Here is a 55406-nt window from a genome sequence, read left to right as displayed (position 1 = left end):
CGAGCGGCCCGCACTGGACCTGCGCTCGCCCGACCTGCTGTGCCTGCTGGACGCCCTGGCGGACGCCTGTGCGCGGGAGCGGCTGGGGCTGCCGCCCGCGCGGTGGTGAACCGGACGCCTCAGGAGGCGTTGGCCTTCTCGTACGCCTCGCGCACGTTGCTCGGAACACGGCCGCGGTCGTTGACCGGGTAGCCGTTCTCCTTCGCCCAGTTACGGATCTTGGCGGTGTCGGCCCCACCGGCCGAGGAGGCGGAGCGCCCGGCGCCCCGGGTGCCGCCGCGCCGCGGGGCGGTCAGCCGACCGCTCTGCTTGCGGCCCTTCTCGACGTACGGGGCAAGCAGGCCGCGGAGCTTGTCCGCGTTGTCGCTCTTCAGGTCGATCTCGTAGGCCACGCCGTCCAGGGCGAACGTCACCGTCTCGTCCGCGGAGCCACCGTCGAGATCGTCTTCCAGAATGACCTGAACCCTCTGTGCCACGGGCTTCCCTTTCCGCGATAACGGTCCATTGCCTAGTGAAAGGAAAGCGCCTTTTCCCGGAAAACACAAACCCCTGTGCCGCCCGTCGTGCCCGCAGAGCTGGATCAGAGGTGCAGCAGCATGCGCGAGTTGCCCAGTGTGTTCGGCTTCACCCGCTCCAGGTCGAGGAACTCGGCGACACCTTCGTCGTACGAGCGCAGAAGTTCTTCATAGACTTCTGTGGCCACGACCGCCGGGTCTGCCGTACGATCGTCGTTTTCGCCGATCTCGACGAAGCCGTGTTTCGAGAAGAACGGCACCTCGAACGTCAGGCAGAAAATCCGACGGACGCCGAGCCAGCGTGCCGTCTCCAGCAGCTTGTCCAGCAGCTGGTGCCCGATGCCGAGGCCTTTGCAGATCGGATCGACCGCGAGGGTGCGCACCTCGGCCAGGTCCTCCCACATCACGTGCAGTGCGCCGCAGGCCACCACGCGGCCGTCCTCGTCGCGTTCGGCGACCCAGAACTCCTGGACGGATTCGAACAGTGTGACGGTCGGCTTGTCGAGCAGAATGCCGTCGCGGGCGTACGTGTCGATGAGCCGGCGAACGGCGCGTACGTCGGTGGTCCGCGCACGGCGGATGGTGACCTCCATGCCGGGGAACGTTATCGTGCCCCGGGCGGGCGGGTCTCCTCGGTATCGACACCGGACACTCGGAGAGCGTCGCGCAGCCACTCGCGCTGTTCCGGCGACATCATCCCGAAGAAGTGCACCAGGGCCGCGGCCGGATTGTCACTCGTCGCCCAGGCATCGTTCATCAGCGCGGCGGTGTAAGCCTCGCGCGAGGACACCGGCTCATATCGGTATGCGCGCCCCGCGCGCTCCCGGCGCACCCAGCCCTTTCGATAGAGCTTGTCGAGCACCGTCATCACCGTTGTGTACGCGATTTCACGTTCCGAACGCAGATCCTGCAGAACCTCTCGAACGGTGACCGGGCGGTTCCACTGCCACACCCGGGTCATGATGTCGTTCTCGAGTTCTCCGAGTTGCCGCACCATAGTGCGGCCCAGGATAGGACCGAATCGGACAAAGGGCGGCAAATGGCAAACAGACCGGCGCGCCGCTCCCCGAAAGAGGGAACGGCGCGCCGGCCGGTGATCGGACTATTCGGTGGAGGAGGTGGAGGAAGCCGTCACCATCGCCTCGGCGGCGGCGTCCTCCTTGGCCTTCTGGGCACCGCCCTGGCTGCGGATGATGGCCCGCACCAGGAAGGCGAAACCGATCGCCATGACCAGGGGCGGGACGAGCGCGCTGACGTACTCCATGGGTCTACTCCTCGGTGTCCTCGGTGTCCTCGTCGGCTTCGGCGGTCTTCTCCGCCTTCCCGGCCTTCTCGGGCTTCACCAGCGGGAACAGCACCGTCTCGCGGATGTTCTTGCCGGTCAGCAGCATGATCAGGCGGTCCACGCCCAGGCCGAGGCCGCCGGTGGGCGGCATCGCGTACTCCAGGGCGCGCAGGAAGTCCTCGTCCAGCTGCATCGCCTCGACGTCGCCACCGGCCGCCAGCAGGGACTGCGCGGTCAGGCGGGCGCGCTGCTCGACCGGGTCGATCAGTTCGGAGTAGGCGGTGCCGATCTCGGTACCGAAGATCACCAGGTCCCACTTCTCCGCGACACCCTCGATCGAGCGGTGCTGGCGGGTCAGCGGGGACACCTCGGTCGGGTAGTCCTTGATGAAGGTCGGCTTGATCGCGTGGTGCTCCAGCAGGCGCTCGACCATCTCCAGGACGATCTGGCCGTGGCCCCACTCCTTCTCGTACGGGATGCCGGCCGCGTCGGCGAGCTTGCGCAGCTCGTCCACCGAGGTGGCGGGGGTGACCTCGGTGCCCAGGTGGGCGGAGATGCCCGGGTAGACCGAGACCTCCTGCCAGGGCTCGGCCAGGTCGATCTCGTGCTCGGTGCCGTCCGGGCCCAGGCCCTTGACCACGGTGGTGCCCAGCGCGTCCCGCGCGGCGTTCACGATGATCGCCCGGATCAGCTCGGCCTGGGTGTCGTAGTCGCCGTACGCCTCGTACGACTCCAGGGCGGTGAACTCCGGGTTGTGGGTGGCGTCCGCGCCCTCGTTGCGGAAGTTCCGGTTGATCTCGAAGACCTTCTCGGCGCCGCCGACCACCAGGCGCTTCAGGTACAGCTCGGTCGCGATCCGCAGGTACAGCTCGATGTCGTACGCGTTGATGTGCGTCCTGAACGGACGGGCGTTGGCGCCGCCGTGGATCGGCTGCAGCATCGGGGTCTCGACCTCGAGGTAGCCGCGGTCCTCGTAGGTGCGGCGGATCGAGCGGATCACCCGGGTGCGCAGGTGCAGCATCTCGCGCGCCTCGGGGTTGACGATCAGGTCCACGTAGCGCTGGCGGACCCGGGCCTCCGGGTCGGTCAGGCCCTTGTGCTTGTCCGGCAGCGGGCGCAGGCACTTGGCGGTGAGCTCCCAGCGGTCCACCATCACGCTCAGCTCGCCGCGGCGGGAGGTGATCACCTCGCCCTCGACGCCGACCTGGTCGCCGAGGTCGATGTCGGCCTTCCAGGCGGCCAGCCGCTCCTCGCCCAGCTTGTCCAGGGACAGCATCACCTGGAGGTCGCCGGAGCCGTCGCGCAGGGTGGCGAAGCAGAGCTTGCCGCCGGTGCGGGCCAGGATGACCCGGCCGGTGATGCCCGCCCGTTCGCCGGTCGCGGTGTCCGGCGCCAGGTCCGGGTGCTTGTCGCGCAGCTCGGCGATGGTCGAGGTGCGGGGGAAGCCGACCGGGTACGGGTCGATGCCGGCGGCCCGCAGCCGGTCCAGCTTCTCGCGCCGGACGCGCATCTGCTCGGGAAGGTCGTCGGTCGCGGGGAGAGTGCTCTGATCGCTCACCCCACCAGGGTAGCCAGGCTCACGGGCACTTCCGCCACGGGATATCGCGCCGCACGCCCCCGCCCCCCGGCCACGGCGGACCCCCGGGCCGCCGACGGGGCGGCCCGGGGAGCCCTGACGTCGACTCAGCTGTGCGCGCCGGTCCTGCGCCGGCGGGCGACCACGGCGATCACGCCGCCGCCCACCACGATGGCGCCCAGGCCCAGCCCGAGCATGGTGCCGGTGCCCTCGCTGCCGGTGGACGCCAGGTCGCCGCTGGTGGCGGCGTGCGAGGAGGCGCTGCCACTGGCGGTCGGGGTCGCCCGGCCGGCCGAGGCCGAGGCCGAACCGGTCGGGCCGGAGCCGGCGGGCGGGGTGGACTGCCCGCCGCCCGACCCGGTGCTCGGGGAGCTCGGCTCGGCGGTGGTGGCGGCGGTGCCGAGCGCCAGCGTGATCGAGTTGTTGGCGTTATTGGTGTCGTACGGCAGCGGCTCGACCCTGTTCTCCGACCCGCCCTGCGCGGTGGTCAGCGCGATGGCGACCACCGGACCGGTGGCCGGGGCGGAGACCGCGAGCGGCACGTCGAAGACCTTGTCCTCGCCGACGGCCAGCCACTCCGGAAGGTTGCAGGCGACGACGTCCGGGTGCTGGTCGCGCACGAAGCAGCCGTCGGGCAGTTTGCCGGCGACGGTGACCCCGGAAGGCGGCGTCAGGAGGAACTCGGCGACGGGGCTGCCACTGCGCAGGTAGCCGACCGAGGCCGGGCCGTCGCTGTGCGCCCTGACCTTCAGGATGCCCTTCTTACCGCCGTCGGTGGGGACCCACACCGCCCAGGACGAGAGGTCCGCGTGGCTGTCGACCCGGTACTGGAGGATCACCGCGCTGCGCGAGTACGGGCCGACGTTCGGCGGGCCGGGCTTGGTGCCTTCCTGCTCCGGCACGTCCGTGACGAGGCGGGTGCCGCTGTTGGAGGCGGGCGTGAAGGTGTAGCCCCGGTGCAGGTACTGGAGTTCGCTGTCGTACTCGCCCGGCAGGGCCTGGTACTCGACGTCCGGGTAGAGCGCGTCGGCGCCGACAGCGATCTCCATCGGGGCGACCGTGACGGTCTGGCCGGGCTTGACCGAGGTGTTGATGGTGCAGATGGCCGCCTCGGTGAGGCCGAACGTTCCGCTGGTGTCGACGGGCTTGCCGTACGAGCAGTTGGCGTAGTGCTGCTTGAACTTGAGGCCCGGGGAGAGCTGGGCGGCGATCACCAGCCGGCCGCTGGCCAGGGTGCCGTTGTTGGTGAGCTCCAGCGGCTGCCTGATGGTGGAGCCGGGCTTGCCGCCGTCGAACTTGTGGCCCTGGTCCGCGCCGGTCTTGAACTCCAGCTTCGGGCCGCCCGCGTACACCGCGACGTCGGTGCTGGTGATCGGGCCGTCGACCCAGCCCTGACTGATCTTCAGGTGGCCGGCCGTCCCCTGCGGCGCGCCCTTGAGGGCCGTCAGCACGGGGTGGAACTGGTGGCTGAAGTCGGGGTGCTGCTGGGAGGGGTACTGGCGGTAGGTGCAGGTGAAGACCTGTCCCGCCGAAGTGCACTTCGCGCCCGACTCGGTGTCGGGCGCGAAGGCGGCGATGCCGGCCAGGCCGGTCGCGTCGTAGGTGTAGACGATGTCCCGGGCGCTGGAACCGGTGAACGTGCCGAGCGAGTTGAAGATCAGCTGGTACGCGGTGGCGTCGCCGCTGTCGGGGACGGCCGGGACGGAGACGGCGGACGGGACGTCGAACTGGAGCTCGTCCGCGGCGAGCGCGGGCGTCGAGGTGAGAGCCAGGATTGCGGCGGCGGCCACCGGTGCGGCGAGGGCGGCCGGACGCGTGATGCGCGAATTCCCCACGATGATCCTTCGATCTTTCGGATGCGATCGGCCCAGACGATAGGGGGGATTCCGGCCATCGGTGCGGTGTTATTTCGGACAGTTCGGGACGCGGCCGCCGCTATCGCTCGAACCTGTTGTCAAATCTTGACCCTTGTTCCTCCGTGGGCGCCTCACCATGTCGACACATCTCCAGCGGGCAACGCGAAGAGCCCCCTCCGGGGAGGGGGCTCAAGGCAGTTGACTGACCGTCAGCCGTCCGTGCCGGTGGCGAGTTCCGGCTGGTCGGTGTCGGTGGGCGGTTCGGGGGCGGGGCGGGTGCGGCGGCCGAAGAGTTCGGCGGGGGTGGGCATCCGGCGCGGCCGGGGGCGATCGGCGGGGGGCTGCGGGTGCTGGTCGCTCATCGGGAACCGTCCTCCAACTGGGATGGCGGGCTGGGGTTCGGACGCGGGGCTCGGTACGGCGGCGAGGTGCCGCTGCCCGGAGCCGAGGGAGAGTCGTTCGCGGACCTCCGCCTCGGCGAGTGCGTGGCAGCGTCCGGCGAGCCGGGAGCGGCGGGCGTGTTCGGGCGGGCCGCACGGCTGGCGGGACAAGGCGCGCAGGGCGGAGAGGTCCTCGGCGGTGGGCAGGTAGCCGTCGGTGACGGCCTCCTCCAGCCGTTCCAGGTAGCCGCCCGCGCTGCCGGGCAGGGCGGCGCGGTAGCGGCCCAGGTCGGCCAGCAGGAACGCGCGCAGCCGCCCGCCCTCCTGGACCGCCTCGTCGATGGCCTCGGTGAGCCGAAGCGCGTCCTGGACGTCCTCGGCCCACAGTTCGCCGCTGGCGGTGGGCATCGGGAGCCGGTCGGGCGCGGCCGGATAGAGGGCTTGGGCGAGGGCACGGCGCAGCACCCGGACTTCGTCGGCGCTGAAGGCCATGCCGCCGCGCGATCCGTGTGGCGTTGGCATGGCTCGACAGTACGTGCCGTACGTCCGACTTATGGCGATTGAGGACGTGTTTGTCCCGATTGGCCTATGAGATGGTGCATCTGACGTCCGGTCGGCGGTCCAATGGCGGCCGACCGGGCGTCAGCGGCCCTCAGGCGGTGGCCGGGCGGTTGCGCTCGAAGATCAGACGCAGGCCGATCAAGGTCAGCCACGGCTCGTGCACGTCGATCGAATCGGCCTCGCCGAGGACCAGCGGGGCCAGGCCGCCGGTGGCGATCACCTGGACGTCGTTCGGGTCCTTGGCCAGTTCCTTGGCCATCCGGTTGACCAGGCCGTCCACCTGCCCGGCGAAACCGTACAGGATGCCCGACTGCATGCCCTCGACGGTGTTCTTGCCGATCACGTTGCGCGGGCGGGCCAGCTCGATCTTGCGGAGCATCGCGGTGCGGCCGCCCAGGGCGTCGACCGAGATCTCGATGCCCGGGGCGATCGCGCCGCCCACGTAGTCGCCGCGCGCGTTGATCGCGTCGAAGGTGGTGGCGGTGCCGAAGTCGACCACGATGCACGGCCCGCCGTACAGGTGGTTGGCGGCCAGCGCGTTGACGATCCGGTCCGCGCCGACCTCCTTCGGGTTGTCCATCAGCACGTGCACGCCGGTCTTCACGCCCGGCTCCACGATCACCGCCGGCACGTCCCCGTAGTACCGGCGGGTCACCTCGCGCAGCTCGTGCAGCACCGCCGGCACCGAGGAACAGATCGCCAGGCCGGCCACCCGGTCGTCCGCCGAGACGATCGGGTGGGCGCCCATCAACCCCTGGAGCAGCACCGCCATTTCGTCGGCGGTACGGCGCGGGTCGGTGGAGATCCGCCAGTGCTCGACGATCTCCTCGCCGTCGAACAGGCCGAGCGTGGTCTGGGTGTTGCCGACGTCGATGGTGAGGAGCATGGGGCGCTTTCTGCTTGGAAGGGTCAGGAACTGCGGAGGTCCAGGCCGATGTCCAGGATCGGCGAGGAGTGCGTCAGGGCGCCGACGGCCAGGTAGTCGACACCAGTCTCCGCGACCTCGCGCGCGGTGGCCAGGGTCAGGCCGCCGGAAGCCTCCAGCTTCGCCCGGCCCGCGACCAGGGCGACTGCCTCGCGCAGCTGCTCGGTGCTGAAGTTGTCCAGCAGGATCAGGTCCGCGCCGGCCTCCAGCACCGGGGTGATCTGGTCGATGGTGTCCACCTCGACCTCGATCGGCAGCTCCGGGAACGCGGCCCGGACGGCGTTGAACGCCTCGGCGACGCCGCCGGCGGCGACCACGTGGTTGTCCTTGACCAGCGCCGCGTCCGAGAGCGCCATCCGGTGGTTGGCGCCGCCGCCCGCGCGGACCGCGAACTTCTCCAGCGCGCGCAGGCCCGGAGTGGTCTTGCGGGTGTCCCGGACCACCGCCTTGGTGCCCTCCAGGGTGTCCGCCCAGGCGCGGGTCGCGGTGGCGATGCCGGACAGGTGGCAGAGCAGGTTGAGCGCGGAACGCTCGGCGGTGAGCAGGTCGCGGGTACGGCTGCGCACCGAGAGCAGCACCTGGCCGGCCTCGACCGCCGCGCCGTCCTCGACGTGCCGCTCGACCTCGAACTCGTCCTCGCACACCAGCGAGACGACCGCCTCGGCGACCCGCAGGCCCGCGACGACGCCCGCCTGACGGGCCGTGAAGTCCGCGGTGGCGACGGCCTCGGCGGGGACGGTCGCCACCGAGGTGACGTCCTCGCCGCCGGCCAGGTCCTCGGACAGGGCCATCATCGCCACGTCCTCCACCTCGACCGGGTCCAGGCCGGCCGCCTCCAGCAGCTCGGCCAGCGCCGGGTCGAGCCCGGTCTCGTACACCTCGCCGTCACCGCAGGCACAGCCGTCGCCACAGCCGTCGGACTCGGTGGGCAGGAGGGGGAGTTCGTCGTGGGACATGGGTGAGGCTCCAAGAGGTGGGTGCGAAACCGGGGGCGCGAAAGAACGGGGCGGGCGGAACGTCAGCTGCTGACGGGGTGGGTGATGTGGCGGTGCCAGTGGGTGTCGTCGCGGTCGGGGAAGTCCTCGCGCCAGTGGCAGCCGCGGGTCTCCTCGCGGAGGGTGGCGGCGGCGGTGAGGGCGGTGGCGACCTGGTGGAGGTTGGTGGCTTCCCAGGTTTCGACGGAGGGGGAGGCGGGGTGGGCCGGGTCGGGCAGGGCCGCCAGGCCCTTCGCGGTGGCGGCCAGCGAGTCCGCGGAGCGGATCACGCCCGCGCCGGTGGACATCAGGTGCTGGATCGCGCCGCGGCTCTCCGCGGGCAGCAGCGGCACCGGCGTGGCGGCCTGGGCGGCGTCGGCGTCCACGGTGCGGGCGGGGAGCTGCCCGGCCTCGGCCAGTTCGGCCAGGTCGGCGGCGATCCGTTCGGCGAACACCAGGCCTTCGAGCAGCGAGTTGGAGGCGAGGCGGTTGGCCCCGTGCACGCCGGTGCAGGCGACCTCGCCGCACGCGTACAGGCCGGGGACGGTGGTGCGGCCGTGCAGGCCGGTGCGGATGCCGCCGGAGGCGTAGTGCGCGGCCGGGGCGACCGGTATCGGCTCGGTGACCGGGTCGATGCCGTGGCTGCGGCAGGCGGCCAGGATGGTGGGGAAGCGGTTCTCCCACATCTCGGCGCCGAAGTGCCGTCCGTCCAAGTACATGTGCCGGGTGTCGTGGGCGTTCATCCGGCGGGTGATGGCCTTGGCGACGATGTCGCGCGGGGCGAGTTCGGCGAGTTCGTGCTGGCCGATCATGAAGCGCACACCGTCGGCGTCCACCAGGTGCGCGCCCTCGCCGCGGACGGCTTCGGAGACCAGCGGCTGCTGGCCCTGCGCGTCCGGGCCGAGGAACAGCACGGTGGGGTGGAACTGGACGAACTCCAGGTCGGTGACCTCGGCGCCGGCCCGCAGGGCGAGTGCCACGCCGTCGCCGGTGGAGACCGCCGGGTTGGTGGTGGCCGAGAACACCTGGCCCATGCCGCCGGACGCCAGCACCACGGCGCGGGCCAGGATCGCGCCGACGCCGTCCCGCTGGCCCTCGCCCATCACGTGCAGGGTGACGCCGGAGGCGTGGCCGCCGGCGTCGGTGAGCAGGTCCAGGACGAGGGCGTGTTCGATGAGTTCGAGGCCCGGGTCGGCCTCGACGGCGGCGACCAGGGCGCGCTCGATCTCGGCGCCGGTGGCGTCGCCGCCGGCGTGCGCGATCCGGCGGCGGTGGTGGCCGCCCTCGCGGGTGAGGACGATCTCGCCGTCCTCGTCGAGGTCGAACTCGGCGCCCACCTCGATCAGTCGGCGCACCGCGTCCGGACCCTCGGTGACCAGCGTCCGGACGGCGTCCTCGTCGCACAGCCCGACCCCGGCGACCAGGGTGTCCTGGAGGTGCTGCTCCGGGGTGTCGCCCTCGCCCAGGGCGGCGGCGATGCCGCCCTGGGCCCAGCGGGTGGAGCCGTCGTCGAGCATCGCCTTGGTGACCACCATGGCCCGCAGGCCGGCCTTGCGGACGTTGAGCGCGACGGTGAGTCCGGCCACGCCGGAGCCGACCACGACCACGTCGGTGCTCGTGGTCCAGCCGGGGGCGGGGGCGGTCAGGCGGTGCGACATGGCTTCAGCTGCTCCTTCAGTGCGCGGCGGTGACGGCCGCGCCGTCCGCCCCACGGTACGCGGCGTCACCGCGCAGCAGTCCGCTGCCCTCGGGGGCGTCCGCGGGGTCGCCGCCCAGGCCGGTGATCCGGTTGTGCTCGTCCACGAACACCACCTTCGGCAGGTACGCCTTGGCCTCGGCGGTGTCCATCTGCCCGTAGGCGATCAGGATCACCAGGTCGCCGGGGTGGACCAGCCGGGCCGCGGCGCCGTTGATGCCGATGACGCCGGAGCCGCGCGGGCCCGCGATGGTGTAGGTCTCCAGCCGGGCGCCGTTGTTGATGTCGACGATGTGGACCAGCTCGCCGGGGAGCAGGTCCGCGGCGTCGAGCAGGTCCTCGTCGACCGTCACCGATCCCACGTAGTGCAGGTCGGCCTGGGTGACGGTGGCACGGTGGATCTTGGACTTGAGCATGGTGCGGAGCATGTGGTCACGCCTCTCTGAGTGCATGCCGGGGCTGCAGCCGTACTTGTCGGACGACGCAGTGCTTATCGGACGATGATGCTCACGTTGTCGATCAGCCGGGTCGAGCCGACCTTGGCCGCGAGCGCGAGCACCGCCTCGCCCCGGTAGTCGTCCGGCGCCTCGGTGAAGGACATCGGATCGATCAGGGCGAGGTAGTCGAGGGAGATGCCGTCCGCGCCGTCCAGCACGGCGGCGGCCGCCTCGCGGACGGCCTTGGCACCCTGGGCACCGGCGTCACGGCCGGCGAACAGGGCGCGGGAGAGGGCGAGCGCCTGGGCGCGCTCCTCGTCGGAGAGGAAACGGTTGCGGGAGGACAGCGCCAGGCCGTCCTCCTCGCGGACGGTCGGGACGCCGACGATCTCCACGTCGAAGTCCAGGTCCGCGACCATCCGGCGGATGATCGCCAGCTGCTGGGCGTCCTTCTCGCCGAAGACCGCGAAGTCGGGGTCGGTGATGTGCAGCAGCTTGGCGACCACGGTCAGCATGCCGTCGAAGTGGCCGGGGCGGGACGCGCCTTCGAAGCCCTCGCCCATCGGGCCCGCCGAGAGGCGCACCAGCGGCTCGCCGTTCGGGTACATCTCGTCCACGGACGGGGCGAACACCACGTCCGCGCCCATCTCCTCGGCGAGCGCGACGTCCGCGTCCAGGGTGCGCGGGTAGCGGTCGAGGTCCTCGCCGGCGCCGAACTGCAGCGGGTTCACGAACACCGTGACGGCCACCCGGCCGTCCTTGCCGACCTGGCGGCGGGCCTCCCGGACCAGCGCCGCGTGGCCCTGGTGCAGCGCGCCCATGGTCATCACCACGGCGTTGTCCACCGGCTGCTCGTCCGGCCAGAACGCGGCCTCGAACTCCTCCACGGTGCGGGTCAGCACCGCCTTGCGGACCTTCGCCGCCTTCGGGGCCTTCGCCGGGCGCCTGTCGCGTGCCATCAGTGCTTCTCCTCGTTCAGTACGTCCAGCAGCGCTGCCGCCGGTTCCGGCTTCAGCGATCCGTTGGCGACCGCCCGTTGCGCGGTCGCCTTCGCCATCGCCCGGTACGCCTGGCCGATGTCCGGGGTCACCGTAGCGAGTCGCTCCAGGTGCTTGCGCACCGTGCCCACGTCGCCCCGGGCGACCGGGCCGGTCAGCGCCAGGTCGCCGGAGCGCAGGGCGTTGTCCAGGGCCGCGCCGAGCAGCGGGCCGAGCATCTGGCCGGGCTCGGCGACACCCGCCGTGCGCAGCAGCTCCATTGCCTGCGCGACCAGCGTGACCAGGTGGTTCGCGCCGTGCGCGAGAGCCGTGTGGTACAGCGGCCGGACGTCCTCCGGGATCCAGGACGGCTCGCCGCCCATCTCCACCACCAGCGCCTCGGCGACCGGACGCAGCTCCTCGGGCGCGGTGACACCGAACGGGCAGCCGGCCAGCCGGGCCACGTCCACCGAGGTGCCGGTGAACGTCATCGCCGGGTGCAGCGCGAGCGGCAGCGCGCCCTTGCGGGTCGCGGGCTCCAGCACCGCCACGCCATGGGCACCCGAGGTGTGGACGAGTATCTGGCCCGGACGCACGGCGCCCGTCGCGGCCAGACCGCTCACCAGATCGGGCAGGGCGTCGTCCGGGACGGTCAGCAGCACCAGGTCGGCCGCCGCCATCACCTGCGGCGGCGTCACCAGACGGACGCCGGGCAGCAGGGCCTCGGCGCGACGCCGCGAGGCGGCGGACACACCGGACGCGGCGACCACCCGGTGGCCGGCCAGTTGCAGGGCCGCACCCAGGGCGGGGCCGACCCGGCCGGCCCCGACCACACCGACAGTGAGCCGGGCCGGGCGGTTACCGGGGTCGGAGGGGTCTCCGAAGTCGTGCAGCACTCTTCCGTTCCAGTCCTCGGCGGGTACCAGACGTACCGCTCAATGGTACGGGGCCGCCGCGCCCACCCTCCCGCCCGTGGCCCGGCAGGGAAGGGGAGGGGGCGGGGCTGCGGGTGTGCTGTTGGCGGTGGGTGGGTGGGCGCAGGGGAAGTCAGGGGGTTTCGCCGGCGCGGACGAGGCCGTTCTCGTAGGCGAGGACGACGGCCTGGACGCGGTCGCGGAGGCTGAGTTTGGCGAGGATGCGGCCGACGTGGGTCTTGACGGTGGCTTCGGAGAGGACCAGGCGGGCGGCGATCTCGCCGTTGGAGAGGCCCTGGGCGACCAGCAGGAAGACCTCGCGTTCGCGTTCGGTGAGCGGGCCGAGGACGGCGGAGCCGGGCGTCGCGGTGGGGGTGGGCAGCACCTCGGCGAAGCGGTCGATCATGCGGCGGGTGGTGGTGGGCGCGACCACCGCGTCGCCGCCGTTCACGGCGCGGATCGCGGCGACCAGTTCGGTCGGCGGCACGTCCTTGAGCAGGAACCCGGAGGCGCCCGCCTTGAGCGCGGCGAAGGCGTATTCGTCCAGGTCGAAGGTGGTGAGGATGAGGACTCGCGGCGCGCCCTCGATCGGGGTGCCGCGGTCGTCGAGGCAGATCCGGCGGGTGGCCTGGACGCCGTCGAGGCGGGGCATCCGGACGTCCATCAGGATCACGTCGACCTCGGCGGTGCGCAGCACGTCGAGTGCCTGCTGGCCGTCGCCGGCCTCGGCGGCGATCTCGATGTCGCCCTGCGACTGCAGCACCATCCGGAAGCCGGTTCGCAGCAGTTCCTGGTCGTCGACCAGCATCACGCGGATCGGCATCGCTCGGGTCTCCTTCATTTGGACACTTTGAGGGGGAGGACGGCCCTGATCCGGAAACCGCCGCCGGGCCGGGGCCCGACGTCCAGGCTTCCGCTGACCATGCCGACCCGTTCACGCATGCCGATCAGGCCGTGGCCGAGGCCGTCGGTGCCGCCGGCGGCGAGCTTTTCGTGGGTGCTGCCGCGGCCGTCGTCCTCGACCAGGACCTCCAGGTCGCCGTCCCGGAAGTCGACGGCGACCTTGGCGCTGGCGTCCGGGCCGCCGTGCTTGCGGACGTTGGTGAGGGCTTCCTGGACGATCCGATAGACCGTCAGCTCCAGGCCGCGGGGGAGTTCGCGGACCTCGCCGGTGGCGGTGTACTCGACCGGCAGGCCGGCGGTGCGGACCTGTTCGAGCAGGTCGGGGAGTTCCTCGACGCCGGGCTGCGGCACGTACTCGCCGGTGGTGTCGGCGGTGCGCAGCACGCCGAGCAGGCGGCGCATCTCGGCGAGCGCCTGGCGGCCGGTGGAGGCGATGGTGCTGAGCGCCTCCTTGGTCTGCTGCGGGGAGGAGTCCATGACGTACGCGGCGCCGTCGGCCTGGACGATCATCACGGAGACGTTGTGCGCGACCACGTCGTGCAGCTCGCGGGCGATCCGGGCGCGCTCGGCGGCGACCGCGACCTGCGCCTGGGCGTCCCGTTCGCGTTCCAGCCGGGCGGCCCGGTCCTCCAGTTCGACCAGGTAGGCGCGGCGGACCCGGGTCAGCCGGCCCCACGCCCAGCACAGCACGAACGGGGTGGTCATCAGCGCGGCCACCAGGACCTTCTTGGCGAAGGTGTCGTTCGGGCCGCCGTCGCCGGTCGGCATCAGCCGCCAGACCGTGAGCGGCCCGGCGATCAGGCTGGCGACCAGCGCAAGCCGGGCCGTCCAGCGCCGGCCGAAGGCCGCGCCGGTGTAGGCGAACACCAGGTAGGCCATGCTGGCCGCGCCGGGCTCGATCACGAGGGCGATCTGGCTGAGACCGATGGCGACGGCCGCCGCGGTGGTGACGTCGGGCCAGCGCCGCCGGACCACCATCAGCCCGGGCAGGACCATGGCGACCGCGACGGCCAGGAATTTCTCGGCCCCGGTGATCCGCATCCCGTCGGGCCCGACCTGGTCCAGCGCCACGAGTACGCCCGGGAACAGCACCATCAGTGCCCAGGCGGAATCGACCACCATGGGGTGTCGGCGGAGCCAGGCGTTGAGTCGATGCACAGGTCCAGCCTAGGGAGTCGGACGGCATGTTCAGGTCCGCCGGGAGAGCGATCCGGTGCTACTCCCCAGGGTGGAGATCCCTGCCTCCCGGTAACGTCGCCCGCTATGACATGGATGCGGTGGCGGCCCGCGATCGAACACGCGCTGTACCGGCCCGACGGCGGCTTCTACCGCAGGCCGGAGGGTCCGGCCGGGCACTTCCGCACCTCCGTGCACGCCTCCGCCCGGTTCGCCGGCGCGGTGGCCCGCCTGTTGGCAGGGGTCGACGCCGCGCTCGGCTCGCCGGCCCGGCTCTGCTTCGTGGACGTCGGCGCGGGCCGCGGCGAACTCACCGTCGCCGTCCGCGACGCGCTGCCCGCCGAGCTGCGCGCCCGGGTCGCGTTCCACGCCGTCGAACTCGCCGACCGCCCCGCCGGCCTGCCCGCCGGCATCGGCTGGGGCCCCGAACCGCCGTCCGGCGTCACCGGCCTGCTGTTCGCCAACGAGTGGCTCGACAACGTCCCCCTGGACCTCGCCGAACGCGACGAGGACGGCCGGCTCCGGTACATCGAGGTCGCCCCGGACGGCGAGGAACGGCTCGGCGAGCTGCTCGACGGGGACGACGCCGCGTGGGCCTCCCGGTGGTGGCCCGGGGAGCGGGTGGAGCTGGGCGGGCCCCGGGACGCCGCCTGGGCCGCGGCGGTCGGTGCCCTGGAGCGGGGCCTCGCGGTGGCCGTGGACTACGCGCACACCCGTGACACCCGCCCGCCGTTCGGCACCCTCACCGGCTTCCGGGACGGCCGCGAGACCACGCCCCTCCCCGACGGCAGCTGCGACCTGACCGCGCACGTCGCCCTCGACGCCGCCGCCGTCCCCGGTCACCCGACCGTCCTCACCACCCAGCGCGCCACCCTGCACGCACTCGGCGTCAGCGGCGCCCGCCCGCCGCTCGCGCTCGCCAGCACCGACCCGGCCGGCTACCTGCGGGCCCTGGGCGGGGCCGGGGAGGCCGCCGAACTCACCGACCCGGCCGGGCTCGGCGCGTTCCACTGGCTGGTCCAGGCCGTCCGCATGCCGGTACCGGACGAGCTCGCGGGACTGCCGGGATGGCAGACTCTCCCCTCATGAAGGAGTCGACGGCCATGACGGAGACCACGGTCGGCATCGGCCCGGGCGCGCAGACGCTCCCCGGGGAGCCCGGCAGCACCGACATGGTGCTCAACATAGGCCCCCAGCACCCGTCCACCCACGGCGTGCTGCGCCTGAAGCTCGTCCTCGACGGCGAGCGGATCAGCTCCGTCGAACCTGTGATCGGCTACATGCACCGCGGCGCGGAGAAGCTCTTCGAGGCCCGTGACTACCGGCAGATCATCATGCTGGCCAACCGGCACGACTGGCTGTCCGCCTTCGCCAACGAGCTCGGTGTGGTGCTCGCCGTCGAGCGGATGCTCGGCATGGAGGTCCCCGAGCGGGCCGTCTGGCTGCGGACCCTGCTGGCCGAGCTGAACCGGGTGCTCAACCACCTGATGTTCCTGGGCTCGTACCCCCTGGAGCTGGGCGGCATCACGCCGATCTTCCACTCCTTCAACGGCCGGGAAGAGCTCCAGCACGTGCTGGAGGAAGCCTCCGGCGGCCGCATGCACTACATGTTCAACCGGGTCGGCGGCCTGAAGGAGGACCTGCCGGCCGGCTGGCTCGGCCGGGTCCGGGCGGCCGTCGGCGTCGTTCGCTCGCAGTTGCCGGTCTTCGAGGACCTGGTGCTCGGCAACGAGATCTTCCGCGGCCGGACGGCCGGGATCGGCGTGCTCTCGCCCGAACACGTGCATGCCTACGGCGTCACCGGGCCGATCGCGCGGGCCAGCGGCGTCGACTTCGACCTGCGGCGGGACGAGCCGTACCTCGCGTACGGGGAACTGCAGGACGTCCTGCGGGTGCCGGTGCGGGAGGAAGGGGACTGCCTGGCCCGGTTCGAGTGCCTGCTCGACCAGACGGAGAACGCGCTCGCGCTGGCGGACGCGTGCCTGGACCGGCTGGCGGAAATGCCCTCCGGGCCGATCAACCTGCGGCTGCCCAAGGTGCTCAAGGCACCCGAGGGGGAGACGTACGCCTGGACCGAGAACCCGCTCGGGGTGAACGGGTACTACCTGGTGTCGCGCGGGGAGAAGACGCCTTGGCGGCTGAAGCTCCGGTCGGCCTCGTTCAACAACATCCAGGCGCTCACGGAACTGCTGCCGGGGACGCTGGTGGCGGACATGGTGGCGATTCTGGGGTCGATGTACTTCGTGGTCGGGGACATCGACAAGTAGAACTTTTCGGCAGGCGAAGGGGAACGGAAGGGGCTCCCGCCGTTCCCCCTCGATCAGTCGGCCGGGTGCGGCGCCAGTCGCGGGTTGTGGGCTTCGCAGAGGGTGACGAGAGTCGCGTACGCCTCGGGGCCCATGAGTTCGATGAGTTCGGGGCGGTAGGAGACGTAGACGGGCTTGGCGGCGTTGTGGGCCTCGGGGGAGCTGGTGCACCACCAGTGGAGGTCGTGGCCGCCGGGGCCCCAGCCGCGGCGGTCGTACTCGCCGATGGAGACCTGGAGGTAGCGGGTGTCGTCGGGGCGGTCGATCCAGTCGTAGGTGCGGCGGATCGGGAGCTGCCAGCAGACGTCGGGCTTGGTCTCCAGGGGTTCGAGACCCTCGCGGAGGGCGAGGACGTGCAGGGCGCAGCCGGCGCCGCCGGGGAAGCCGGGGCTGTTGAGGAAGAGGCAGGCGCCGTTGACGCGGCGGGTCTGGCGGTCGCCGTCCTCGTCGAGCATGGTGATGCCGCCGTCGCGGCGGATCCTGCCCTTGGCGTCGGTGCCTTCGGCGTGGTGTTCCCAGATGTCGGGGGTGAGGCGGGCGGCGTGTCCGGTGACGCGCTGTTCGTCGTCCTCGTCGGAGTAGTGGGCGCCGAGGGTGCAGCAGCCGTCGGAGGCGCCGCGGCCGGGCTGGATGCCGTGGCAGCCCTTGCCGAAGATGCAGCCCCACTTGGAGGTGAGCCAGGTGAGGTCGCAGCGGAACACCTGGTCCTCGTCGGTGGGGTCGGTGAACTCGACCCAGGCGCGCGGGAAGTCGAGGGCGACTTCGCGGACGGTGGGCATCGCCAGGTCGACGACCGGGGCCTTGGCCGCCCCGCCGGCCTTGCCTGCCTTGCCGGACTTCTTGGACTTCTTGTTCTTCGCGCTCTCAGCTGGTGCCACCCGGCAAGGGTATGGCCTGGGCCGGGGCGGGCGCGGTGCGGCATCGCCGCTTTTGGACGGGTTTGCCGGGATGGGGAGGTTTTCCGGGGCTCTCGGCGGGCGGCGTAGGTGAAACGGCTGTGAAAAGGGCCGCAGGCCGGGCGGCGGTGGCCGTGCGCGGCTCTAGGATGGCCCAGCCGGGGGTAGGTCGGGCGCACGAGCGCCCTTGCACGGGGGAGTGCACATGGGCGACAAGGTCGTCATCCGGTCGTGGGAACTCCACGGCGAGGCAAAGGAGTTCGAGACCGTCTCGAACGAGTTCGGCAGTGCGGCGAAGCAGTTGGAGAGCGGGCTGGCGGCACTGGGTGCGCCGTGGGGCAGTGACGCTCCGGGCAAGCCGTTCGGGGCCGCGTACGGCGAGGCCCGGGAGGGTGTGCTGGCCGGGCTGCAGGGCCTGTCGGAGCGGCTGGGCCGGATCGGCCAGGGCCTGCACAGCATGGCGGACCGCATGGAGCGCACCGACAGCGAGGTCAGCGCGGACTTCAACGCGCCGTCGTCGAACCACCCGACCGCAACCGGCCGGGCCTGAACCGCAGTCAGAGCACGCGGCGGGCGGCTGTGCACGCCGAACCGCACCACCCGAAGGGGGAGCACGTGTCCAGGAACCTGCCGGAGGAACTCGCCCCCGCGCTGGCACGGACCGGCCACGCGTGGCCGCAGGCGGACGAGGACAGGCTGCGCCAAGCCGCCGGCCTGTGGCGGGAGTTCGGTTCGGAGGCGGAGGCCCTGGTGCGGCGCGGCAACACGTCCGCGCAGCGGGTGTCCGGGGAGAACTCGGGCCCCGCGGTGGACGCGTTCACCACGCACTGGCAGCAGTTCAGCGGCGGCGGCCGCGGCCAGCTGGACGACGCCTCCGCGGCGGCGGGCCTGGTGGCCGCCGCGCTGGACAAGGCGGCCGGCGTGGTCGACCACAGCAAGGCCGAGATCATCGCGGTGCTCCAGGAGCTGACCGAGAAGATCCGGGCGGCGGACGCGGCCGAGGCGAAGGCCAAGGCGCAGATCGCCCAGGCCGGCAAGGACCTCACCTCCGGGGTCGGCGGCCTGGTCTCCGGGCTGGTGTCCGGCGCGGCCGGCCTGGTGAAGGAGGGCGTCGCCGAGGCCGAGGAGCTGGCCGCCGTCGAGCACGCCAAGCTGAAGATCGGCCAGCTGCTGGAGCAGCTGGAGCGGGACATGGCCGAGGCGGCGAAGTCGCTCGCCAAGGAGCCCGCCCTGATCGCCCTGGAGCGGATCGCCCAGGCCGACGGCCGCGGCCTGCACGGCGAGAAGCGCGAGAGCTCGATGGCCGCGCGGTCCGGGCAGGTCACCGGTGCGCTGGCGAAGTCCGGTGTGGCCCGCTCGGTGGAGGTCGCCGGCGTGGCCGGCGTGCACGCCGAGCTGAAGGCCGACGGCACCGTCAAGACCGACCGGCACGGCAACCCGGTGCTGGTCGGCGACGACGGCCAGCGGGTGAAGGGCGTCGAAGGCCTGAAGGTCACCCAGGGCGCCGACGGCACCCAGCAGCTGGTCGGCCCGGACGGCACCCCGGTCAGCGGCGTGGCGATGGGCCAGGACGGCAAGCCGCTGCTCGGCAAGGACGGCAAGCCACTGCTGGTCAGCCTGACCGGCGCGCTGGTCGGCACCGGCATCGTGCTGGCCCTCGGCCTGGACGGCCACCCCAAGCTCGACGACGACGGCCACCCGGTGATGATGGCCGCCAACGGCACCCCGGTCTCCGGCCTGGTCGCCGACCAGAAGGGCCACCTGCTGGTGGGCAGCAACGGCCAGGCCGTCACCGTCAATGCCGACATGCAGGCGGTCGGCCCGAACGGGCAGATCGTGCAGTTCGGCGCCGACGGCCGCCCGCTCGACCTGCTCGGCAAGGACGGGCAGCCGCTGCCGATCGCCGACGGGCAGAACAACGGCCCGTTCGGGGACGGTACGCGCAGCCACCACGGCCCGGGCCACGACAGCCAGGGCGACGGCAACGGCCAGGGCAACGGAAACGGCAACGGTAACGGCCAGGGCAACGGTCACGGCAACGGCCGCGGCGGCGACTCCCCGCTGAACGGGATCCCGAGCAAGGTCGACAGCGCGATCTTCGAGCAGCAGAGCGGCCAGGACCAGGGCGGCGGCCAGTCGCAGTCCGCCCCGGCGGGCGGCGGCGGGCGCCACGGTGGCGGCAACAACTCCGGCTACCAGAACAACTCGGCTCCCGTGTACGGCAGTTCGCACAGCGCCCCGGCCGGCGGTGGCGGTGGCGGTTCGTACGGCGGTGGCGGTGGCGGCGGTTCGTACGGGGGCGGTGGTGGCGGCTGGTCGCCGAGCGACTCGCCCGCGCCCTCCTCCTCGCACGGGCCGGTGTCGGTGCACGTCGACTCGGTGCTGGCGCCGCCCGCGCCGCACCTCCCGCCCTCGGTGGACAACGGTGACATCTGGTCGTCCGGCGGTGGTGGCGGTGCCGGTGGTGGCGGTGGTGGCGGTGTCCACCGCGGCGACTCCGGTTCGGTGTTCGGCGGCTCCGGCGGTTCGGGCGGCGGCTCCTCCATCCAGCTCGGCCCGGTCGGTGGCGGTGGCGCCCCGGCCGGTGGTGGCGGCATCCCGGTCGGCGGTCCGGTCGGTGCCGGCCCGGTGGCCGGCGCGGGCCCGGTCGGCGGCGCCCCCGCCGGTACGCCCGGCGCGGCCGGTACCCCCGGCGCCCCGGGTGCGGCGGCCGGTGCCCCTGGCGCCCCCGGCGCTGCGGCCGGCGCGGCAACCGGTACCCCCGGTGCGCCCGGTGCTGCGGCCGGTACGCCCGGTGCCGTCGGCGCGGGCGGGCAGGGCGGCGGTGCGGCGGCGGTGGTCGGCGTCGGCCAGCACACGGCGGACGGTCGCCCGGTGGCGGCCCGTCCGGTGACCGGCCCGGTCCCGCCCACGGGCGGCGGCGGCATCGGCCAGCAGGCCCCCGGCGGCCCCGTCCGGCACGACCCGCTGCCGGACGTCCGGCGGCACAACCCGGCCGACGAGTCCGGCGCGCCGCTGCACCAGGCGTCCGCGGCCTGGCTGGTGATCTCCGGCAGCGGGCAGGGCGGCGTGGTGCGGCCCGGCTCCGCCGAGCAGGTGGTGCGCACCCTCGCCGACAGCCGCCCGTACGGGCTGCCCGGCGGGCTCGGCCCGGTCGATCCCGCGCACCAGGCCGAGGTGGTGCGGCGCACCCCCGCGCCGTTCCCCGACCCGATGGTCGGCGAGTGGATCGAGGTCCTCAACGGCGGCGGCCCGACCGAGAGCGGACGCGCCAACAACTGTGTGGACGTGGCCCTTTCGGCCGTCGACACGCTCGGCGGCGCACCCACCTGCGCCGCGCCCCGACTGCCCGACGGCCCGGCCGGCGAGCGCGGCGGCCGCGACCGCGCCGAGCTCGAACTCGGCACCCGCTTCCTCGACCTCGGCGACGGCGACGAGGCGCACGGCAAGCTCGGCCAGGCGCTGCTCGCCCACGGCACCGGCACCCGCGCGGTGCTGCTGACCGTGGACGGCTTCGGCCGCTCGCACACCTGGAACGCCGTCAACCACAAGGGCGTGCTCAGCTACCTCGACCACCAGACCGGCTACGCCGCGCCGACCCCGCTCTACCCGGCCGACCACGGCCTGTGGGCGATCGCGGTGGACGCCGCCGACCGGCCGATCGACCTGTCCGCGCCGCTGCCCGTCACCGTCGCCGTTCCGTCCGGGAACCTCGACGCCGGGGCCGCCGAGCCGGCGCCGGTGCCCGCCATGGCCGGCGCCCCCGCCGAGGAACCGGCCGCGGACGTCCCGCCCGCGGCAGCGCCGCCGCGCTCCCGTCTCACCATCCACCGCACCACCGGGAGCACCAACCGATGATCAGCCGTGAACAGGCCCTCGCCACCGCCCACCGCTGGGTCAACGGCGACCTCCCGCAGGAGGCATCGCGGCCTGTCAGGTGCCACGAGTTCGACCTCGGCTGGGTGCTCTGGCCGGAGCCCGCGCCGATCCTCACCGACCCGCTCACCGGGGTGCGCCGCGCCCCGGAGGAGATCGGCGCGGCCTGCGCCGTGGTCGACCGGGTCAGCGGCGAACTCACCGTCTTCCCGTCCGTCCCGGTGCCCGAGGTGGAGCGGCTCTACCGCGACCGCCTCGGCGCCGGCAGCCACAACCCGGCGCTGCCGCCCGTCACCGGCCCCGGCACCCGGGCCGCGCTCAGCTACCGGGACGCCAAGGGCGTCACCCAGTCGCTCACCGTGCACTCCGCGCACGGCCACCCGCACCCCGCGCTGCGCGCCTGGCAGCAGCTGTCCGCGCAGGGCGTCGCCCTCGACGACCTGATCGCGCTCCGCACCGACCTGCGGCTGTCGATGCTCCCCGGCGGCTACTGGGAGCACGTCATCGCGGCCCGACTGCCCGGCGTCCGGATCGAGTTCGAGCAGCCGTACGGCCCGCGCCACGACCACCGGGCGGCCGCCGTCCGGGCGCTGGCCGCCCGCACCCGCCGGCCCTGGAACCGGGTGCCGTTCCCGCTCGCCGTGCCGCCCGCCCAGCCCGAGGACGAGAACGGCCTCGGGAAGCGGTTGGCCGCGCTGTTCGGCGAGGACGGCGCCCACCGCTTCGAACAGGCCGAGGTGCTCGCCGCCGACCTGCCCGAGCCCGCCGCCCGCGCCCTGCAGCGCACCGGCCTGCCGCGCGTGGTGGCCGGGTTCTTCACCCTCCACCTCCCCGAGGGTGACGGCATCGCCGAGCAGGCCGGACCAGTCCTGCCGGACCTCACCGAGTACCTCGCCGCGCTCGGCCGCGGCCGCCGCGCCACCGCCGCGGCCCGCACCGCGCTGCTCGGGCAGCGGCTGCTCGGCACCGACGGCTGGGCGCTGTTCACCGTCGACTCCGCGCAGGGCCGGATCCGCGCCATCGACCCCGACACCTGCGAGTCCCGCTACACCAACACCGACCTGACCGCCTTCACCCGCTGCCTCGCACTCCTCGCCGAGCGCTACCCGCGCCTGCGCGACCTGCCGCCCGAGCAGGCCGGCCCGGCCGTCGCCGAGTTCCAGTGGGCGCTGGCCGCGCTCGACCGGACCGCCCTGCGCGACCCCGAGAACTGGTGGGCGGTCATCGTCGAACAGCTCTGGGACGGGCTGCTGTGACCCGATCGGCACCCCGGCAGGTCACCGAACTGGGCTAGGTTTGACGGTCATGCGACTCGGTGTGCTCGACGTAGGCTCCAACACCGTCCACTTCCTCGTGGTGGACGCCCACCCCGGTGCGGCCCCCCTGCCCGCCTACTCCCACAAGGCGGACCTGCGCCTCGCCGAGCTGCTGGACGAGGACGGGGCGATCAGCCCGGTCGGCATCGAACGGCTGGTCTCCATGGTCGCCTCCTCGCTGCGGGTCGCCGAGGACAAGGGCGTCGTCGACCTGCTGCCGTTCGCCACCTCCGCCGTCCGGGAGGCCACCAACGGCGAGGAGGTGCTGCGCCGGGTCGAGGAGGAGACCGGCGTCGCCCTCACCGTGCTGTCCGGCCAGGACGAGGCCCGGCTGACCTTCCTCGCCGTCCGCCGCTGGTTCGGCTGGTCCTCCGGCCGGCTGCTCAACCTCGACATCGGCGGCGGCTCCCTGGAGATCGCCTGCGGCCTCGACGAACAGCCCGACGTCGCCGCTTCCCTGCCGCTGGGCGCCGGACGTCTCACCTCCCGCCTCCCCGGTGACGTCGCCGACCCCGTCGACATCCGCGAACTGCGGCGGCACATCCGCGCCGAGATCGCCGGCGCGGTCGGCGAGATCGCCCGCCTCGGCGCGCCCGACCACTCCGTCGCCACCTCCAAGACCTTCAAGCAGCTCGCCCGGATGACCGGCGCCGCCCCCGAGAGCGCCGGCGTCCGCGTCCCCCGCAAGCTCACCCGGGCCGGCCTGTCCGCCTGGCTGCCCCGCCTCGCCGCCATGACCCCCGCCGAACGCGCCCGGATCCCTGGCGTCTCGCTCGGCCGCGCCCGCCAGCTGCTGGCCGGCGCGCTGGTCGCCGACGCCGCGATGGACCTGTTCGGCCTGGACGAGCTGGACATCTGCCCGTGGGCGCTGCGCGAGGGCATCATCCTGCGCCGGCTCGACACCATGGACGGGCAGGACAGCCGGGTCGCCATCGAGGCGTGACCGGACGCCGGACACCAACTCGCCTTTCCCCTACGGGATTCGTGTGCGAGCGGCTAGGATCCCGGTGCTTGCAGGGGAACGCTCGCCGGGGGGATCGCGATGTCCGTGCCGTTCTTTTCCGACCGTCGAAGAGTGACGCGCCGGCTCGCCGCGATCGGCAGGCTGCCGGTGGTCGCCGCGCTGGTGTCGCTGGCCGTGCTGCTGCCGGGCGAGGGCCCGCAGCCGAGCGCGGCCGGGGCCGCTCCGGTCTCCGCACCACTGTCCGCCGTCTCGGCGCCGACGCCCGGCAACGCCGGCAACGCCGGCAACGCCGGTAACGCCGGTAACGCCGGTAACGCCGGTAACGCCGGTAACGGCGGCGGGCCGGTCCGGGCCGGCGATCCCGGTCCCACGCCCGGCACGACTCCGCCCTCCCTCCAGAGCCCGTTGGCGTCCGGCATCCCCACGCCGAGCCGGCCGCCGCGGCCGGTCTCGTATCCCATCGGGTCGCCCGGCTCGACCGGCCCGTGCCCGACTGGGCTGGCGCCCCAGCTGCTGGTGTACTGCGGTGCCGCCCCGAACACACCGACACAGTTCAAGTTCTACGTGACGGCGGACCGGGACATGGTGATCGTCCAGGTGGCCAGCACGCTGTACGGCCTGGTGCCGCAGCTGTTCGGTCCGGACGGCGCGCGGGTGCCGTGCGACGTGAAGGACGAGAGCTACACCTTCGGCGCGGTGCGGTGCGCCACCGACAAGGCCGGCACGTACACGCTGCGGCTGGACAACCGCCTCCAGGGAGTCCTGCCCATCGCGCTGTCGTACCTGCCGGTGTTCTCCACCGACAAGTGCGTGGCCATGCGCGGCACCGACACTTCGCTGGGCGATCCCACCGTCTACCCGGGCAGCGTGCCGTCGGGCATGGCGGGTGACTGCTGGACGACCGACTTCGCCACCGGCGACGTGGTGCGGCAGCTCAGCTCGAACCTGAGCCAGAGCGTGTTCGACGCCACCGGCCGGGAGGTCTGCGCTCCCGGCAGCCCGCAGGTGTCCGGGCCCGACTGCCGACTGACCGGCACGGCCCCCTACCGAGTGGTCGTCCAGCACGGGTACGAGTCCGACTACCCCGGCGAGCCCGGCACCCACGGCTACAAGATGGCCATGTCGCGGCTGTCCCGGCCGGAGGGCTGCCGGGTGGTCGAGCCGCAGACGTACGCGGTGGCCCCCGACCTGACGGACACCACCCGCTGCCGGATCCTGCGGGTGCCCGCCGACGGCCACTACAGCTTCCGCGGAACCCGCGACAACGGCCCCACGGGCGGCACCCTGTACCGCTTCGACCTCAGCACGCTCTGCCCGTCCGGGGACTGCGACCTCACCGCCGGCGACTACCTGTTCACGATTCCGCCGAGCGTCTACCGGGTGCCGTACGCGATGGTGCTCCGCTCGGCCACCGAGACCCGCGGCTGCACCGCCGGCCGGGACGACCAGATGGCCTCCGGCGCGCCCGTCGAGACCTTCGACTCGGCCGGGCAGGACCGCTGCCGCACCCTGCCGACCGCGTCCGGCCGGGCCGTCTACGTGCTGAACGGGACGACCAACGGCGAGACGGCCCGCTACCGGGTGCTGGACGCCACCGGCGCCGAGCAGTGCCACGGCTTCACCGTGAACGACACCTACCAGGTGTGCCGACTGGCCGGCGCCGCCCCGTTCCGGCTGGTGGCGGAGGCCCAGGGCCCGTTCAACTACCGGCTGCTGGTCCAGCGGGTCGACGAGACCGCCGGCTGCACGCCGTGGGGTGCCGCCGAGTACGGCACCGGCAGCGGCCTGCGCACCGGCCTGTCCGGGAAGCCTGCCGACGGGGCGCTGGAGAGCTGCTTCGCCGTTCCGGCCGACCACCCGGCCACCGAGCTGGTCGGCTTCCGGCTGGCGGGGTCCCAGGTCGGTGCCGCCGTCCACCTGGTCGGCCCGTCCGGTGAGGAGTTCTGCGAGGTCGTCTCGGGCGGCGAGGGCACCTGTCGGCCGCCCGCCGGCAAGGCCTACACCGCCGTGCTGACCTACGGCCGCGGCCTGGGCGACTACACGCTGGTCCGCCGGGACGCCACCCCGTCCGCCGCCTGCGACCTGCCCGCCTCCTCGGGCCGGGTCGGCGGCCCGTCCACCGGCTTCGCCTTCGACAGCTCCATCGACGCGCACTGCACCACCTTCGACGCGGCCGCCGCCGACCTGCTGCAGGTGAACACCCACACCAACACCCACCAGGTGTCCGCCGTGATCAACGTGCTGGACGCCGACGGCAGGACGCTGTGCAGCGGCTGGGGCCGTGACTGCCGGGTCACCGGCTCGACCCGCTACCTCGCGGTGGTGGCCTCCCCCGACCCGCTCGGCCGGGCCGCCGAGCCCGGCGCGCTGGACGTCTGGCGGCTGGCCACCGCGGACGGGTGGGCGCCCGAGTGCGCCGCCCACCCGGTCTCGGCCGACGGCTTCGACCAGCGCAGCGGGGTGCTGACCGACGACGCCCCGCTGTACTGCGCGGTACTGGAGATGCGGCCCGGCCAGAAGATGGACGTCGCCTCCCTCACCGACGACGACCTCGCCCGGGCGCGGCTGACCGTCGCCGGCCGGGAGAACTGGGCCGACGGCGACACCGCCTACACGTGCACGCAGGACGACGGGATCACCGGCATCTCCACCGTGTGCACATACCGCGGCACCACCACCGGGCACGCCGTGCTGCTGTTCAGCCCGGGCTGGGCGCACCTCCCGCTGGCCTACACCCTGCAGGGGGCCCGGCCGGGCACCGGCATCGAACGCTCCGGCGTCCCGGAGTCGATCACCCCGTCCGTGCTGCCCACCGGCGGCTGGGCCGAGACGACCGTCCGCGGCACCGGGCTCAGCCTCAACACGCAGCTGCAGCTGTTCAACGGACCGGGCTGGTGCGGTTCCCTGGACTGGCGCCCGGTGCGGGTGAACGCGGAGGGCACCGAACTGGTCGTCCGGATCAACCTGGTCAGCGGCTGCACCGGCACCTACGACCTGCTGGTCCAGGGCGCCCCTCACCAGAACGGCGTCCCCTCGCCCGGCTACCTGCCCAAGGCGCTCAAGGTGATCGCCGGGTAGCCGCCGGGCTCCGAGTGCCGTATCGCACACCGATCGGGATCCCGGCGGGGCCGCGCGTTGCGCTTAACCTGGTTCGCGTGGCGGATTCAGCGGACCAGCGAAAGCCGAGGCGCGGCCCCCTGCCGTTGAAGGCGGCGCGGGCCGCCCGCGCGGCGCGCCGGAAGCTGGAGCGGCCACCGCTGCTGCGCACCACCGACCGGCTGGTGCTGCCGCCGCACCCGGCGCTGCACGTGCCGGACACCAAGGTGGCGCTGTCCACGGCCTCGGTGTACCCGTCGACCACCGAGACGGCGTTCGAGCTGGCCTCCCGGCTGGGCTACGACGGCGTCGAGGTGATGGTCTGGAACGACCCGGTGAGCCAGGACGTGGAGGCGCTGCGGCGGCTCTCCGACACCTACGAGGTGCCGATCCTCGCGGTGCACGCCCCCTGCCTGCTGATCACCCAGCGGGTCTGGAGCACCGACCCGTGGACCAAGCTGGTGCGGGCCCGGAAGGCGGCCGAGCGGCTGGGCGCGGACGCCGTGGTGGTGCACCCGCCGTTCCGCTGGCAGCGGCAGTACGCCAAGGCGTTCGTGGCGGGCATCGACCGGATGGCGGGGGAGACACCGGTCCGGTTCGCGGTGGAGAACATGTACCCGTGGCGCTACCGGGACCGCGAGATGCTGGCGTACGCGCCCGGCTGGGACGTCACCGAGGAGGCGTACCGGCACTTCACCGTCGACCTGTCGCACGCCGCGACCTCGCGGGTGGACGCGCTGGAACTGGTGGACCGGATGGGATCGCGGCTGGCGCACGTGCACCTGGCGGACGGCTCCGGGTCCGGCAAGGACGAGCACCTGATCCCCGGGCGCGGCAAGCAGCCGTGCGCGGAACTGCTGGAACGGCTGGCCCGGACCGGCTTCGACGGGCACGTGGTGCTGGAGGTCAACACCCGCAAGTCCGGCTCCCCGGCCGACCGGGAGGCCGACCTCGCGGAGGCGCTGGCCTTCACCCGCCTGCACCTGGCGGCGGTCCGGCCCGCGAGCTGAGGAGCCGTCAGTTCCCTGATCGGCGGACAGCCCGGCAGGCCCGCGCCTGGAGTCGCTACCATGATCAACCGGCAAATGATCAACCACCGAGCGGCGGCACCGGCGTGATCGGCCCCGCCACCCACGTCCGGCTGGCCGAGAGGACGAATCGATGAGTGACCTGCAGGCCCACGCGAGTTCCTTCGGCGCGGTCGCCGCCGAGTACAACGCCGCCCGGCCGTCCTACCCGGACGCGCTGTTCGACGAACTGGAGCGGCTGTCCGGCCGCCCGCTGAACGGCGCGGACGTGCTGGACGTCGGCGCCGGCACCGGCATCGCCACCCGGCTGATGGCCGGCCGCGGCGCCCGGGTGGTGGCGGTCGAACCCAGCGACGGCATGGCCGCGGTGCTCCGCGAGGTCAGCCCCGAACTGCCGGTGGTCAAGGCCGGCGGCGACGAACTGCCGTTCCACGACGCCTCGGTGGACCTCGTCACCTACGCGCAGGCGTTCCACTGGACCGACCCCGAGCGGTCGATCCCGGAGGCCCTGCGGGTGCTGCGCCCGGGCGGGGCGCTGGCGGTGTGGTGGAACATCAAGGACTACGAGACCCCGTGGCTGGCCGCCCACCAGGAACGGATGGCCGCCGCCCTGCCCGGCTACCACTACTACGGCGGAGTGATCGCCGGGCACGAGAATCTGACCGAGGCGGGCCTGGAAGTGCGCACGGCCACGGTGCACTGGGAGCGGCAGGTGACGGTCGATCAGGTGATCACCGACCTGACCTCCCGCTCGTACGTGGCGGTGCTGGACCCGGAGCTGCGCGCCCCGATCCTGGCGGCCGAACGGGAGGCGCTGCTCGCCGAATTCCCGGACGGGCAACTGATCGAGCCGTACCGGCTGGAGCTGTACGTCGCCCCGAAGCCGTAGCCCGCAGCCGCGCCCGCGCTGACCGTATCGCGGACATCCGGTCCGGATCGGGTCGGCGCGGGCGTAGGCTCGACGGACCCAGAAAACTCCCGAAGGAGCGGCTCCGATGCCCCAGCTGAGGTCCAACACGGTCACCCAAGGTCGCAACATGGCGGGCGCGCGCGCCCTTCTGCGCGCCGCGGGCGTAGCCCGCGAGGACTTCGGCAAGCCGATCATCGCGGTCGCCAACTCCTTCACCGAGTTCGTCCCCGGCCACACCCACCTGCAGCCGGTCGGCCGGATCGTCTCCGAGGCGATCAAGCAGGCCGGCGGCATCCCGCGCGAGTTCAACACGATCGCGGTGGACGACGGCATCGCCATGGGCCACAACGGCATGCTCTACTCGCTGCCGTCCCGCGACCTGATCGCCGACTCGGTCGAGTACATGGTCAACGCGCACTGCGCGGACGCGCTGATCTGCATCTCCAACTGCGACAAGATCACCCCCGGCATGCTGATGGCCGCCCTGCGCCTCAACATCCCCACCGTGTTCGTCTCCGGCGGCCCGATGGAGGCCGGCCAGGCCACCCTGGTGGACGGCACCGTCCGCAAGCTGGACCTGGTGGACGCGATCTCCCAGGCGGTGAACGAGAACGTCTCCGACGCGGACATCTCGATCATCGAGGAGAACGCCTGCCCGACCTGCGGCTCCTGCTCCGGCATGTTCACCGCCAACTCGATGAACTGCCTGACCGAGGCGATCGGCCTGTCGCTGCCCGGCAACGGCTCGGTGCTGGCCACCCACACTGCCCGCCGCGCGCTCTACGAGCAGGCCGGCCGCACCGTCGTCGAGATCACCAACCGCTACTACGGCGGCGACGACGCCTCCGTCCTGCCGCGCAACATCGCCACCCGCGCCGCCTTCGAGAACGCGATGGCGCTGGACATCGCCATGGGCGGCTCCACCAACACGATCCTGCACCTGCTGGCCGCCGCCCAGGAGGCCGAGGTCGACTTCGACATGCGGGCCATCGACGCGATCTCGCGCAAGGTGCCCTGCCTGTCCAAGGTCGCCCCGAACGGCAAGTACTACATGGAGGACGTGCACCGGGCCGGCGGCATCCCCGCCATCCTCGGCGAGCTGTACCGCGCCGGGCTGCTCAACGAGGAGGTGCACACCGTGCACTCCGACTCGCTGGACGAGTGGCTGAAGACCTGGGACGTGCGCGGCGGCTCGCCCTCCGAGCAGGCCGTCGAACTCTGGCACGCCGCCCCGGGCTGTGTCCGCTCCGCCGAGGCCTTCAGCCAGTCCGAGCGCTGGGAGACCCTGGACACCGACGCGGCCGGCGGCTGCATCCGCAGCGTCGAGCACGCCTACTCGGTCGAGGGCGGCCTCGCCGTGCTGTACGGCAACATCGCCGAGGACGGCTGCGTGGTGAAGACCGCGGGCGTGGACGAGTCGATCTGGCGCTTCCAGGGCAAGGCCGTGGTCTGCGAGTCCCAGGACGAGGCGGTGGAGAAGATCCTCGCCAAGCAGGTCACCGAGGGCGACGTGGTGGTCATCCGCTACGAAGGCCCCAAAGGCGGCCCGGGCATGCAGGAGATGCTCTACCCGACCTCCTTCCTGAAGGGCCGGGGCCTCGGCAAGGCCTGCGCGCTGATCACCGACGGCCGGTTCTCCGGCGGCACCTCCGGCCTGTCCATCGGCCACATCTCCCCGGAGGCGGCATCCGGCGGCGCCATCGCCCTGGTCGAGGACGGCGACCCGATCACCATCGACATCCCGGCCCGCACCATCAACCTCGACATCTCCTTCGAGGAACTGCACGAACGCCGGATCACGCTGGAGGCGGCGGGCGGCTACCGCCCGAAGACCCGCGACCGCCAGGTCTCGGCCGCCCTCAAGGCGTACGCCGCGATGGCCACCTCCGCCGACAAGGGCGCCGTCCGGGACGTCAGCAAGCTCGGCTGAGGCGCGCCGCCCGGGGGCGGGCCGCCCGTCGTGGCGATAATCGGGCCCGTGAGGACCACCACCACCGCCGACGGCGCGCCGGCCCCCGAACCGATCCGCTTCTTCGGCACCACCTGGGTCGAGCGCGGCGCCGCCTACTGGCTGCGCCGCGTCCTGGTGCCGCTCGGCGCCCTGGCGGCCACCGCCGCCGGGGCGCTGCTGCTGCGCCTGGGCGTCTCGGGCGTCCGGCTCTCCGGCGCCGCCCCGCTCACGGTGCTGCTGACGCTCGCCATCGGCCTCTGCACCGCCCTGGCCGGCCTGCGCACCTGGAAGATCCTCACCGAGGGCCGCGCCTCGCTCACCGGCTGGATGGCCGAGGACAGGTCACTGGCCGGCGTCTGGCTGGTCGGCTTCACCGGCGCGCTCGCCGCCTACTTCCTGCGCAGCCTGGTCGAGGCCCCCGGCGAGGGCCTGCGGCGCGCCGTCCACGACCAGCAGACCGCCACCTGGCAGCGCCGCCGGGCCGCCCGTGCGGAGCGCGAGGCCCGCAAGGCGGCCCGGCGGCGGGCCTGAACTCACCTCAACTGCGGCTGGCCGTCCCGCACTTGCCGTCACTGTTCAGCGGCTTGCTCCAGTCGTACGGGTCGCTGGTCGGGCCGCCCCCCGGCGAGGCGCTTGCGGCGCCCCGGTCGGCCCGGAAGGCCGGCCGCAGGAAGCCGCCGCCGAAGCTGCACAGCGTGTTGGCCCGCTCGCTGGTCCAACTGGCCAGCGACACCTTGTCCTTCTTCACCTGGAAGCGCGCCGGGTCGGCGAACCGGAAGTCGATCTTGCGGCGGACGATCTCCCGCTCCACCTCGACCGCGCCCGGCTCGGCCCGGACGAAGCCCACCGCCTTCGCCCCCGCGCTGCCGGACGGCTGACCCCCCGTGCCGCGGCCCGAGGGCGGCGAGGACGGCGAGGCCTGGCCGACCTTCGGGCCCGGCTTCAGCGCGTACACGAAGGTGACGTCGGCGTGCACCAGCAGGCCCTGCTCGCCGTCGCCCTCGAAGGTGATCAGGCCCTGCACCTTCACCTGGTCGGTCACCGGCACCGCCCACTGCGGGTCGAAGCGGCTCACCCAGTTCGCCGGGTCGTGCTCCTCGCTCGGGTGGGCCAGGTCCGAGGTCATGCGGTCGCCGGTCTCCCGGTTCGCCAGGTCGATCGCGTCCTGCGGGTACCCGCCCGCCACCACCTTCGGGTCCAGGTTGGTCGCGACCAGGTACGCCTTGGCCAGCTCCAGGTCCTTGGCCACCCGGTCCTGGTCGAACACCCCGACCGCGGTGGCCTGCGGCAGTTGCAGCCCGTCCGGACCGGCCGGCCACGCCTCGGCGGGCGAACCCGCCCACGGCCGGTCCACCGTCGCGGTCTCCGGCGCCACGCTCGGCGGCGCACTGCTGGGTGTCGTCGTCGCCGCCCCCACCGAGGGCAGCGCCGAGGACTTCGCCTCCGGCTGCTCCGCCTTCCGGTTGCCCACCGCCACCGCCGCCCCCACCAGGGCCAGCACCAGCAGCGCCAGCAGCGCGCCCCGCACCGGGCGCGACTTCTTCACCGGCTGTTCGTTCTGCACCGACCCCGCGAAGGGGTCCCCCTCTTGTCCGGGAACGCCGTTGTCCGGCCCCGGCCCGTCTATTCTCGGCACGGCCGGAAGTATGCCGACCGCGGCCGACACGCCCGACACCGGGGGCCGGTAACGGCTACTCCTTGCGGGCCGCCTTCACCGAGCCGACCACACCCGCCACCGCCAGCAGCAGACCCGCGGGCAGCAGCGAGGTGAACAGCGCCCCGAACAGGCCCCAGTCGCCCAGCAGCCACAGGTTCACGGTGTTCGCCAGCCACAGCGCCCCGGACGCCGGAACCGCCGACTGCCACGGGTGCTCGTCCGCCCACCGCCGCAGCCGCCGGTCCCCGGTCCTGCGCAGCCGCCCGCCGACCGTGCCCACCAGGAAGAAGAAGAACAGCCCGAGGCCCACCGGCCCCGCCAGGATGTCCATCGCCCAGTGCCCGGTCACCACATCGACGGCGAGCGCGGCACCACCGACCACCGCACCCACCGCCGTCGCCGTCCGCCACGGTCCGAGCGTCGCGGCGGCGACGGCGACCTGGCGGTTCTCACGTCCTGACAACTCTCCGTGTCCCATGTCTCCACGGTGCCCCTCGACCGCCCCGGAATCCAGCATCGGAACCCCTGAGATTCCCCCTACGGGCCAAAACCCGCACCGGCACGGCGACTTCGCCCACCAACCCCGACCGCAGGGTGGACGCCTGCGCCGCGGCGGAGGCGTTCCGGGGCAAGATGGCGGGCAGGAACCGCAGCGCACGGAGGGCCCCATGAGCAACACCACCACCGCCGGCCAGAAGATCGCCTTCCTCGGCACCGGCAAGATCGGCGAAGCCCTGCTCTCCGGACTGCTGCGGGCCGGCGCCGACCCGGCCGACGTGCTGATCACCGCCCGCCGCCCCGAGCGAGCCACCGAACTCGCCGATCGCTACGGCGTCGCCACCGCCACCAACGCCGAGGCCGCCAAGCTCGCCGACACCCTGATCCTCGCCGTCAAGCCGCAGGACATGGGCACCCTGCTCGACGAACTCGCCGAGCACGTCGCCGCCGACAAGCTGATCGTCTCCGCCGCCGCCGGCATCCCCACCGCCTGGTTCGAGGAACGTCTCGCCCCCGGCACCCCCGTGGTCCGCGTCATGCCCAACACCCCGGTGCTGGTGGACCAGGGCATGAGCGTGATCTCCGGCGGCTCGCACGCCACCGAGGCCCACCTGGAACGCACCGAGGCGATCTTCCGCTCGGTCGGCAAGGCGCTGCGCGTCCCCGAGAGCCAGCAGGACGCGGCCACCGCGCTGTCCGGCTCCGGCCCCGCCTACTTCTACTTCCTGGTCGAGGCGATGATCGACGCCGGCATCCTGCTCGGCCTGCCCCGCCAGGTCGCGCACGAGCTGATCGTGCAGTCCGCGATCGGCGCCTCGGTGATGCTCCGCGACTCCGGCGAGCACCCCGTCAAGCTCCGCGAGGCCGTCACCTCCCCGGCCGGCACCACCATCGCCGCCATCCGCGAACTGGAGAACCACGGCGTCCGGGCCGCCCTGCTCGGCGCCCTGGAAGCCGCCCGGGACCGCTCCCGGGAACTGGCCACCGGCGGAAAGTAGTCTGGAGCGACGTGAGTTACGACCTGCTGATTCTCGACAACGACGGCGTGCTGGTGGACAGCGAGCCGATAGCCAACCGGGTGCTCGCCGAGTACCTCACCGAACTCGGCTTCCCCACCACTGTCGAGGACTCCTACCGCGACTTCATGGGCACCGCCGCGCACCACGTCCACGACGTGATCGCGCAGCGGCACGGGGCCACCCTCCCCGAGGGCTTCGACGAGCTGTTCCACGACCGGGTGTTCACCGCCTTCGAAAGCGAACTGCGGCCCGTGCGCGGCGCCGAGAAGTTCCTCAACCACCTCCAGGAACACGGCGTCCGCTACTGCGTCGCCTCCTCCGCCCACCACTCCTGGATCCGCACCGCCCACCAACTCACCGGCCTGTCCAGGTACTTCACCGAAGAGCTGCTGTTCTCCGCCCAGGACGTCGGCATCGGCAAGCCCGCCCCCGACCTGTTCCTGCACGCCGCCCGCACCATGGGCGCCGACCCGGCCCGCTGCCTGGTCCTGGAGGACAGCGCCAACGGCGTCCTCGCCGCCCGCGCCGCTGGAATGGACGTGTACGGGTACACCGCGCTCACCGACCCCGAAAAGCTCAACTCCGCTGGAGCCACCGGCCTTTACGCCGACCTGCAGGGGGCGGTCGATCTTCTGAACTGATCGCGCGCGACCCCTCCCGCCGGCGCCGCCCACCGCCTACGCTCTGGCCCAACGTCCTTCGTACCGGCCGGTAGCGTCGGTGGTGAGCGAGGTTTTGATGCAGGCCGAACCGACCCCCCGGCTCCGCCAGGCCCGGGCCGCGCTCGCCGTCTCGTTCTTCCTCCAGGGCACCACCTTCGCGCTGCTGGTGGCCTGCATCCCCGAACTCCAGAAGCGCTACAGCCTCAGCGACGGCCTGCTGCCGGCCTTCCTGGCCGCCGTCCCGATCCTGGCCGGCATCGGCTCGATCGGCTCCGAGGCACTGGTCAAGCGCACCACCGCGCGCGGCGTGCTGCGCGTCGTCCAGCCCGCCGTCTGCCTCACCCTCGCGCTCACCGGCCTCGGCAACCAACTGTGGCAACTCGCCATCGCCCTCGGCCTGTTCGGCCTCCTGGTCGGCGCCCTCGACGCCTCCATGAACATGCTCGGCGTCGGCCTCCAGCACCGCTACGGCCGCAGCATCATGATCGGCTTCCACGCCGCGTTCAGCCTCGGCGGCATCCTCGGCGCCGCACTGGCCGGCCTCGGCGCCCACTGGGACGCCGGCCTGCCGCTGCTGTTCGGCGGCGCGGCCGCCCTGCTGATACCCGCCGCCCTCGTCGTCGGCCGCCAATTCGCCGGCCCCGCCGAACTCGGCGACGCCGTCCGGGAAGCCGCCGAACTCGCCGCCCGCCGCATCCCCTGGCGGCCGCTGCTGCCGCTGTGCGCCGCGATGGCCTTCGCCTACATCGCGGACGCCTCGGTCTCCAACTACAGCGTCAAGTACCTCACCGACGGCCTCGGCAGCCGCGAGGACCTCGCCAAGCTCTCCTACCTCGGCTACATGCTCGCCATGCTGCTCGGCCGCGCCGTCGGCGACCGCGCCGTCCAGCGCTTCGGCGCGACAGCCGTGGTCCGCGCCGGCGCGAGCCTGGCCGGCACCGGCTTCCTGATCGCCGCCACCGCCCCCGGCACCTCGGCCGGCATCCTCGGCTTCACCGTCCTCGGCTTCGGCATCTGCGCGATCATCCCCCAGGTCTTCGCCGCCGGCGGCCGCCTCCTCCCGCACGCGAGCGACGCCGCCGTCGCCCGCCTCAACCTCTTCAACTACGCCGGCTTCCTGATCGGCTCCCCCCTCGTCGGCACCCTCGCCGGACTCTCCGGCTACCGCTGGGCCTTCGGCGCCCCCATGCTCCTGATCCTCGCGATCATCCCGCTCGCCCCGCACTTCGCCCCGGCGGCCGCGCAGGCGGGTGCGAAACCGGGGGCGCGGGTGGGTGCGAATCCGGGGGCGCGGGGAACTGCGCGGAACGGAAGCTGACCGGCGGAAAGATCGCGTCACGGATCACCACCTGCACGCGCGTGCGCTCTCGTAGGACGCCTCCCGATACCGTGTGCCCATGGCAGATACTTGCGGACTGCACCTGTTCTGGGACGAAGCCGAAACCGGCTACGACTTCGGCCCGGGCCACCCCATGGACCCGACCCGTCTCGCCCTGACGATGCGTCTGATCGAGTCCCTCGGCCTCACCAAGCAGCCGTCCGTGACGTTGCGTTCGGCCCCCGCCGCAGGCGACTCCACGCTCCGCCTGGTGCACACCGCCGAGTATCTCGCCGCCGTGAGACGTGCCGCCGCCGACCCGTCCGCCACCGACCCCGTGCACGGTCTCGGCACCGACGACAACTGGTCGTTCCCCGCGCTGCACACCGCCTCGGCGCTGATCGCCGGCCAGTCGGTGGCCGCCGCCGAGGCGGTGTGGCGCGGACAGACCCCGCACGCCGTCAACTTCGCGGGCGGACTGCACCACGCGATGCCCGGCCAGGCGTCCGGCTTCTGCATCTACAACGACCCCGCCCTGGCCATCGCCCGCCTGCTGGAGCTGGGCGCGGAGCGGGTCGCCTACGTCGACGTGGACGTCCACCACGGCGACGGCGTCCAGCAGGCGTTCTGGAACGACCCCCGGGTGCTCACCGTCTCCGTGCACGAGAGCCCCAGCACCCTGTTCCCGCAGACCGGCTGGGCCACCGAGACCGGCGGCCCGGACGCCGAGGGCACCGCCGCCAACCTGGCGCTGCCCGCCGGCACCGGCGACGCCGGGTGGCTGCGCGCCTTCCACGCCGTCGTCCCCGACCTGCTGGCGTCGTTCCGCCCGCAGGTGATCGTCAGCCAGCACGGCGCGGACACCCACATCGAGGACCCGCTCGCCCATCTGGCCGTCACCGTCGATGCCCAGCGCCTGATGGCCGAGTCGGTGCACCGCCTGGCCCACCAGTACGCCGACGGCCGCTGGGTGGCCACCGGCGGCGGCGGGTACGCGGTGGTCGACGTGGTGCCCCGCACCTGGACCCACCTGGTGGCCACCGCCGCCGGGCACCCCGTCGACCCGGCCACCGAAACCCCCGAGGAGTGGCGCGCCGAGGTCTACCGGCTGACCCGCCGCCCCGCCCCGCTGCGGATGACCGACGGCGCCACCCCGCACTGGTCGGACTTCCACGACGGCGGCTACGACCCCGCCGACCGCCTCGACCAGGCCGTCCTGGCCACCCGCCGTGCCGTCCTCCCGCACCACGGACTGATCCCGTGACCGCCCGCGACAAACTCCGCGCCCACCTGCTGAAGCACCGGCTGGCCGGCCCGGACGTGCCCACGTCCCGGCAGAACAACCTCCGCCACTACCGGCTCTTCGCCCAGGGCGACCCCAAGGCGCTGATGGGCCTCGCACCGGAGCCCCGCCGCGACCAGGACGCGGTGCTGCGGCTGATGGCCGAACGCGTCGGCGTGCACCCCGACCCCCGGTACGCCGAGGGCCCCGACACCATCGACCCCGAACTCACCATCGCCGCCCTCGACCGCCTGGCCGCGCTGCTGCGCCGCACCGCCGACCGCCGCGGCAGCGTGCTGGCCGGCACCGGGCACCCGACCAAGCTGGCCGGGTTCCACGGGGCGCTCGTCACGGCGCTCGAAGCGGCGGGCTGCCCCGTGCACACCCCCGCGCGGGGCGCGCGCTTCCGTGAGCCCACCCCGGACGGTAACCGCCCCCGTTACCTCGACGTGGTCGACCGGGTGCTGGTGACGCGCGCCCTGGACGGCCCCGAACGCCCGGGCCGCCCCGGCCCCGGCGAGCCGGCCCACACGCACTCCCCGCTGCCCGTCCGCCTCGCCCTGACCGCCCTCGCCGACGCCGGGCACCGCCCGCCCGGCCTGGTCCTGGGCGACCACGGCTGGCTCTGCGGCGCCGGCCGCCTCGGCATCCCGGCGGGCGGGGTCGCCGACTGCAACGACGTCGCCCCGTTCGCCGCCGAGGCGGACGGCCTGGTCGCCGTGGTCGTCCCGCTGGAGGACGGTTCGGACCCGTCCTGCTACAGAGCGCTGAGTGACTACGTACTGCAACGAGCGGATCTCGCACCGTACAACAGTTGACGGCCACCCTCTTCCCACCCGTACCACCCATAACTACTCTGGGGATACACGTGTGCCGGTGGAGTCACCGGAGGGGAAGCCGGTGCCTTGCACACGGGTAAGGGTCGGGTGAGGGTCATGAGCGAGCGTCCCCTGCAGGATGTGGTCTTCCTGACCGTCGCCGAGGTCGCCTCGGTGATGCGGGTCTCGAAGATGACGGTCTACCGCCTCGTGCACAGCGGCGAACTTCCGGCCATCAGGGTCGGACGCTCGTTCCGGGTGCCCGAGCAGAAGGTGCACGAGTACCTCCAGGAGTCCTACGTGCGGCTGCAGAGCGCGTAGTCCGCAATAGCCGACGGACTCCGATTACGGCAAACGCGAGGTGGACGGTAGGCTAGGCCCTCCGTCAGTCGTATGGACTCCCGTTCCTCACGGGCGCGGGTCCGAGTGAGCGAGGAATGTTCCGTGGGCTCTGTCATCAAGAAGCGTCGCAAGCGTATGGCCAAGAAGAAGCACCGCAAGCTTCTGAAGCGCACTCGCGTGCAGCGTCGCAACAAGAAGTAGCACCGTTCGGCGCCATCCCCGTTCACACGGGGGTCAGCCCAGGACTCGCGCTCAGCGACGCAGGAAGAACTGGCGCCTTCGGTGCGCCACTGCCCGTCCCCGGATGATTTCCGGCGGCGGGCAGTGGCGTTTCCGCTCCCGCCTCCGTGGCGCGGTACGGTGCAGCTCAGGGGGAAGGCAGCACTGGCAGCCATGGGAGGTCGCGGCAACGTGGGCAAGGTCGTGCTCGTCACCGGCGTGTCGCACCGGCTCGGTGCACGTTTCGCCGGGCAGATCGTCGAACAGCCGGGCGTGGACCGGGTGGTGGGGGTGGACGCCGGTCCACCGCCGGCCGCGCTGCCGTTCGGCGTGGAGTACGTGCAGGTCGATCTGCGCCGGCCGGCGATCGCCCGGGTGATCGCCGAGCACGAGGTCGACACCGTGGTGCACCTGCACGTCACCGCCCTCGGCCACGGCGGCCGGGCGCTGGTGAAGGAGACCAACGTCATCGGCACCATGCAGCTGCTCGGCGCCTGCCAGAAGGCCCCCGGCGTGCGCCGCCTGGTGGTGAAGTCCACCACCGCCGTCTACGGCTCCGCGCCGCGCGACCCGGCGGTGTTCGGCGAGCGGATGCAGCCCAAGGCGCTGCCGCCCGGCGGCTTCGCCCGGGACGCCGCCGAAGTGGAGGGCTACGTACGGGGGTTCGCCCGCCGCCGCCCCGACGTCGCGGTCACGGTGCTGCGCTTCGCCAACATCCTCGGCCCGCACGGCGACACCCCGCTGACCGCGTACTTCCGGCTGCCGGTGCTGCCGACCGCGCTCGGCCACGACCCGCGCCTGCAGTTCGTCCACGAGGACGACGCGCTGGAGGTGCTGCGGATGGCCGCGCTGGACGCGCCGACCGGCACCTACAACGTGGCGGGCGACGGCGTGCTGCTGCTCTCCCAGTGCGCCCGCCGGCTCGGCCGGCCCACGGTGCCGCTGCTGCGGCCCGCGCTCGGCCTGGTCGCCCAGCTGGCCCGGCAGCTGACCGCCCCCGCGGACCGCGCGTTCTCCCCGGAGCAGCTCCAACTGCTCACCCACGGACGGGTGGTGGACACCGCGCTGCTGCGCGACACGTTCGGGTACACGCCCCGCTGGACCACTCCCGAGGCGTTCGCCGACTTCGCCGCGCACGTGGTGCCCGGCCCGTTGCCGTCGGCCCGGCTGACCGCCGTCACCGACCGGCTCACCGATCTGCTCACCGACCACCGTTCCAGCCAGCCCGAGGAGTTGAGGCCGCGATGACAGCCGCCCGGGAGCCCGCCGACCCGGCGGCCAAGGTCATCCCGATCGAGTCCGCGCCGAGCTGGTCCGGCCCTGGGCCGCGCCCGGCGCTCGCCGACCGGCTGGCCGACAGCGTCGGCGCCGCGCTCTCCGGCCGGCTCGGCGCGACCGCGACCCAGCTGTTCGGCAAAGGCTGGGAGCAGCGTGCCGCCGGCGGGCTCGGCTTCCTGCGCCGCCGGCTGACGGGCGATTACGAGGTCGACGACTTCGGCTTCGACCGGGAGCTGACCGAGGAGGTGTTCCTGGCGCTGCTGCGGCCGCTGGCGGAGAAGTACTTCCGGATCGAGGTCCGCGGCACCGAGCACATCCCGGCCGAGGGCGGCGTGCTGATCGTCGCCAACCACTCCGGCACCATTCCGCTGGACGCGCTGATGACCCAGGTCGCGGTGCACGACCACGCCGACCGGCACTTGCGGATGCTGGCCGCCGACCTGGTGTTCGTGCTGCCCGTGGTCAACGAACTGGCCCGCAAGGCGGGGCACACGCTGGCCTGCAACGAGGACGCGCAGACCTTGCTGGAACGCGGCGAGGTGGTCGGGGTCTGGCCGGAGGGCTTCAAGGGCATCGGCAAGCCGTTCGCCGACCGGTACAAGCTCCAGCGGTTCGGCCGCGGCGGCTTCGTGGCGTCCGCGCTGCGGGCCGGGGTGCCGATCGTGCCGTGTTCGATCGTCGGGGCGGAGGAGACCTACCCGATGATCGGCAACTTCAAGACGCTGGCCCGGCTGCTCGGCCTGCCGTACCTGCCGATCACGCCGACCTTCCCGTGGCTGGGCCCGCTCGGGGCGATCCCGCTGCCGACCAAGTGGACCATCCAGTTCGGCGAGCCGATCCCGACGGACAGTTACCCGAAGGACGCCGCCGACGACCCGATGCTGGTGTTCAACCTGACCGACCAGGTACGGGAGACCATTCAGCACACGCTGTACAAGCTGCTGGTGCAGCGCCGCTCGGTCTTCGGCTGACGCTCGGCCGGGGTCGTTCGCCCCGCGCCCCCGGTGCGGGGCGCGGGGCGAACGGGCTCAGTTGAGGGTCAGCCCGGGCAGCAGCCCCGGGAGGAGCGGCGGGAGGTTGAGTCCCTGGTTGCCGCCCGCGGGCGCGGACGGGGAGGCCGACGGGGCCGGGGCGCCGCCGTGGGTCGGTGTGGCGGTCGGCGAGGGAGTGGAGCCGGTGAGGCCACCCAGCAGGCTGCCCAGACCGGGCGCGGCGGACGGGCTGGCCGACGGGGTGGTGGCCCGGGCGGACGACCCGGCGGCCGGGCCCTGCCCGGTACCGCCGCCGGTGCTCTCGGTGTTGCTGCCGGGCTGCTGCTGACCGGCCCCGCTGCCGGAACCCGCGCCGGTTCCGCTGCCGTCGCTGCCCTGGCCGGAAGGCTGTACCAGCCGCAGGGGCGCGACGTCCTCGCTTATGTCGCTGAACAGGCGGTCCACCTTGTCGGCCTGGCCGGCCAGGCCGGACGGCAGCCGGGACTGCAGCGCCGACCAGCGCTCGTCCTGCCCGGCGAAGCCGGCGAGTTGACGCATCGGGGCGAGCGAGCCGTTGGAGCGGTAGACCGCGCGCAGCAGGTCGCGGCCGCGCAGCGCCTCGGCGTGCATGTCGTCGAGGGCGCGGCGGACCTGGTCGACCGTGGCGGGGCTGAGCGTGCTGCCGGGGTCGGTGCGGCCGATCAGCGACTGCGCCTCGTCGAGCCGGGTGGAGGCCTGCTGGAGGAGCAGGGCGCCGCGCTCGGAGTCGTTGTCGGCCCAGTCGAGGCGCAGCCCTTCGAGGCCGCGCTTCATGCCGTACAGGGCGTCCCCGGGCAGGGCGTTGGTGGAGGCCGCGGCGACCCCGCCGAGGGAGCCGACGGCGACGCCCGCGACCAGTCCGCCGATGGCCAGGCGGCGGCCCCAACGGGTGCGGCGGGTGCGCCTGCCGCGCTGGACGGGGAGGACCGCCGTGGGGGCACCGTCGGCCCACTGCTGCTCGAACGCGGCCATCAGCCGGGCGCGTTGGACCGTCCGCGTCTCGGCGGCGAGCCCGGGGGCGGGGAGCGCGCCGAGCGCGTCGGCCATGGTGAGCAGCTCGGTCATGGCGGCGGAGCCGGCCCGGTGCGCGCCGCTGCTCCGGTGGTCACTCTGGTGGGCCTCCAGCGCCTCGGCGAAGGACTTCGCCCGCCGGTGCTCCAGCACGTTTGCCGTCACGGGCCACACCTCCCTTCGTCGTTTTCGACACCGTGGCCCGTCGGTTGGTTGTCCCGACAGGCCGAAACCACACCATCGGGTGACAGCTCGAAATCCCACTTGACTGCGGGCCCGGTGGCGGGATGCACGCTGGCCAACGAGCGGTGTCGGGAGTCGGTTACGCACGACCCCCCTGGCGTATTAAGCAGAGCAGATGACCGTCCCATCACCCGGACGGGCAAGCGCCTGCGCGGAGTTGACGGCGCGTCATCGGCCGGGCGCGCTGCCAATGGGCGCGCCGGGCGCGCCTGTTCGCGCGGGGATCTGCCGGGCGAGGGTCTGCCGGACGAGGGTCTGTCGGGTGTCGCGTCCACAGCCCGCGGATCACCGGGCGTCCGGCGGCAGCAGGCGGGCCAGCGTGCGCACCGCCCGGTACTGCAGCGTCTTGATGGCGCCCTCGTTCTTGCCCATGATCCGGGCCGTCTCGGCGACCGAGAGCCCTTGCAGGAAGCGCAGCGTGACGCACTCCTGCTGCTGCGGGTTGAGCCGCCGCACCGCGTCGAGCAGGGCGGCGTTGGAGAGCGACTCCAGCACCGACTCCTCGGGGCTGCGCTCGCACTCGTTGGAGTCGAGCATCTCGCCGGTGGTGACCTCCAGCCGGAACCGGCTGGACTTGAAGTGGTCGGCCACCAGGTTGCGGGCGATGGTGACCAGCCAGGCCCCGAAGTCGCGGCCCTGCCAGGTGAAGGTGCCGATCCGGCGCAGCGCGCGCAGGAAGGTCTCGCTGGTGAGGTCCTCGGCGGTGGCCCGGCTGCCGACCCGGTAGTAGATGTACCGGTAGACGGTGTCGGCGTAGTGGTCGTAGAGCTGCCCGAAGGCCTCGCTCTCGCCGTTCTGGGCGCGTTCGACCAGATCGACGACGGGGTTGTGCTCGGTGTCGTAGCCGGGGCCGGCGGGTGCGGTGCGGGCCCGGCCGCGGGTGCCGGGGGAGGGGACGGTCCGGCTGCGCGGGGCGGCGGCGGGGCTGCCGGCGGCGGTGGAGCGCAGGAGCGGCGCGGCGAACGCGGCGGGGGCGGGTGCGGTGAACGTGGGGCCGGCCACCGCGGGCTGGGGGACCAGCAGCTCGAACTCGCGGATCGCGGCCCACAGTCGCTCCAGGCGCACACCGCGGCGCAGGCCGACGGTCGACGGGCGGGAGGTGGCTGGCGCGTCGTTCCGGACGGGTGGGTACACGGGACTCCCAGAGGCAGAACTGTGGACGGATCACCTCCGCCTGTGCGGAGAGGCACGCCGCATTGACCACCCGTCACGGGGACGTTCGGGGTGGCGTGCATCCAGGAGAGAATAACGCTTTGTGCAATGACAGCTACACCCCGTGGTCGAAGTGGTCGAAGGAAGTCCACTTCTCACGCAAATTCGGCTGCTGATGACCGGAGTTGACGTCATTTCTCCGGCTCATTGCGACCGGTTGTGCGCACCTGGTGACCGACTGGTGATGGAAGGCCGGGGTTTCCCCGGTCGGGGCGGTCCCAACCCATGACTTTGGCCGACTGCCGAACGATCAGTTCCGGTCATGGCTCAAGGGCCTGCTCGGGGCCGTCGGGGCGGGGGCGCGGGGCAGGTCAGGACCACCCGCAAGGGGGCGTGTCAGCGGCGGCGGATTGACGCCCGGTCAATGGCGGGGCGGGTGATACCGGATCAGGTCCGCTGCCGGCGGCGCATCGCCACCGCGGCGGCGGCCGCCCCGGCCGCCACGCCGAGCGCGGCCGCCGCGGGGATGCCGATCCGGGCGGCCTTGCGCCCGGTGCGGAAGTCCCGCACCCGCCAGCCCATCGCCCGGGCGTGCCGGCGCAGCGCCGCGTCCGGGTTGATCACGTACGGGTGGCCGACCAGGCTGAGCATCGGGATGTCGTTGGCGGAGTCGCTGAACGCGGCGCAGCGGGCCAGGTCGAGGTGTTCGCGGCGGGCCAGGGCCTGGACCGCGGCGGCCTTGGCGGGGCCGTGCAGCATGCCGCCGACCAGCCGTCCGGTGTACTCGCCGTCGCGGGTCTCGGCGACGGTGCCGAGGGCGCCGGTCATGCCGAGCCGGCGGGCGATCAGCCGGGCGACCTCCTGCGGGGCGGCGGTGACCAGCCAGGCCCGCTGTCCGGCGTCCAGGTGCATCTGGACCAGGGCGCGGGTGCCGGGCCAGACCTTCTCGGCCAGGACGGGCTCGAAGATCTCCTCGCAGATCCGTTCCAGGTCGGCGGTGCGCTTGCCCGCGACCAGGCTGAGCGCGCTGTCCCGGGCGTCGGCGATGTGGTCGGCGTTCTCGGCGCCGCGCAGCCGGAACGAGGCCTGCTGCCAGGCGAACCGGGCCAGGTCGCGGCGGGTGAAGAAGCGCCGCCGGTACAGGCCGACGCCGAGGTAGAAGATCGCGGCGCCGCGCAGGATGGTGTTGTCGCAGTCGAAGAACGCGGCGGCCCGGACGTCGCCGGGCACCGGGGTGTGGTCGCCCTCGGGGGCCTTGGGGCGGCCGGGCTCCGTGCCGTCGGGAGCGAGCTGTTCCTGGGCGGCGTCGGCCGCGGCCTCGCCCGCCAGGACGGTCCGTTCGTCGGTGGAACGCCTCGACCGGGTGAGCCTTCGCAGCGCTGCCATGCGACGAGCATAGTCAGCCGGGGCGCCCGACCCCGTGACCGAGGAGTGCCGCACCGGTGAACGAGGGGCATCCGGGGCGCCGCCGTGAGCGCCTGCACAATGAGTGGCGTGAGCCTGCTGCGACGTGCGAAGAAGAACCCGGCCGACACCACGGTGACGCTGATCGGCAAGCCCGGCTGCCATCTGTGCGAGGACGCCCGGGCGGTGATCCTCAAGGTGGTCGGCGAGCTCGGCGTCGGTTTCGAGGAGAAGGACATCCTGCAGGACGCGGCGCTGTACGAGCAGTACGCCGAGCAGATCCCGGTGACGCTGATCGACGGCCGGCAGCACGACTTCTGGCGGGTGGACGAGACGCGGCTGCGCAAGGCGCTGGCCTGACCGCCGGGCCGGTGTGACCCTCCTCGCACCCGCCTGTCCCGCCTTGCCTTCGCAGGCGTTCGGCGGTCTCGGCCCTGGGATTTCCACCGGCTTCCGGCTTACCATCGAATGGTTGTCCGCCGGGGGCTGTGCAAGAGGAGGGCGCGATGAACGGCTATGCCGTCGTCGACGTCGAGGCCACCGGTCGTAGCCCCTGGCGCCACCGGGTGGTCGAGGTCGCCGTGGTGCAGCTGGACGCCGCCCTGCGCACCGAGCGCGTGTTCGCCACGCTGCTCGATCCGGCCGGGCCGGTGGGGCCGACGCACGTGCACCGGATAGCGCAGGAGGACGTGGTCGGCGCGCCCCGGTTCCGGCAGATCGCGCCGTGGCTGCTGGAGCTGCTGGCCGGCCGGGTGCTGGTCGGACACCACGTGACCTGCGACCGGGCGTTCCTGGAGCGGGAGTTCGCGCGGATCGGCGTGGTGCTGCCGGTGCTGCCGGCGGTGTGCACGATGCGCCTGGCCCGCCGGGTGCTGCCGCAGGCGGGTGGTTTCGGACTGTCCGCGTGTGTGGAGGCGGCCGGGCTCGGCTGGTTCCCGGCGCACACCGCGCTCGGCGACGCCCGGGCCACCGTCGAGCTGCTGCGGCACTGCCTGCGGATCGGCTGCCCGGCGGAGGAGCTCGTTCCGGCCGTCGCGACGGTGCCGTGGCCGCGGCTGGCGGCGGCCCGTTCGGCGCGTTCCCCGGGGTCGGTCCGACTGCTGCGCCGGTGGGCTCCGCTGGGCCCGTGGCCGGCCGGAGTGGAGGGGGCGCGTCCGTTGGTCGGCGCGGCGGGTTACGAGTGATGCGTGTCACTGTTCGGGGACAAATCGGACACCATCTTTGTGCACACGTTCACAAACGCATAGCCTGGCGGTCCAAGCCCAGCTTCACCCACAGGAGCAACGTGGCAATCGGCCGACCCTCACCCAGCAGTTCGCAGACGCCCGACCCGGGCGCCGCGCGCCGGACCTCGCGTGCGCGAGGCATTCCGGAGGCGACGGTGGCCCGTCTCCCGCTCTACCTGCGGGCGCTGACCGCGCTGTCCGAGCGTTCCGTGCCGACCGTCTCCTCCGAGGAGCTGGCCGCCGCGGCCGGCGTGAACTCCGCCAAGCTCCGCAAGGACTTCTCCTACCTCGGGTCCTACGGCACCCGCGGCGTCGGCTACGACGTCGAGTACCTCGTCTACCAGATCTCCCGCGAGCTCGGCCTCACCCAGGACTGGCCGGTCGTCATCGTCGGCATCGGCAACCTCGGCCACGCGCTCGCCAACTACGGCGGCTTCGCCTCCCGCGGCTTCCGGGTGGCCGCCCTGCTGGACGCCGACCCCAACGTGGTCGGCAGCACCGCCGCCGGCCTGCCGGTACGGCACATGGACGAACTGGAGGACATCGTCGTCTCCCAGCACGTCTCCATCGGTGTGATCACCACCCCGCCCGGCGCCGCCCAGCTGGTCTGCGACCGCCTGGTCGAGGCCGGCGTCACCAGCATCCTGAACTTCGCGCCCACCGTGCTGACCGTCCCGGACGGCGTGGACGTACGCAAGGTCGACCTGTCGATCGAGCTGCAGATCCTCGCCTTCCACGAGCAGCGCAAGGCCGGCGACGAGCCCGCCGCCGGCGACTCGGTGCTCGACCGTGCCCCCGGGCCGGTCCGCGCCGCCGCCGCCAAGCTGCGCCGCGCCGCCGGCGGCGGCAAGGGCGAGCAGGCGAAGAACACCCCGGCCGCCAAGGGCGCCAAGGGCCCCGAGGACGACCTGTCCGCGGTGATGCCGGCGTGAGCACCAACATCCGTCACGACGAGGTGGGGGCATGAGTCTTCTGGTAGTCGGTCTGAGTCACCGGACCGCACCGGTCGGCGTACTGGAGCGCGCCGCGCTCACCGGCGAGAGCCCGACCCGGCTGCTGCACGACGCCGCCGCCTCGGCGACCGTCGCCGAAGCGGCCCTGGTCAACACCTGCAACCGGATCGAGCTGTACGCCGACGTGGACAAGTTCCACGCCGGCGTCGCCGAGCTGTCCCAGCTGCTCGCCGGGCACAGCGGCGTCGACCTCGACGAGCTCACCCCGCACCTGTACGTGCACTACGAGGACCGCGCCGTCCACCACCTGTTCTCGGTGGCCTGCGGCCTGGACTCGATGGTCGTCGGCGAGGGCCAGATCCTCGGCCAGCTGCGCGACGCCCTCGCCAAGGCCCAGGACGAGCACACCGCCGGCCGCGGCCTGAACGAGCTGTTCCAGCAGGCCCTGCGGGTCGGCAAGCGGGCGCACAGCGAGACCGGCATCGACAAGGCCGGCCAGTCGCTGGTCACCTTCGGCCTGGAGCAGGTCGCGCTCGGCGCCGGCCCGATCACCGGCAAGCGCGCCCTGGTGGTCGGCGCCGGCTCGATGAGCTCCCTGGCCGCCGCCACCCTGGTCCGGGTCGGCATCACCGACCTGCAGATCGCCAACCGCACCCCGGCCCGCGCCGAACGACTGGTGGAGATCCTCGGCAGCGCCGCCCGCACCCTGGACTTCGACAAGGTCCCGCAGGCCCTCGCCGACGTGGACCTGGTGATCTCCTGCACCGGCGCGGCCGGCACCGTCATCGACGCCGCCGAGGTGACCGCCGCCCTCGCCGCCCGCAGCGCCGAGCAGCCGCTCGCCTTCCTCGACCTCGCCATGCCCCGCGACGTCGACCACACCGTGCACCAGCTCGACGGCGCCCTGCTGGTCGACCTGGAGAGCCTCTCCCACGCGCACGCCGCCACCCCCGGTGCGGGCGACGTGGACGCCGTCTCCACCATCGTCAGCGACGAGGTCACCGCCTTCGGCCAGGCGCAGCGCGCCGCCCGGATCGCCCCCACCGTGGTCGCCCTGCGCGCCATGGCCTCCGAGGTGGTCCGCAGCGAACTCGCCCGGCTCACCTCCCGGCTGCCCGACCTGGACGAGCGCTCCAGCGCGGAGATCTCGCAGGCCGTGCGCCGGGTGGTCGACAAACTGCTGCACGCCCCGACCGTCAAGGTCAAGCAGCTCGCCGCCGAACCCGGCGGGGCCTCCTACGCGGAAGCCCTGCGCGAACTGTTCGACTTGGACCCCGCCGCAGTGCACGCTGTCTCCGGCACCCCGACCGGCGACCGGGCCGGGTCCTCGATCCCGGCCGGCGGTGTCCCCGCCGCCCAGGCCGCCGTCGCCCCGCCCGCCGGAGCACCCAGATGAACACCCCGTCAGCCCCCCAGCACGACCAGGACGATCACCTCATGAATGGTCCAGAGACAGTGACGCCGCTGCGCCTCGGTACCCGCCGCAGCGCCCTCGCCATGGCCCAGTCGGGCATGGTCGCCGAGGAGGTGGCCAAGATCACCGGCCGCCGGGTGGAGCTGGTCGAGATCACCACCTACGGGGACGTCTCCCGGGAGTCGCTGGCGCAGATCGGCGGCACCGGTGTGTTCGTCTCCGCGCTGCGCGACGCCCTGCTGGAGGGCCGCATCGACCTGGCCGTCCACTCGCTCAAGGACCTGCCGACCGCCGCCCCCGCCGGGCTGCTGCTGGCCGCCGTCCCCGAGCGCGAGGACGTCCGGGACGCCCTGGTCGCCCGCGACGGCCTCGGTCTGGCCGAGCTGGTCGGCAAGGCCGACGGCCGCACCGTCCGGATCGGCACCGGCTCCCCGCGCCGGATGGCCCAGCTCAACGCCTGGGCCCGGGCGCACGACGCGGACCTGGAGACCGTCGCGATCCGCGGCAACGTCGACACCCGCATCAACTACGTCACCTCCGGCGAACTCGACGCCGTGGTGCTGGCCACCGCCGGCCTGAACCGGCTCGGCCGCTCCGGTGAGATCACCGAGCACCTCGACACCGCGCTGATGCTGCCCGCCCCCGGGCAGGGCGCGCTCGCCGTCGAGTGCGTCGACCCGACCCTGGCCGCCGTGCTGTCCCGGCTCGACCACGTCCCCACCCGGGCCGCCGTGGTCGCCGAGCGCGCCCTGCTGGCCACCCTGGAGGCCGGCTGCTCCGCGCCGGTCGCCGCGCTGGCCACCTGGGCCGGCACCGAACTGCGCCTGGACGGCGCGGTCGGCACCACCGATGGCGCCGAACTGCTCAAGATGTCCGCCAACGGCCCGCTCGTCCTCGACGAAGCCGCCGAGGAGCAGGCCGCGGCCCTGGGCCGCGCCCTGGCCACCCGGCTGCTCGACGCCGGAGCGGCCAACCTGATGGGGGAGCGCGCCCGATGACCGCCGCCGGATTCCACCCGCCCGCAGGGCGCTGCACCTTCCTCGGCGCCGGCCCCGGCGACCCCGGGCTGCTCACCCTGCGCGCCGTCGACGTGCTCAGCACCGCCGACGTGCTGATCGCCGACCCGCTGACCGCCGCCGCCGTGCGCACCCACTGCCCCAGCGGCGTCCAGGTGCTCGACCCGGCCGACGCCGGCAAGGAGCTGAGCGACCTGGCCGCCGACGCCGTCCGGGCCGGCCGCCACCTGGTCCGCACCGTCGACGGCGACCCCGGCCTGGACGGCTGCGCCGCCCAGGAGATGCTGCGCTGCGCCAAGGCCGGCGTCCCGTTCGAGGTCGTCCCCGGCGTCGCCCAGTCGGTGGGCGTGCCCGCCTACGCGGGTGTGCCGCTCCGCAGCTCCCAGGGCGCGGACGTCCGGTTCGTGGACGGCGAGGCGCTGCTCGGCGGCCAGCTGGTCGACCTCGGCGCGCCCGAGACCACCCTGGTGGTGCGCACCACCCTGGGCCAGCTGCCCGCGACCGCCAACGCCCTGGTGGCGCACGGCCGCAAGCCCGACGCGGCGCTGTCGGCCACGCTGTCCGGCACCACCACCCGGCAGCGCACCTTCACCTCCACGCTGGCCGCCATCGCCGCCGACCTGAAGGCCGCCCGGGTGCTTCCCTCGCCGGTCTCCGCCCCGGTGGACCCGGCGACCTCGGTGATAGCCGTGGTGGGCGAGCAGGTCGCCCACCGCGCCTCGCACTCCTGGTTCGAGACGAAGCCGCTGTTCGGCTGGAACGTGCTGGTGCCGCGCACCAAGGAGCAGGCCCACGGCCTGTCCGAGCAGCTGCGCTCGTACGGCGCGGTGCCGCAGGAGGTGCCGACCATCGCGGTCGAGCCGCCGCGCACCCCGCAGCAGATGGAACGCGCGATCAAGGGCCTGGTCACCGGCCGCTACGAGTGGATCGCCTTCACCTCGGTGAACGCCGTCAAGGCCGTCCGGGAGAAGTTCGAGGAGTACGGGCTCGACGCCCGCGCGTTCGCCGGCATCAAGGTCGCGGCGGTCGGCGAGACCACCGCGCAGGCGCTGGTCGACTTCGGCGTGAAGCCGGACCTGGTGCCGTCCGGCGAGCAGTCCGCCGCCGGACTGCTGGAGGACTGGCCGCCGTACGACCCGGTGTTCGACCCGATCGACCGGGTGCTGCTGCCGCGCGCCGACATCGCCACCGAGACCCTGGTGGCGGGCCTGGTCGAGCTCGGCTGGGAGGTTGACGACGTGACGGCGTACCGCACGGTGCGCGCCTCGCCGCCGCCGGCCGAGACCCGCGAGGCGATCAAGGGCGGCGGCTTCGACGCGGTGCTGTTCACCTCGTCCTCGACCGTCCGCAACCTGGTCGGCATCGCCGGCAAGCCGCACAACGTGACCGTCATCGCCTGCATCGGCCCGGCCACCGCCAAGACGGCGGAGGAACACGGCCTGCGGGTCGACGTGATGGCCCCGGCCCCGTCCGCGTCCGCGCTCGCCCAGGCGCTGGCCGACTTCGGGGCCAACCGCCGGGACGCCGCCACCGCGGCAGGCGAGCCGGTCTACCGGCCGAGCGAACGCCGCCCCGGTTCGCGCCGCAAGGCGCGCTGACCCTCCGTCAGGGGGAGGCCAACCGAGCCTCCCCCTGACGGCTTTTCCGTGACTCAGGGAGCCTTCGAAGTGTCCGCCGAATTCCCGTCCGTCCGCCCGCGCCGCCTGCGCTCCACCCCCGCGATGCGCCGCCTGGTCGCCGAGACCCGGCTCCACCCGGCCGAGCTGATCCTGCCCGCGTTCGTCCGCGAGGGCATCACCGAGCCGAAGCCGATCACCTCGATGCCCGGCGTCGTCCAGCACACCCGCGACACCCTGCGCCGGGCCGCCGTCGAGGCCGCCGAGGCCGGGCTGGGCGGCATCATGCTGTTCGGCGTCCCCGAGGTGCAGGACGCGGTCGGCTCCGAGGGCACCAACCCCGACGGCATCCTGCAGGTCGCCATCCGCGACGTGGTCTCCGAGGTCGGCGACGCCCTGGTGGTGATGTCCGACCTGTGCCTGGACGAGTACACCGACCACGGCCACTGCGGCGTGCTCGCCGAGGACGGCTCGGTCGACAACGACGCCACCCTGGAGCGCTACGCCGAGATGGCCGTGGTGCAGGCCGAGGCGGGCGTCCACCTGGTCGGCCCGTCCGGGATGATGGACGGTCAGGTCGGCTTCATCCGCCGCGCCCTGGACGACGCCGGCTACCAGGACACCGGCATCCTCGCCTACACCGCGAAGTACGCCTCTGCCTTCTTCGGCCCGTTCCGGGAGGCCGTCGGCTCCTCGCTCAACGGCGACCGCAAGACCTACCAGCAGGACCCGGCCAACGCCCGCGAGTCGCTGCGCGAGCTGGAACAGGACCTCGCCGAGGGCGCGGACATGGTGATGGTCAAGCCCGCGATGGCCTACCTGGACATCCTGCGCCAGATCGCCGACGCCTCCCCGGTGCCGGTCTCCGCCTACCAGGTCTCCGGCGAGTACTCGATGGTCGAGGCCGCCGCCGCCAACGGCTGGATCGACCGCGAGCGCACCATCCTGGAGACCCTCACCTCGATCCGCCGGGCCGGCGCCGAGCAGATCCTCACCTACTGGGCCACCGAGGCCGCCCGCCTGCTGCGCTAGGGGTGCACGAAGAGGGGCGCGGGGAACTGCGCGAAGCGGAAGGCACTCAACCGCAAGATCGCGATGCAGGCCAATGACTGGCACGTGATCGCGACCTTGCGGATGTGCGCTCGTTGCTCGCGCAGGTCACCGCGCCCGCAGGCTTTCGTGGGGTCAGCCGATGGCGGCGATGCCGCCCCCGCCGCCGCCGACCGCCTCGTCGGTGGCCCAGCCGCCGCCACCGCCCATGGTGAAGATGTGGTCGGTCGCGGCGAAGCCGCCCTCGTGGCCCGCGATGAAGGGCTCGTGGGCGGTGATCACGCCCTCCTCACCGCCACCGGCGACGACGTGCGCACAGGCGGGGGAGGCGATGCCGGCCAGGGCGAGTGCGGCGACGGTGGTGATGACGGCCTTGCCCAGCTTGCTCTTCATGGAGAGTTCCTCTCTGCGTCGGGTGGTGTCCCTACGTCAACACGGGGGTGCGGCTGGCGGGCCGCTGCACGCGCCCGCCGGTGCTCCGATCACCCGATCGCGCCGCGAACGAACGGGTGGGGTAAGGCCGGAGACACGAAACCGCCGGGCCCGGGGCTGGCCCCGGACCCGGCGGTCGGCTGTGACCGGGGAAGATCAGCCGATCAGGTGGCTGACGCCACCGTCGCCGCTGCCCACGGTGTTCTGGCCCACGACGCAGGTCTGGGTCGGGTGGTTGTCCAGAACGTCGGCCTTGATCGGGACGGCGATGCCGATCAGGGCGGCGACGGCGACGTTGTCGATCTCGGGCAGGCAGATGTTCGGGTTGTCCAGCACGTGGTTGTTCGGGCTGTGGTTGCCTTCGGTGCCGGTGTGGTTGGTGCCGCCGTTGCCCTGGAGCGAGGTGGCGGAGCCGTCCGCGTCGCCGATGGCCATCGCGGGGGCGGCGGACATGGCGAGACCGGCGGCGACGACGCCGACGGCGGCGAGAGCCTTCTTGATCATGGGGTCATTCCTTTTCGGATCTGATGGAGTGGAGCAGCACCCCTGACGCGTGGCTCGCGCCGGGGCCACCGCCCGGCCGGGGGAACGGACCGGGCGGGTCGTGGGGCGCGGAGCTGGCGGCTCCGCGCCGGAGGGCGGTGACGGAGCGTCAGCCGACCAGGTGGGAGACGCCGCCGTCGCCGCTTCCGACGGTGCCCTGGCCGACCACACAGGTCTGCTTGGGCTGGTTGTTGAGCGCGTCGACCTCGACCGGGATGGCCACGCCCAGCACTGCCACGCCGATGTTGTGGATCTCCGGCAGGCAGATGTTCGGGTTGTCGGCGAAGTGGAAGTTCGGGCTGTGGTTGCCCCAGGTGCCGCTGGAGTTGGTGCCGCCATTGCCCTGGATGGTGGCGGCCGAACCGTCCGCGTCGCCGATCGCGACGGCAGGGGTGGACACCGCGGCCAGCGCGGCGGCGGCCAGGCCGACGGTGGCCAAAGACTTCTTGAGCATGGTCGAGATACCTCTCTGAAATACCGTTCGAGGGGTGCTGCCCCGTCGTCGTCGGGATCAAAGAATGGCGAACAGGAAAGTTACGGGGGCGGAGAAAATTCGTCGAGGATCACCGGTTTCTCCGCGCGCCAGTCGGATTATTAGGCCGTTCCGGTTAACTGCCGCTATCCGTGGGGGAGGTGGCTCGTTCGCCAGGGTGCGCGCGACGCACCCGAAGTACTTCACGGTTGCTGGCGGCATAAGAAGTCATACGGAATGACCGACGTACCGAATTACCGGATACCCGAACGGACGGCGAACACCATGAAGCTCTCGAAGCGGGCCACGGGCGCCCTGCTGCTGGCGGTCGGCGCCGGCGTGGCGGCGGCGCAGGGCGTGGCCCAGGCGGCGGCCAAGACCCCGGCCGAGGTGGCCGCGCTGGAGGACGGACTGGCCACCAGGGAGGTGCCGTTCAGCATTCCGCTCAGCACGCCGAACTCGCCGCTGCCGCTGCTCGCGGACGGCGGCGAGATCCACGGCGGCATCCCGAGCTCGCCGCTGCTGCCGCCGAGCGGGACGGGCCAGAGCCCGACCGAGCCGATCCCGGACCAGGTGCTGCCGGCCCTCAACGGCACCAAGCTGGGCCCGTCGCTGGGCGCCCGGCTGCCGCTGCCCGAGGTGGACAAGGGCGCCACGCTCGGCACCCTGGACCTGGACGCGCCGCCCGCGCCGCTGAACCTGGGCGGCCCGGCGGTGGGCCTGGGCCGGCCGGTCACCTTCGTGCAGGGCGAGAGCGGCCGGCTGACCGATGCCGCATTGAGCCTGGACAAGGTGGACCCGCACGTGGTGACCGCCCCCGTGCAGGCCGTACCGGGCGCCAAGGCCTCGCTCGGCGGCGAGCAGGACCAGATCTCGGTCACCGACTCGGTGAAGACGCTGGCCGCCACCACCACCGCCATCAGCGGCGAGATGCTCGACCAGGCCAACCCGGTGCGGACCCTCACCGGCGCGCTGGACCGGACGCAGGCCTGACGCGGCGACACCACACAGTCGTACGGCCCGGTTGCTCCTTGCGGAGGCCGGGCCGTACGACTGTCCGGGTGGGCGTCAGAGCGGCAGTGCGTTGAGCAGCGGGCCGGCCAGCGGGAGGTCCTTGGCCCCGCCGCCGGCGGACAGCGGCTTGGTGAGCGTGCCGGTGCCGATCGGGCCGAGACCGTTGTCGGGGACCACGGCGACGCCGTTGTTGAACACGTCCGCGCCGGAGTTGGCCCACGGGTCGAGCCGCAGGTCCTTGGCCGGGGCGATTGCGTAGCCGAGCGCGGAGGTGGTGCCGCCGAGGGCCTGCTGGGCGTCGGTGGGCTGCAGATGGGTGGCGGGCAGCGGGAGCCCGGCCGGCTGTTCGGTCTCGGCGTGCGCGGTCTGGGCGGTGACGGCGCCGAGCAGCAGCGCGGTGCCGAGCGCGGCCAGCGCTCCGGTGGTCTTCCGGGACATCGGCCATTCCTTCGGGGGAGGGGACTTCGGGAGGACAGGTACGTCGGGTTAACGAGTCTTCGGGGTGCTGGGTACTTCGACGTGCCGGGTACTTCGGGGTGACGCGCACTTCGAGGCGACGGGGACGAGCACTGCCCCCCGGCCGGTGGCCGAGGGGCAGTCTGCACGGGTCAGCGATCGGCCGGGTCCGGTCAGTCGCAGTCCTCGTCCGCCTGCTCGTGGTGGTGGTGCTCGTGCTCGTGCTCGTGCTCGGCCGGCGGCTGCGCGTGCTCGTGCTCGACCGGCTCCGCGGCCTCCTCGCGCTCGACACCCCCGTCGGCGTTGATGCAGGTGTTGCCGAAGGCCGGGTTCAGCAGGCCGACGACGTTGATCGAGTTGCCGCACAGGTTGATCGGGACGTGGACCGGGACCTGGATCAGGTTGCCGGAGAGCACGCCGGGGGAGTTGGCGGCGACGCCCTCGGCCTCGGCGGAGGCGTTGGCCAGGCCGGCCGAGCCGAGGACCAGGCCGGCGGCGGCGACGGTCAGGACCGCGGCCTTCTTGATGTTGCGCATGAGGGTTGATCTCCTAGATCGCAGCAGGGAGTTGGTGTGCCGTGTGGCGCGGTACGGCGTCGGGCGGTTCAGCCGGCGTTGACGCAGGTGTTGCCGAAGGCCGGGTTCAGCACGCCGATGAGGACGTCGATGGTGTTGCCGCAGACGTTGACCGGGACGTGGACCGGGACCTGGATCAGGTTGCCGGAGAGCACGCCGGGGGAGTTGGCGGCGACGCCCTCGGCCTCGGCGGAGGCGTTGGCCAGGC

55 protein-coding genes and 1 pseudogene (1 of these 56 running past the window's edge) are annotated in these 55406 nt (G+C 73.0%); 29 read left to right on the top strand and 27 right to left on the bottom strand.

Annotation, left to right across the window (positions count from 1 at the left end; all coding sequences use genetic code 11):
- Positions 1-109, top strand: partial view of a hypothetical protein gene (locus tag ACZ6R9_RS01870; protein ID WP_465535837.1) — the end only. It extends 257 nt beyond the left edge of the window; the window shows 109 of its 366 coding nt (coding positions 258-366); its start codon lies beyond the left edge, outside the window; it ends in the stop codon at positions 107-109.
- Positions 110-119: 10 nt separating this feature from the next.
- Here the strand turns inward: ACZ6R9_RS01870 and ACZ6R9_RS01865 are convergent, their stop codons facing one another.
- The 15 genes and pseudogenes from ACZ6R9_RS01865 to ACZ6R9_RS01795 all read right to left on the bottom strand — a co-directional run bounded on the left by ACZ6R9_RS01865 (position 120) and on the right by ACZ6R9_RS01795 (position 14157).
- Positions 120-476 carry a histone-like nucleoid-structuring protein Lsr2 gene (locus tag ACZ6R9_RS01865; RefSeq protein ID WP_380484273.1) on the bottom strand — a complete coding sequence of 119 codons (357 nt, stop codon included), beginning with the start codon at positions 474-476 and terminating at the stop codon, positions 120-122.
- Positions 477-580: 104 nt separating this feature from the next.
- The gene (locus ACZ6R9_RS01860; RefSeq protein WP_380484275.1) at positions 581-1108 is read right to left on the bottom strand and encodes an amino-acid N-acetyltransferase; all 528 of its coding nucleotides are present in this window, start codon (positions 1106-1108) and stop codon (positions 581-583) included.
- Between the two features lie 11 nt (positions 1109-1119).
- Complete coding sequence (locus ACZ6R9_RS01855; RefSeq protein WP_465535833.1) at positions 1120-1512, bottom strand: BlaI/MecI/CopY family transcriptional regulator; 393 nt, start codon at positions 1510-1512, stop codon at positions 1120-1122.
- Positions 1513-1617: 105 nt separating this feature from the next.
- Positions 1618-1779, bottom strand: coding sequence for a hypothetical protein (locus tag ACZ6R9_RS01850; protein ID WP_380484279.1), 162 nt, complete (start codon positions 1777-1779; stop codon positions 1618-1620).
- Between the two features lie 4 nt (positions 1780-1783).
- Positions 1784-3349 (bottom strand): annotated as a pseudogene (gene lysX, locus ACZ6R9_RS01845) (bifunctional lysylphosphatidylglycerol synthetase/lysine--tRNA ligase LysX); the annotation flags it as partial.
- 134 nt (positions 3350-3483) lie between these two features.
- Positions 3484-5211: a hypothetical protein gene (locus ACZ6R9_RS01840; protein WP_465535831.1), complete on the bottom strand. Its 1728-nt coding sequence runs from the start codon at positions 5209-5211 to the stop codon at positions 3484-3486.
- Positions 5212-5441: 230 nt separating this feature from the next.
- Entirely contained in the window at positions 5442-6134 is a 693-nt protein-coding gene (locus ACZ6R9_RS01835) for a hypothetical protein (protein ID WP_380484283.1), read from the bottom strand.
- Positions 6135-6264: 130 nt separating this feature from the next.
- Positions 6265-7059 (bottom strand): type III pantothenate kinase, encoded by a 795-nt coding sequence (locus ACZ6R9_RS01830; protein ID WP_035863765.1) that lies wholly within the window; start codon positions 7057-7059, stop codon positions 6265-6267.
- Positions 7060-7082: 23 nt separating this feature from the next.
- A complete protein-coding gene (gene nadC / locus ACZ6R9_RS01825) occupies positions 7083-8054 on the bottom strand; it encodes a carboxylating nicotinate-nucleotide diphosphorylase (RefSeq protein ID WP_465535828.1) in 972 nt (323 codons plus the stop codon).
- A gap of 62 nt (positions 8055-8116) precedes the next feature.
- Positions 8117-9730 carry an L-aspartate oxidase gene (locus ACZ6R9_RS01820; RefSeq protein WP_465535826.1) on the bottom strand — a complete coding sequence of 538 codons (1614 nt, stop codon included), beginning with the start codon at positions 9728-9730 and terminating at the stop codon, positions 8117-8119.
- Between the two features lie 16 nt (positions 9731-9746).
- Positions 9747-10196 carry an aspartate 1-decarboxylase gene (gene panD, locus ACZ6R9_RS01815; protein ID WP_465535824.1) on the bottom strand — a complete coding sequence of 150 codons (450 nt, stop codon included), beginning with the start codon at positions 10194-10196 and terminating at the stop codon, positions 9747-9749.
- Positions 10197-10258: 62 nt separating this feature from the next.
- Complete coding sequence (gene panC / locus ACZ6R9_RS01810; protein WP_380484292.1) at positions 10259-11164, bottom strand: pantoate--beta-alanine ligase; 906 nt, start codon at positions 11162-11164, stop codon at positions 10259-10261.
- Entirely contained in the window at positions 11164-12078 is a 915-nt protein-coding gene (locus ACZ6R9_RS01805) for a Rossmann-like and DUF2520 domain-containing protein (protein WP_465535821.1), read from the bottom strand. Before ACZ6R9_RS01805 ends, panC begins: the two co-directional genes overlap by 1 nt.
- A gap of 151 nt (positions 12079-12229) precedes the next feature.
- Positions 12230-12919, bottom strand: a complete 690-nt coding sequence (locus ACZ6R9_RS01800; RefSeq protein ID WP_380484491.1) for a response regulator — start codon at positions 12917-12919, stop codon at positions 12230-12232.
- A 14-nt stretch (positions 12920-12933) separates the two neighbouring features.
- On the bottom strand, positions 12934-14157 hold the full coding sequence (locus tag ACZ6R9_RS01795; protein WP_465535819.1) for a sensor histidine kinase: 1224 nt from the start codon (positions 14155-14157) through the stop codon (positions 12934-12936).
- Positions 14158-14262: 105 nt separating this feature from the next.
- On the opposite strand from ACZ6R9_RS01795, the gene ACZ6R9_RS01790 reads away from it, so the two are divergent.
- Both ACZ6R9_RS01790 and ACZ6R9_RS01785 read left to right on the top strand, forming a co-directional pair.
- Complete coding sequence (locus ACZ6R9_RS01790; RefSeq protein ID WP_465535817.1) at positions 14263-15264, top strand: SAM-dependent methyltransferase; 1002 nt, start codon at positions 14263-14265, stop codon at positions 15262-15264.
- A 14-nt stretch (positions 15265-15278) separates the two neighbouring features.
- Positions 15279-16442, top strand: a complete 1164-nt coding sequence (locus tag ACZ6R9_RS01785; protein ID WP_380484299.1) for an NADH-quinone oxidoreductase subunit D — start codon at positions 15279-15281, stop codon at positions 16440-16442.
- Positions 16443-16495: 53 nt separating this feature from the next.
- Here ACZ6R9_RS01785 and ACZ6R9_RS01780 read toward each other — a convergent pair whose 3' ends face one another.
- Complete coding sequence (locus ACZ6R9_RS01780; protein ID WP_380484301.1) at positions 16496-17359, bottom strand: DUF3109 family protein; 864 nt, start codon at positions 17357-17359, stop codon at positions 16496-16498.
- Positions 17360-17582: 223 nt separating this feature from the next.
- On the opposite strand from ACZ6R9_RS01780, the gene ACZ6R9_RS01775 reads away from it, so the two are divergent.
- The 9 genes from ACZ6R9_RS01775 to ACZ6R9_RS01735 all read left to right on the top strand — a co-directional run bounded on the left by ACZ6R9_RS01775 (position 17583) and on the right by ACZ6R9_RS01735 (position 31049).
- The gene (locus ACZ6R9_RS01775) at positions 17583-17927 is read left to right on the top strand and encodes a WXG100 family type VII secretion target (protein WP_380484303.1); all 345 of its coding nucleotides are present in this window, start codon (positions 17583-17585) and stop codon (positions 17925-17927) included.
- A gap of 65 nt (positions 17928-17992) precedes the next feature.
- A complete protein-coding gene (locus ACZ6R9_RS01770; protein WP_465535814.1) occupies positions 17993-21235 on the top strand; it encodes a toxin glutamine deamidase domain-containing protein in 3243 nt (1080 codons plus the stop codon).
- Positions 21232-22509, top strand: coding sequence for an SUKH-4 family immunity protein (locus ACZ6R9_RS01765; RefSeq protein ID WP_465535812.1), 1278 nt, complete (start codon positions 21232-21234; stop codon positions 22507-22509). The genes ACZ6R9_RS01770 and ACZ6R9_RS01765 overlap by 4 nt, the downstream gene beginning before the upstream one ends.
- A gap of 49 nt (positions 22510-22558) precedes the next feature.
- The gene (locus ACZ6R9_RS01760; protein WP_380484308.1) at positions 22559-23512 is read left to right on the top strand and encodes a Ppx/GppA family phosphatase; all 954 of its coding nucleotides are present in this window, start codon (positions 22559-22561) and stop codon (positions 23510-23512) included.
- A 132-nt stretch (positions 23513-23644) separates the two neighbouring features.
- Positions 23645-26611, top strand: coding sequence for a hypothetical protein (locus ACZ6R9_RS01755; protein WP_465535809.1), 2967 nt, complete (start codon positions 23645-23647; stop codon positions 26609-26611).
- Positions 26612-26835: 224 nt separating this feature from the next.
- Positions 26836-27639 carry a sugar phosphate isomerase/epimerase family protein gene (locus ACZ6R9_RS01750; RefSeq protein WP_380484493.1) on the top strand — a complete coding sequence of 268 codons (804 nt, stop codon included), beginning with the start codon at positions 26836-26838 and terminating at the stop codon, positions 27637-27639.
- Positions 27640-27790: 151 nt separating this feature from the next.
- Positions 27791-28546: a class I SAM-dependent methyltransferase gene (locus ACZ6R9_RS01745; RefSeq protein ID WP_380484312.1), complete on the top strand. Its 756-nt coding sequence runs from the start codon at positions 27791-27793 to the stop codon at positions 28544-28546.
- Between the two features lie 106 nt (positions 28547-28652).
- Positions 28653-30497, top strand: a complete 1845-nt coding sequence (ilvD, locus tag ACZ6R9_RS01740) for a dihydroxy-acid dehydratase (RefSeq protein WP_465535807.1) — start codon at positions 28653-28655, stop codon at positions 30495-30497.
- Between the two features lie 48 nt (positions 30498-30545).
- Positions 30546-31049, top strand: a complete 504-nt coding sequence (locus ACZ6R9_RS01735) for a hypothetical protein (RefSeq protein ID WP_465535805.1) — start codon at positions 30546-30548, stop codon at positions 31047-31049.
- A gap of 7 nt (positions 31050-31056) precedes the next feature.
- Here ACZ6R9_RS01735 and ACZ6R9_RS01730 read toward each other — a convergent pair whose 3' ends face one another.
- Both ACZ6R9_RS01730 and ACZ6R9_RS01725 read right to left on the bottom strand, forming a co-directional pair.
- Positions 31057-32064 carry a hypothetical protein gene (locus ACZ6R9_RS01730; RefSeq protein WP_465535803.1) on the bottom strand — a complete coding sequence of 336 codons (1008 nt, stop codon included), beginning with the start codon at positions 32062-32064 and terminating at the stop codon, positions 31057-31059.
- Positions 32065-32209: 145 nt separating this feature from the next.
- Positions 32210-32653 carry a hypothetical protein gene (locus ACZ6R9_RS01725; RefSeq protein WP_380484319.1) on the bottom strand — a complete coding sequence of 148 codons (444 nt, stop codon included), beginning with the start codon at positions 32651-32653 and terminating at the stop codon, positions 32210-32212.
- Positions 32654-32843: 190 nt separating this feature from the next.
- Between ACZ6R9_RS01725 and proC the strand changes: the two genes are divergently transcribed.
- The 9 genes from proC to ACZ6R9_RS01680 all read left to right on the top strand — a co-directional run bounded on the left by proC (position 32844) and on the right by ACZ6R9_RS01680 (position 40582).
- Positions 32844-33671, top strand: a complete 828-nt coding sequence (gene proC / locus ACZ6R9_RS01720; protein WP_380484321.1) for a pyrroline-5-carboxylate reductase — start codon at positions 32844-32846, stop codon at positions 33669-33671.
- Positions 33672-33682: 11 nt separating this feature from the next.
- Positions 33683-34333, top strand: a complete 651-nt coding sequence (locus tag ACZ6R9_RS01715) for an HAD family hydrolase (protein WP_380484323.1) — start codon at positions 33683-33685, stop codon at positions 34331-34333.
- Between the two features lie 97 nt (positions 34334-34430).
- Entirely contained in the window at positions 34431-35672 is a 1242-nt protein-coding gene (locus ACZ6R9_RS01710; protein ID WP_380484495.1) for an MFS transporter, read from the top strand.
- 79 nt (positions 35673-35751) lie between these two features.
- Positions 35752-36936: an acetoin utilization protein AcuC gene (locus ACZ6R9_RS01705; RefSeq protein WP_465535800.1), complete on the top strand. Its 1185-nt coding sequence runs from the start codon at positions 35752-35754 to the stop codon at positions 36934-36936.
- On the top strand, positions 36933-37772 hold the full coding sequence (locus tag ACZ6R9_RS01700; RefSeq protein ID WP_465535798.1) for a phosphatase: 840 nt from the start codon (positions 36933-36935) through the stop codon (positions 37770-37772). The genes ACZ6R9_RS01705 and ACZ6R9_RS01700 overlap by 4 nt, the downstream gene beginning before the upstream one ends.
- A gap of 117 nt (positions 37773-37889) precedes the next feature.
- A complete protein-coding gene (locus ACZ6R9_RS01695; protein WP_035863710.1) occupies positions 37890-38093 on the top strand; it encodes a helix-turn-helix domain-containing protein in 204 nt (67 codons plus the stop codon).
- A gap of 72 nt (positions 38094-38165) precedes the next feature.
- Complete coding sequence (locus tag ACZ6R9_RS01690; protein ID WP_425268772.1) at positions 38166-38315, top strand: 30S ribosomal protein bS22; 150 nt, start codon at positions 38166-38168, stop codon at positions 38313-38315.
- Between the two features lie 210 nt (positions 38316-38525).
- Positions 38526-39581, top strand: a complete 1056-nt coding sequence (locus ACZ6R9_RS01685) for an NAD-dependent epimerase/dehydratase family protein (protein ID WP_465535795.1) — start codon at positions 38526-38528, stop codon at positions 39579-39581.
- Positions 39578-40582, top strand: a complete 1005-nt coding sequence (locus ACZ6R9_RS01680; RefSeq protein WP_380484331.1) for a lysophospholipid acyltransferase family protein — start codon at positions 39578-39580, stop codon at positions 40580-40582. Before ACZ6R9_RS01685 ends, ACZ6R9_RS01680 begins: the two co-directional genes overlap by 4 nt.
- A 57-nt stretch (positions 40583-40639) precedes the next feature.
- Here the strand turns inward: ACZ6R9_RS01680 and ACZ6R9_RS01675 are convergent, their stop codons facing one another.
- The 3 genes from ACZ6R9_RS01675 to ACZ6R9_RS01665 all read right to left on the bottom strand — a co-directional run bounded on the left by ACZ6R9_RS01675 (position 40640) and on the right by ACZ6R9_RS01665 (position 44413).
- On the bottom strand, positions 40640-41797 hold the full coding sequence (locus tag ACZ6R9_RS01675; RefSeq protein WP_380484332.1) for a DUF5667 domain-containing protein: 1158 nt from the start codon (positions 41795-41797) through the stop codon (positions 40640-40642).
- 363 nt (positions 41798-42160) lie between these two features.
- Positions 42161-43009, bottom strand: a complete 849-nt coding sequence (locus tag ACZ6R9_RS01670; protein ID WP_380484334.1) for an ECF subfamily RNA polymerase sigma factor, BldN family — start codon at positions 43007-43009, stop codon at positions 42161-42163.
- 465 nt (positions 43010-43474) lie between these two features.
- A complete protein-coding gene (locus tag ACZ6R9_RS01665) occupies positions 43475-44413 on the bottom strand; it encodes an HAD family hydrolase (protein WP_380484336.1) in 939 nt (312 codons plus the stop codon).
- Between the two features lie 99 nt (positions 44414-44512).
- Here ACZ6R9_RS01665 and ACZ6R9_RS01660 point away from each other — a divergent pair, with 99 nt between their 5' ends.
- The 7 genes from ACZ6R9_RS01660 to hemB all read left to right on the top strand — a co-directional run bounded on the left by ACZ6R9_RS01660 (position 44513) and on the right by hemB (position 51688).
- Positions 44513-44791, top strand: coding sequence for a glutaredoxin family protein (locus tag ACZ6R9_RS01660; RefSeq protein WP_380484338.1), 279 nt, complete (start codon positions 44513-44515; stop codon positions 44789-44791).
- A gap of 146 nt (positions 44792-44937) precedes the next feature.
- The gene (locus ACZ6R9_RS01655) at positions 44938-45615 is read left to right on the top strand and encodes a 3'-5' exonuclease (protein ID WP_380484340.1); all 678 of its coding nucleotides are present in this window, start codon (positions 44938-44940) and stop codon (positions 45613-45615) included.
- Between the two features lie 101 nt (positions 45616-45716).
- Positions 45717-46589: a redox-sensing transcriptional repressor Rex gene (locus ACZ6R9_RS01650; RefSeq protein WP_380484341.1), complete on the top strand. Its 873-nt coding sequence runs from the start codon at positions 45717-45719 to the stop codon at positions 46587-46589.
- A gap of 31 nt (positions 46590-46620) precedes the next feature.
- On the top strand, positions 46621-48006 hold the full coding sequence (locus tag ACZ6R9_RS01645; RefSeq protein ID WP_380484343.1) for a glutamyl-tRNA reductase: 1386 nt from the start codon (positions 46621-46623) through the stop codon (positions 48004-48006).
- A gap of 41 nt (positions 48007-48047) precedes the next feature.
- The gene (gene hemC / locus ACZ6R9_RS01640) at positions 48048-49022 is read left to right on the top strand and encodes a hydroxymethylbilane synthase (protein ID WP_465535790.1); all 975 of its coding nucleotides are present in this window, start codon (positions 48048-48050) and stop codon (positions 49020-49022) included.
- Positions 49019-50638 (top strand): bifunctional uroporphyrinogen-III C-methyltransferase/uroporphyrinogen-III synthase, encoded by a 1620-nt coding sequence (locus tag ACZ6R9_RS01635; protein WP_465535788.1) that lies wholly within the window; start codon positions 49019-49021, stop codon positions 50636-50638. The genes hemC and ACZ6R9_RS01635 overlap by 4 nt, the downstream gene beginning before the upstream one ends.
- Before the next feature lie 69 nt (positions 50639-50707).
- Complete coding sequence (gene hemB / locus ACZ6R9_RS01630; protein WP_380484348.1) at positions 50708-51688, top strand: porphobilinogen synthase; 981 nt, start codon at positions 50708-50710, stop codon at positions 51686-51688.
- Positions 51689-51841: 153 nt separating this feature from the next.
- Here hemB and ACZ6R9_RS01625 read toward each other — a convergent pair whose 3' ends face one another.
- The 3 genes from ACZ6R9_RS01625 to ACZ6R9_RS01615 form a co-directional block, all read right to left on the bottom strand.
- The gene (locus ACZ6R9_RS01625) at positions 51842-52099 is read right to left on the bottom strand and encodes a hypothetical protein (RefSeq protein WP_380484349.1); all 258 of its coding nucleotides are present in this window, start codon (positions 52097-52099) and stop codon (positions 51842-51844) included.
- A gap of 195 nt (positions 52100-52294) precedes the next feature.
- Positions 52295-52642: a rodlet layer protein gene (locus tag ACZ6R9_RS01620; RefSeq protein ID WP_380484351.1), complete on the bottom strand. Its 348-nt coding sequence runs from the start codon at positions 52640-52642 to the stop codon at positions 52295-52297.
- A 148-nt stretch (positions 52643-52790) separates the two neighbouring features.
- On the bottom strand, positions 52791-53135 hold the full coding sequence (locus tag ACZ6R9_RS01615) for a rodlet layer protein (protein WP_380484352.1): 345 nt from the start codon (positions 53133-53135) through the stop codon (positions 52791-52793).
- A 255-nt stretch (positions 53136-53390) separates the two neighbouring features.
- On the opposite strand from ACZ6R9_RS01615, the gene ACZ6R9_RS01610 reads away from it, so the two are divergent.
- Complete coding sequence (locus tag ACZ6R9_RS01610; protein ID WP_465535785.1) at positions 53391-54146, top strand: hypothetical protein; 756 nt, start codon at positions 53391-53393, stop codon at positions 54144-54146.
- Positions 54147-54221: 75 nt separating this feature from the next.
- On the opposite strand, the gene ACZ6R9_RS01605 is transcribed toward ACZ6R9_RS01610, so the two are convergent.
- The 3 genes from ACZ6R9_RS01605 to ACZ6R9_RS01595 form a co-directional block, all read right to left on the bottom strand.
- Positions 54222-54605, bottom strand: coding sequence for a hypothetical protein (locus tag ACZ6R9_RS01605; RefSeq protein WP_465535783.1), 384 nt, complete (start codon positions 54603-54605; stop codon positions 54222-54224).
- A gap of 191 nt (positions 54606-54796) precedes the next feature.
- Entirely contained in the window at positions 54797-55159 is a 363-nt protein-coding gene (locus ACZ6R9_RS01600) for a chaplin (protein WP_380484357.1), read from the bottom strand.
- A gap of 68 nt (positions 55160-55227) precedes the next feature.
- A complete protein-coding gene (locus ACZ6R9_RS01595; protein WP_465536775.1) occupies positions 55228-55404 on the bottom strand; it encodes a chaplin in 177 nt (58 codons plus the stop codon).
- Between the last annotated feature and the right edge of the window lie 2 nt (positions 55405-55406).

Source organism: Kitasatospora sp. NPDC048662 (assembly GCF_055587065.1).
This window is presented reverse-complemented; position numbering and strand designations above follow the sequence as displayed.

What these genes read in the sequence shown, in the direction of transcription:
- ACZ6R9_RS01860 (WP_380484275.1), bottom strand. Translation starts at nt 1,108, where the DNA reads ATGGAGGTCACCATCCGCCGTGCGCGGACCACCGACGTACGCGCCGTT.
- ACZ6R9_RS01855 (WP_465535833.1), bottom strand. Translation starts at nt 1,512, where the DNA reads ATGGTGCGGCAACTCGGAGAACTCGAGAACGACATCATGACCCGGGTG.
- ACZ6R9_RS01850 (WP_380484279.1), bottom strand. Translation starts at nt 1,779, where the DNA reads ATGGAGTACGTCAGCGCGCTCGTCCCGCCCCTGGTCATGGCGATCGGT.
- ACZ6R9_RS01835 (WP_380484283.1), bottom strand. Translation starts at nt 6,134, where the DNA reads ATGCCAACGCCACACGGATCGCGCGGCGGCATGGCCTTCAGCGCCGAC.
- ACZ6R9_RS01830 (WP_035863765.1), bottom strand. Translation starts at nt 7,059, where the DNA reads ATGCTCCTCACCATCGACGTCGGCAACACCCAGACCACGCTCGGCCTG.
- nadC (WP_465535828.1), bottom strand. Translation starts at nt 8,054, where the DNA reads ATGTCCCACGACGAACTCCCCCTCCTGCCCACCGAGTCCGACGGCTGT.
- ACZ6R9_RS01820 (WP_465535826.1), bottom strand. Translation starts at nt 9,730, where the DNA reads ATGTCGCACCGCCTGACCGCCCCCGCCCCCGGCTGGACCACGAGCACC.
- panD (WP_465535824.1), bottom strand. Translation starts at nt 10,196, where the DNA reads ATGCTCCGCACCATGCTCAAGTCCAAGATCCACCGTGCCACCGTCACC.
- panC (WP_380484292.1), bottom strand. Translation starts at nt 11,164, where the DNA reads ATGGCACGCGACAGGCGCCCGGCGAAGGCCCCGAAGGCGGCGAAGGTC.
- ACZ6R9_RS01800 (WP_380484491.1), bottom strand. Translation starts at nt 12,919, where the DNA reads ATGCCGATCCGCGTGATGCTGGTCGACGACCAGGAACTGCTGCGAACC.
- ACZ6R9_RS01790 (WP_465535817.1), top strand. Translation starts at nt 14,263, where the DNA reads ATGACATGGATGCGGTGGCGGCCCGCGATCGAACACGCGCTGTACCGG.
- ACZ6R9_RS01785 (WP_380484299.1), top strand. Translation starts at nt 15,279, where the DNA reads ATGACGGAGACCACGGTCGGCATCGGCCCGGGCGCGCAGACGCTCCCC.
- ACZ6R9_RS01775 (WP_380484303.1), top strand. Translation starts at nt 17,583, where the DNA reads ATGGGCGACAAGGTCGTCATCCGGTCGTGGGAACTCCACGGCGAGGCA.
- ACZ6R9_RS01765 (WP_465535812.1), top strand. Translation starts at nt 21,232, where the DNA reads ATGATCAGCCGTGAACAGGCCCTCGCCACCGCCCACCGCTGGGTCAAC.
- ACZ6R9_RS01760 (WP_380484308.1), top strand. Translation starts at nt 22,559, where the DNA reads ATGCGACTCGGTGTGCTCGACGTAGGCTCCAACACCGTCCACTTCCTC.
- ACZ6R9_RS01745 (WP_380484312.1), top strand. Translation starts at nt 27,791, where the DNA reads ATGAGTGACCTGCAGGCCCACGCGAGTTCCTTCGGCGCGGTCGCCGCC.
- ilvD (WP_465535807.1), top strand. Translation starts at nt 28,653, where the DNA reads ATGCCCCAGCTGAGGTCCAACACGGTCACCCAAGGTCGCAACATGGCG.
- ACZ6R9_RS01725 (WP_380484319.1), bottom strand. Translation starts at nt 32,653, where the DNA reads ATGGGACACGGAGAGTTGTCAGGACGTGAGAACCGCCAGGTCGCCGTC.
- proC (WP_380484321.1), top strand. Translation starts at nt 32,844, where the DNA reads ATGAGCAACACCACCACCGCCGGCCAGAAGATCGCCTTCCTCGGCACC.
- ACZ6R9_RS01710 (WP_380484495.1), top strand. Translation starts at nt 34,431, where the DNA reads ATGCAGGCCGAACCGACCCCCCGGCTCCGCCAGGCCCGGGCCGCGCTC.
- ACZ6R9_RS01705 (WP_465535800.1), top strand. Translation starts at nt 35,752, where the DNA reads ATGGCAGATACTTGCGGACTGCACCTGTTCTGGGACGAAGCCGAAACC.
- ACZ6R9_RS01695 (WP_035863710.1), top strand. Translation starts at nt 37,890, where the DNA reads ATGAGCGAGCGTCCCCTGCAGGATGTGGTCTTCCTGACCGTCGCCGAG.
- ACZ6R9_RS01690 (WP_425268772.1), top strand. Translation starts at nt 38,166, where the DNA reads ATGGACTCCCGTTCCTCACGGGCGCGGGTCCGAGTGAGCGAGGAATGT.
- ACZ6R9_RS01680 (WP_380484331.1), top strand. Translation starts at nt 39,578, where the DNA reads ATGACAGCCGCCCGGGAGCCCGCCGACCCGGCGGCCAAGGTCATCCCG.
- ACZ6R9_RS01665 (WP_380484336.1), bottom strand. Translation starts at nt 44,413, where the DNA reads ATGGCAGCGCTGCGAAGGCTCACCCGGTCGAGGCGTTCCACCGACGAA.
- ACZ6R9_RS01660 (WP_380484338.1), top strand. Translation starts at nt 44,513, where the DNA reads ATGAGTGGCGTGAGCCTGCTGCGACGTGCGAAGAAGAACCCGGCCGAC.
- ACZ6R9_RS01655 (WP_380484340.1), top strand. Translation starts at nt 44,938, where the DNA reads ATGAACGGCTATGCCGTCGTCGACGTCGAGGCCACCGGTCGTAGCCCC.
- ACZ6R9_RS01645 (WP_380484343.1), top strand. Translation starts at nt 46,621, where the DNA reads ATGAGTCTTCTGGTAGTCGGTCTGAGTCACCGGACCGCACCGGTCGGC.
- hemC (WP_465535790.1), top strand. Translation starts at nt 48,048, where the DNA reads ATGAATGGTCCAGAGACAGTGACGCCGCTGCGCCTCGGTACCCGCCGC.
- ACZ6R9_RS01635 (WP_465535788.1), top strand. Translation starts at nt 49,019, where the DNA reads ATGACCGCCGCCGGATTCCACCCGCCCGCAGGGCGCTGCACCTTCCTC.
- ACZ6R9_RS01625 (WP_380484349.1), bottom strand. Translation starts at nt 52,099, where the DNA reads ATGAAGAGCAAGCTGGGCAAGGCCGTCATCACCACCGTCGCCGCACTC.
- ACZ6R9_RS01620 (WP_380484351.1), bottom strand. Translation starts at nt 52,642, where the DNA reads ATGATCAAGAAGGCTCTCGCCGCCGTCGGCGTCGTCGCCGCCGGTCTC.
- ACZ6R9_RS01615 (WP_380484352.1), bottom strand. Translation starts at nt 53,135, where the DNA reads ATGCTCAAGAAGTCTTTGGCCACCGTCGGCCTGGCCGCCGCCGCGCTG.
- ACZ6R9_RS01610 (WP_465535785.1), top strand. Translation starts at nt 53,391, where the DNA reads ATGACCGACGTACCGAATTACCGGATACCCGAACGGACGGCGAACACC.
- ACZ6R9_RS01605 (WP_465535783.1), bottom strand. Translation starts at nt 54,605, where the DNA reads ATGTCCCGGAAGACCACCGGAGCGCTGGCCGCGCTCGGCACCGCGCTG.
- ACZ6R9_RS01600 (WP_380484357.1), bottom strand. Translation starts at nt 55,159, where the DNA reads ATGCGCAACATCAAGAAGGCCGCGGTCCTGACCGTCGCCGCCGCCGGC.